The organism is Mucilaginibacter sp. P4_A11, from assembly GCF_056402535.1.
Window position 1 is genome coordinate 57,672 of the sequence record NZ_JBFUHE010000017.1, and the last position, 57,671, is coordinate 115,342.

The window sequence follows — 57,671 nt, forward strand, 5'->3', positions numbered from 1 at the left end:
GGACCAAACATCACAATGTTTTCAGAGTTGGTCATGATAGGCTCCAGCAAATCTTTCGGCAGCTTCATATAGTCAACTATCTTATACGCCGGACCACGTTGCGATGGGTAGCGGCTGTCCCATTCCTGCTCGGCCATGTACTGGCAAAAAGTGTTTAGGCCTTCGTCCATCCAGGTCCACTGGCGCTCATCCGAGTTAACGATCATCGGGAAAAAGTTGTGACCAACCTCGTGAATAATTACACCTATCATCCCGTTTTTGGTGGCTTCAGTGTAAGTGCCGTCCTTTTCGGCCCTGCCGTAGTTAAAGCAGATCATCGGGTATTCCATCCCATTTGATGCCTCAACCGAAATAGCTACCGGGTAAGGATAAGGGAAGGTATGTTTTGAATATGTTTTAAGCGTATGCGCCACTACCTTGGTAGAATACTTGCGATAAAGCGGGTAAGCCTCCGGGCCGTAGTATGACATAGCCAGCACTTTTTTGCCGCCATCAATCTGCGTGCCCATAGCATCCCAAACAATACGGCGCGATGACACCCAGGCAAAATCACGCACGTTTTCGGCATGGAAAGTCCAGGTTTTGCGGGCCGTGGCATGTTTCTTCATGGCACCCTTAACTTCATCGAGCGTTACTATCTCGGTAGGTTGTGAAGCTGATTGTGCAGCTGTCCAGCGTTTAAACTGGGCAGGGCTCAGGGTTTGGGCATAGTTTGAACACTGCCCGGTACCGCCCACCACATGATCGGCAGGCACATTGATGTTTACCCTATAATCGCCAAAGGTTAAAGCAAACTCCCCTCTGCCGGTAAACTGCTTATTTTGCCATCCCTGGAAATCGCTGTAAACAGCCATCCTGGGGTACCATTGCGCCATGGTGTACAGGTAGTTGCCATCCTCAGGAAAATATTCGTAACCGCCGCGCCCGCCAATAGTTAAACGGTCAGATATATTATACCACCATGCTATTTTGAATTTAAACTTTTGGCCTGGCTGCAGGGTTACAGGCAGCTCAATGCGCATCATGGTTTGATTAATGGTATAACTAAGTGTACCACCGTTGGCGTCCTTCACGCTTTCGATATGGTTCCCCAAATCCAGGTCATTCCCTATAATGCCCTGTAGCTGCCGAATGCTCATCTTAGCTTGCATTTTGCTTTCATCAAACTTGGCGCTTTCGGCATCTTTTTTATGCTCGTTTTCGTCCAGCTGTAACCATAGGTAAGTGAGCGGATCGGGCGAGTTATTGGTATAAGTGATAGTTTCAACACCATCCAGACGCTGCTTGTCGTCATTAAGAGTGGCATTTATTTCATAGTCGGCTTTTTGCTGCCAGTACTTAGGCCCCGGCGCTCCCGAAGCGGTGCGGTATTCATTAGGGGTGGATACCATGGTGCCCAACTGCTCAAATTTGTTACCATGGTTTGAACCCGGGTTGTTGTTATACTGCGCCCAGGCCGATGAAGCGAGGATACAGCAGGAAAATAAAGCTGGGTAAAACTTATTCATCTGAATTTAATTAGTAAAAATCGTTCGATACACATAATAAAAGCAATTCCAAATATTGCCGACGACAGGAACATTGTCCAATCCCGCTGCGCTGTCCTGGCAAACCTGATCAGGATAAAAGAGATAAGTAACGCAGATATTACAATTAATACCTGCCCAAATTCAAGCCCAAGGTTAAAAGCGAATAACTCGGCTGTGATATTGGTGCTGGTTCCGAGCAAACTTTTCAGGTAGTTTGAAAAGCCCATGCCATGTATCAAACCAAAAAACAAGGCCAGGCTATAGTTAAGCCGCATGGTGGTATTTGTTCGTTTTTTGTTGAGGATATTGATCAGGCTGGTAAATACAATGGTAACCGGAATCAGGAATTCGATAAGAGATGTATTAATATGAATAACATTTAACACACTCAATGCCAGCGTAATAGAATGGCCAATAGTAAAGGCAGTAACCAGTACCAGCACCTTGCGCCAGTCGGCAAGCAGGTAGGTGCCGCACAATACAGTTACAAAAAGGATATGGTCATACCCCTCCCAATTGCAGATGTGCTGCCAGCCGAGCTGGAAGTACAATGAAAAGTCAGTCATTACTTAAAATTAGCGATTGCGAATAAAAATAACGTTTTTTGTAGATAATACAACTATTTAACGCAATCATGTTGCAATTACTTCTTGTTAGCTGGCTAAGCTTTTTCCACCCCTTTTACGTAAGTGTTACCGAAATTAACCACAACGTTAAAAACCAAAGCCTTGAAATAAGCTGTCGTATTTTTTATGACGATCTGGAGCATACCATCGAAAAACAATACCACACCAAAATTGATATTGTACACCCCACTGATAAAGCAAAAGTAGGGCAGCTGATAAACGATTATATCAAAAAACACCTCATTATTAAGGCCGACGGCAAAACCATTGCTTTAAACTTTATTGGCTATGAAGTGCAGGAAGATGCTGCATGGAGTTATTTTGAAGTGAAAGGCATCAGCAAGCCCAAAAAGTTTGAGGTACATGATGACCTGCTCTACACCGAACATCCCGAACAGATCAACATGATGCATATCACCGTAGCCGGCGAACGTAAAAGCACCAAGCTGGATAACCCGGATAGTGACGCGGTGGTGGTATTTTAGATAGCGAAAAAATTAAGTTATGTCATTACTGTAACCATCAGGGAAATCCTGAAAAAAAACCGTGATGACGTATAAAATATATTTCAGCGATGGTGTGCGGGGGGCGCGTTAGTGATAGGAGCGGATACCGGCCTTGTGGCTAATGCCTTGTGCGGTATGAGCGGATAGCACGGGCCGCAGGCAACGCCCTTATTTTACAAATCGACCAAAAGATGCAACTAATAATCAACAACTTACAATCACGTCATTATAAGGAGAAACGACGAAGCAATCTCGTAGCTCTACGGATCGGACATGCATTGGCTACGAGATTGCCACGCTGCGCTCGCAATGACATGGAGAAAAAAGCTCAGCGATAAATCTTCTTCAATGTCACTTTAATTTATAATTTAGTGTCGTAAATACAATTAATCCCTAAAGCCAGATGTTATCAAAAAAATTCATCCCGGCCAAAGCATGCGCATTGTTAGTCGTCATGCTTATCGCCGTAAATTCATTCGCGCAGCAAACCCGTCAAAAACTTGATTTTGATAAAAGCTGGCGCTTTAACCTTGGCGCTGTTGATAACGGCGAAAACGCAAAGCTAAACGACAGTAAATGGCGTACACTTAATTTGCCGCATGACTGGAGTATCGAGGGCACGTTTTCAAAAGATAATCCTGCTACCCCCGAAGGCGGCGCTTTGCCTGGCGGTATCGGCTGGTACCGTAAAACATTTACTGTTTCGGCTGCATCAAAAGGCAAACTGGTTTATATTGATTTTGATGGCGTATATCAAAAAAGCGATGTATGGATCAACGGGCATCACCTTGGGTTCAGGCCAAACGGGTATATCTCGTTCAGGTATGAGCTTACGCCTTACTTGAATTTTGGCGGCAGCAACGTTATCGCTGTTAAGGTTGATAACTCGGTACAGCCTAACTCCCGCTGGTACTCAGGTTCGGGTATTTACCGCCATGTTTGGCTGGAAACTACCAATAAAACCGCTATCGATCAATGGGGTACTTATGTAACCACAAGCGATATTACCGGTGCTTCGGCCAAGGTAAATGTGCAGGTACAGTTGCATAATAATAAAACAACACCCGGACTGGTTATAAATACTAAGCTATATGACGCTGCCGGTAAATTGGTATCAGTTGCAGGTGAGTCTACATCCGCAGAACAAAGTAAAATCGCTTCTTTAACGGTAACCAATACACTAACGGTAAAAAATCCGGTGCTTTGGTCGGTAGAGAAGCCATATTTGTACAAGGCCGTTACCCAGCTCATTGAAGGCAAAAAGGTAGTTGATGAATACACCACAACAGTAGGTATCCGCTATTTTAACTTTGATGCCGATAAAGGTTTCAGCCTGAATGGTAAGGCGATGAAAATCTTAGGCGTGTGCGATCACCACGATCTCGGCAGCCTTGGCGCCGCGGTGAACAACCGTGCGTTGGAACGTCAGTTGCAGATGCTAAAAGCTATGGGCTGTAACGGCATCCGTACTTCGCACAACCCTCCGGCCCCTGAACTGCTTGACCTTTGCGATAAAATGGGGTTCATAGTAATGGATGAGGCTTTTGATTGCTGGGAATGGAAAAAGGCAACTTACGATTACCACCTGTATTTTAAAGAATGGCATAAACGCGACCTGGAAGATCAGATCAAACGCGACCGCAACCATCCCAGCATCATGATCTGGAGCATCGGTAACGAAATCCCGCAACAGGCAGACACCAGTGCTTTACGCATTGCCCCTGAGCTGGCAGCTATTGTTCATAGTTTGGATAAAACCCGCCCCCTCACTACGGCTAATGACCGTCCTGACAGCACCAATAAAATTATAAAATCGGGTGCTATTGATCTGGTAGGTTATAACTATCACCAGTTTGATTACGCTAAATTTCATGACCGTTACCCGGGCAAAAAGTTTATTGCTACCGAAACTACTTCGGGACTGGAAACACGTGGTTATTATGAAATGCCATCAGACAGCATCAGGGTTTGGCCTACCAGCTATGATAAACCTTTTGTAAGGGATGGCAACAATGTATCGGCCTATGACAACACCCGACCACCATGGGGCTCAACACATGAAATGACCTGGAAAGTAATGAAAAAGTACGACTTCCTTTCGGGCATGTTCATCTGGACAGGTTTCGATTATCTTGGCGAGCCTACTCCATACTCATGGCCATCGCGTAGTTCATACTTCGGGATAATTGACCTGGCCGGTTTCCCTAAGGATGTATATTATATGTACCAAAGCGAGTGGACCAGTAAAAATGTGCTCCACATTTTCCCGCACTGGAACTGGCAGCCTGGTAAAATGATCGATATCTGGGCATACTACAATAATGCCGATGAAGTTGAGCTTTACCTGAATGGTAAATCATTAGGCATCCAAAAGAAAACCGGCGACGACCTGCATGTAATGTGGCGCGTGAAATATGAGCCGGGCACTTTGAAAGCTGTATCCCGTAAAAACGGCAAAACAGTTTTAAGCCGCGAGATCCATACCGCCGGTGCCCCTGCTAAAATTGAACTGGTTGCCGACCGTTCGCAGATCAAGGCTGATGGTAAGGACCTGTCGTTTATCACCGTAAAAATATTGGATAAAGACGGTAATGTTGTACCTGATGCCGATAATAAGGTAAGCTTTAAAATTGCTGGAGAAGGCTTTATTGCCAGCGTTGATAACGGCGATCCGGTTAGTCATGATCCGTTCAAAGCAGATTATCGTAAGGCATTTCATGGCCTTGCACTGGCTATTGTACAGGCAAAAGAAAAAGCAGGTACAATAACTTTCACTGCTTCAGCCGATGGTTTGCAGAGCAGCACATTAGTACTGAAAACCAAATAACCTCAGCCCAACCCTCTCCTTTGGAGAGGGAGTTTGAAGCATTGAAAAAATAAAACCCGCCTCCTTGAGGCGGGTTTTATTTTTTATACATAATGAGTTTCTGTCGATATTTTAGTCCTAATGACACTCTGATTACCAATTACAACCGCCTGCGTAAAAATGTATCAGTGTTCCCCACTTCTGTATAAACCGTAGGGTATTAATCACTCTAATTTTGTCTCAACATTTAAAAACTATAACAATGGCAAAGACAATTTTTATTACCGGAGCATCACGTGGTTTCGGTAAACTATGGGCCGAAGCATTATTGCAGAGAGGCGATAAAGTAGTAGCAACAGCCCGCGATTTGAGCACACTGGATGACCTGGTAAGCCAATACGGCGACAATATTTTACCGCTGCAATTGGATGTTAACGACCGTGCAGCTGATTTTTCAGCTATCAATAAAGCAAAACAACATTTCGGCAGCATTGATGTGCTGATCAATAATGCCGGTTACGGTTTATTTGGCAGCATTGAGGAAACTACAGAACAGGAAGCGCGCGAACAAATGGAAACCAACTTTTTTGGCTTGCTGTGGTTATCACAAGCGGTGCTCCCGGTAATGCGCGAGCAAGGACATGGCCACATTATCCAGCTTTCGAGCGTACTGGGCCTGGTTACCCTGCCTGTATTGGGTATATATAATGCCTCTAAATTTGCTGTAGAAGGCTTAAGCGAAACACTGGCTGCCGAAGTAAAAGGCTTTGGGATAAATATTTCCCTTATTGAACCTAACGGCTTTGCAACTGATTGGGCAGGTGCTTCTGCCGCACAAACCACAGCGATGCCTGAATATGACGGAGTGCGCGCCGCGTTCCAGGCCGGTTTAACTGACGAAATTTTCGGTGTACCCGAAGCAACTACCGATGCTGTGCTTAAATTGATTGACAGTGAAAACCCTCCATTGCGTTTGTTCCTGGGTAAATATGCACATCCATGGGTTAAACAAACCTATGAAGGCCGTGCTGCCGAGTGGGAAAGCTGGAACGAAGTATCGTCTGCAGCACACGGTAAATAATTAATATTATATACAGGCTGTTAATTATTGGCTTTAGGCTTTGTGCTTTCAGCTTTTATATAAATGGTATTCTTTTGACATAATCTACGCCGTAATCCGGCGTAGATTTGTTTAACTTTATAAATCATGCAGCATTTCAAAACTTTGGCCGATATGCACCGCTTCAACGATTTTCCGATGCCGGAAAATCCGCTCTTCAGTATGTTCAGGTGTACACATACCTGCGGACTTGGAGAAAGGGAATTTACATCCGATTTTTATATGATCGGGTTTAAAAAACTTAAAGCGGGCCAAATTATGTACGGTCGTACAAAATACGATCATGATAATGGCAGCATGATGTTCATTAAACCCCGGCAGGTTATTCAGTTTAATAGTGTTGAATATGACGAGGACGCATTTATTATATTCATTCACGAAGATTACTTTAATGGTCACTTCCTGAATACCGAAATAAGTAAATATGCTTTTTTCGACTATGAAGCCAATGAAGCGTTACACCTCTCCCCATCGGAAGAGCAGATCATGTGGGACCTTTATCACAAGATAGAGACGGAATACCGAAATAACACGGATGAATACAGCCGCGACATCATGCTTACGCATATTGATTCGATCCTGAAATATTCGCAGCGATTTTATAAACGCCAGTTTATTAACCGCACAGAACTTTCGGGCAAAACGGTATCAAAATTCAATAACGCTTTAACTTCATATTTTAAAACCGGGTTACTGCTTACACAGGGGCTGCCAACTGTTAATGCATTGGCTTCGCAGCTTAACTTATCGCCGCGCTATCTGAGCGATATGCTTAAACAGGAAACCGGGAAAACTGCTATTGAGCTGATCCATATTTACCTGGTGAACGAAGCCAAAAACCGCCTCAAAAGCGATTATCAAAGCGTGTCTGAAATAGCATATGAGCTTGGCTTTGAAAACTTACCATACTTTTCAAGGCTTTTCAAAAAAGAAACAGGCATCAGTCCCAACCAGTTTAAAAAGCAGTTGGTTAATTGATGTGCTAAGGCAATCACATGGAAAAGTCCAATTTATCTACATTAAGTTTCTGTTAACAACCCTTTCAGGATAAAACGATTTTGTAATTTTGACTACAATCGTTTTCTTATGAAACTAAAACTCATTGCTGGCATTGCGTTTTTATGCGCGGCGCTACAATCATTCGCTCAAACTCCGGGTAAAATTGAACAAACAGGACAGGTGCTATTACCCAACGGCTGGAAGCTTAGTCCGGCCGGGCGTTCCCTGCCGCTTGGCGATTTGCCGCTTAATATGCAGTTGTCATCATCAGGCAAACTGCTGGCTGTTACCAATAACGGCCAAAGCACACAGTCAGTACAGCTGATTGATCCTAAAAATGAAAAACTGCTTGATGAGGTTGTGGTTAAGAAATCATGGTATGGTCTTGCTTTCAGCCGCGATGAAAAAAAGCTATATGCATCGGGCGGTAATGATAACTGGATCCTGGTATTCAACATCGCCGATAACAAACTGGGGACGCCTGATACCATCAAATTAGCGCCGCATGCCTGGCCCAAAAACAAGGTTTGTCCAACAGGTATGGTAACCAACAAAAATAACAGCCGCCTGTATTCGGTTACCAAAGAAGACAGCACCCTTTACATCATCGATCCTGATAAAAAAGAAATCCTTAAACAGGTAAAACTCCCTGCCGAAGCTTACAGCTGCATTTTATCGCCCGATGAAAAAACGCTCTATATTTCGTTATGGGGCGGCGATATGCTTGGCTTTTACAACATAGCTACACAAACGCTCAGCACCATTAAAACCAGCAGCCATCCAAATGAGCTGCTTTTAGATAAGAAAGGAAAATTCCTGTATGTGGCCGATGCTAATGACAATGCCGTATCTGTAGTAAATACAACTACACACAAAATAGTCGAAACCATTTCTACGGCCCTTTACCCTACCCGCCTCACAGGCTCAACCAGCAATGGATTGGCCTTATCGCAAAATGGGAAAACCCTTTATATAGCTAACGCCGATAATAACTGCCTTGCAGTATTTGACGTAACAGTACAGGGCAGCAGCAAGAGCAAAGGTTTTATCCCGGTGGGCTGGTATCCAACCAATGTAAAAATGCTGGGTAATAAGATCCTGGTATCAAATGGCAAGGGATTTTCATCCATGGCTAACCCTAAAGGGCCGCAACCAGTCAAAAAAACAGATAACAGCGGCTATAAACAAGGCGCTATCAACAGCCGCGAGCAATATATCGGTGGCTTGTTTAAAGGTACGCTATCTTTCATCAACAGCCCCTCCGATGGCGAACTGAAAGCTTATACCAAACAGGTTTATGCAAACACGCCATTTACCGCCAAAGTTGAAAAAACAGCCAAAGGCGAAGAAGGCAACCCGATCCCCCGCCGGGTGGGTGAAAAATCGCCTATTAAATATGTGTTTTATATCATTAAGGAAAACCGCACTTACGACCAGGTTTTAGGCGACATGCCGCAAGGTAACGGGGATACCTCACTATGTATCTTCGGCAATAAAGTAACGCCTAACCATCACGCCATAGCCAACGAATTTGTGTTGCTTGATAACTTTTATGTTGATGCCGAGGTAAGCGCCGACGGGCATAACTGGAGCATGGCAGCTTATGCTACCGACTTTGTGGAAAAAACCTGGCCAACCAGCTACGGTGGCCGCGGTGGTAATTACGATTTTGAAGGCTCGCGTAAAGCTGCCTATCCGCGCGATGGCTTTATATGGGATTATTGCAAACGCGCCGGTGTAAGCTATCGCACTTACGGCGAGTTTGTAAGCGATGGCAACCCCGGCAAGGCAAACTTAAAATCGCTTGAAGGGCATTTTTGCCTTAAGTCGCCGGGATTCGATTTAAATGTGAAAGATGTTAAACGTACCGAGATCTGGGCCCATGATTTTGATTCGCTGTTGACTATAAATGCCGTACCGCATTTCAACACTGTACGTATTTCAAACGACCATACCAGCGGTCAGCGTAAAGGCGCTATATCACCTATTGCTGCTGTGGGCGATAATGACCTTGCTATTGGTCAATTCATCGAACACTTATCGCATAGTTCTATCTGGAAAGAATCGGTAGTTTTTATTTTGGAAGATGATGCCCAAAATGGTCCCGACCATATTGATGCCCATCGCTCGCCGGTATTTGTTGCCGGTCCGTATGTAAAACGTAATGCGGTGATCCATGGCATGTATTCCACATCGGGTGTTTTGCGCACTATGGAACTGATATTAGGCCTGCCGCCAATGAGCCAGTATGATGCAGCAGCTATGCCGTTGTACGATTGCTTTACCAGCAAGCCCGACTTTACCCCTTACACAACCAAACCCGCACAGGTTAATTTGGAACAGCGAAACATAGCCGTAAACGAAAGCAGCAAACGATCTGAACTGTTTAATTTTGCTAAGGAAGATGCGGCACCTGATATCGACCTGAATGAGGTAGTTTGGAAATACGTAAAAGGTGAGGCATCTGTCATGCCTGCGCCAAAAAGGAGCGCCTTTGTAATTTTAGAACCTAAAAAAGAACAGGATGATGATTGATTTGTTAACTTGTGTCTGAACTCGAATTATTGGAATTAAAGAATTTATCGAATTAATTTAATAGACAATTGAAAATTCGTGAAATTCGAATAATTTCTTAAAATTCCGGTTCAGACAATTAATTATACTCCTATGATCACTCATTTAGAAAACGAGCACATTAAAGTAGCTATCGACACCAAAGGCGCTCAGCTGAGTTCATTTATTAACAAAGCCACAGGCATTGAACACATGTGGCAGGCAGATGAAAAGATCTGGCCGTGGCATGCACCCAACCTGTTCCCGGTGGTTGGCGGCCTGATCAATAATGAGCTTTTGGTAAGTGGTGAAAAATATGCCATGTCGCGCCATGGTTTTGCACGTCAATCGGAGTTTTTTTTATTGGAGTCGGATGAGACGTCGGCAAGTTATTCGTTGCCCAACTGCGAGAACACGCTAAAAGTTTATCCTTTTAAATTTGATTTCCAGATCCTGTATCATCTTATTGATAATGCGCTTCGCATAACCTATAAAGTGATCAATCTTGATAAAAAATCAATATATTTTTCAGTCGGCGGGCACCCTGCTTTTAACGTCCCTTTCAATAAAGGCGAAAATTACGAGGACTATTACCTTGAGTTTGAAACCGAAGAACATATTAACACCAACCTTTTATCAAAAGACGGCTTTTTTAATGGCGTAACGCACCCCGTACCTACCCCCAATAAAAAGCTCTATTTAACCCGTGACCTGTTTAATGATGACGCCCTGGTTTTCAAAGACCTGAAATCGCGCATGGTAACTATCAAAAGTGATAAACATGACCAAACCCTGGCGCTCGAGTTTCCGCATTTTAACTATCTTGGTTTATGGGCCAAACCGGGAGCCGATTTTGTTTGCATTGAACCATGGCTGGGCTGTGCCGATACAGAAAATAAACATGTCGATATTAAAGAGAAAGAGGCTATCCAAAAATTAAGTGTAGGCCATGTTTTTGAGTCAGCTTATTTTGTTTGCTTATAAGCAATTAGTTTACAATATTTTTATACTTGCTTAAAACATTTTTCACAGTTTTTCTCTTTCATAACAAGAATCACTTAAATATTAAAACTATGAAAACTAAAATTTATTTATTAGCCTTAACCATGATGCTGTCATTCACAGCGTTGAATACTTTTGCTGCCGATAGCCATGCGCTTACCCCGCTAAGCAAGGAAGAAATAGCAACCATGACAACCGAGCAGAAACAAGCTCGTGTTGAAGAGATCAAGGCCCGTGTAAATGAGATCAAAGCGATGGATAAATCGGAGCTTACCAAACAGGAACGTAAAGAACTTCGTACAGAACTTAAAGGGATGAAAAAAGAAGCCAATGCCCTTGGCGGCGGCGGTATTTACCTTTCTGTAGGTGCTATCATTATCATTATTTTAGTATTGATCCTGATATTATAATTTGAATTACCTTGTATAATAAAAACGCCTCCGACGAAAATCGGGGGCGTTTTTTGTTAGGATTGATTTATAAATAACGTTTCCACAACGTTATTGCGAGGCACGAAGCAATCGCGAACTATACAAGACGGCTCTGTAAGTCGGGGATTGCTTCGTGCCTCGCAATGACGCTTTTATGTATCAGTCTTTTACCCTGCTGATACAATTATCATAACATGAACCACTCTCGTTTCTTAAACCCAACAAAAAAGCCCCTGAATATATCCAGAGGCCTTTAATATCTTAATTAAAATACTTTATTATTTTTTGCTGCTGTCAGCCTTAGGAGCTGGCGTAGTAGTTGATGGTGTTAATGCCGGAGCTGCTGCAGGAAGCGCGTTGCTTGGTTTTGAAGCCTTTTCAATTTGCTCCCGCAGTGCAGGGTTATCACTGCTTACTGATGAACCACCTTTTACAGCTACGTTGATAGCAAGCGACAATACCATAAGGGTAATTGCTAATGCCCAGGTACCTTTTTCTAAAAAGTCGCCGGTTTTTTGTACACCCATTAATTGTGATGAGCTTGAAAAATTTGATGCCAAACCACCGCCTTTAGGGTTTTGGATAAGTACGATAAGCCCTAACAGAGCGCATACAATTACGGTAACAATGATTAAAACGATATACATTTCTTTATATTAATTAGTTTTCTTTTCTAACTGCTCAATTTGGCTTGCAAAGTAACGGCTTTTTTCCGGGAATTTCAACATCATTTTTTTGTAAGTTGCAATCGCTTTGTGATACAACATCTGATCGATGTAAATCTGAGCTAAAGTTTCACTTACCAGGTCATTTCTGTCTTCCGAACTTTTCTTTGCTTTATTCTCGTTATCAAGCTTATCAATTGATGGCGGCCTGATCTGGGGCTCCTCCTTAATAAATTTCTCAATGATGATGTCTTCCTTTCTTTTTATCTCAGGTACATCGGGCTGAGGAGTTTTCTCCAGCTCTTCAAGAGATTGCGAATGGAAGATATTTTCATAATACTGATGCTGTAATGCATCGGCAGTTTGATTATTAGAAATCATAGGTACATTCACCGGGGCAACGGTTTCAACATTATAGGGCTGATAAGTTGATGCATATTCCTTACGGGTTTTATCTAACCACCACATAAAGGTATAAGGCATTTTCTCGTCGTTGTACTTCGACAAAACCTCATGCTGTTCGGCGGGTTCAGTTTTTTCGGGCTGCGGGACAGCCTTATCCACGCCTCTAGTATCAGCAACAGAATTATCAAACAAAAAATAATCGGCCGAAGCGATATTACTAATGATCCATTTCTCCGTTACATCATCCCTTACTTCCCTGGTTTCGCTAACAACAACCGGCGGCTCGTCCGATTCCCAATCGGCAGGCTCAGTTTTAATATCTGCAACAGGCTCATTAACATCAGCCTGCTGACCGATACTTATATTTTCGATCCCAACAATTTCATCGTAAACCTCGTCTTCGATATCATGGGTAGCGGCAGCACTTTCCCTGTTTGGCGCAAAGGCTACCGGATCAGCATCCTCAACTTCCGTTACCGGTGCAGCATCCGGCATTTCAGGTTTATGATTATCAGTAACCGTAAAATCAAAGCTATTTATTTCCTGATCTGCGTCAACTACAGTCCCTTCTGGTATAGGCGGTAAAGCATCCTGATTGTCATCAACAGCAGGACCAATATTGAAATAGTTTTCGGCAGCAGGTGTATTAGCTGCGGGAGTAACACCAACATGGTCAATTATCTGTGCTGAATTTACCGGAGTAAGCCCATCAGGCTCGTTGATCAGTTTATGTAGTAAAGCCGGGCTATAATAAACTGCCGCACGCTGCACATCCTTATTTGTACCGGCATGGGCAAGCAGGGCACGCAAAATACCGCTTTGCGGGTAGGCGTCAACCAGCTGTTGCAGGTTATAACCATAAAAAGAACCTGTTTCGGCCGGGTTGGCTAACAGTTCATCTAATATTTCGTATTGCCTGCTGTTCAAATATTGATCCACGTGGTTGAAAATACAAATTGCTTACCAATTAGAAAAGGCTGCGTTAAAAATATCATCAATTAGTTGCTTATTAATTTGCTGTATAAGTGCCTGCTCCTGCGAAGAAATATCCCCCCGGTAATCAGCAAACTTAGTAAAACTTTGCTCAAAACTGATTTTTTTTTCGGCCGGAGTTTTTGCCGCATCAAATGAAAATTTAACACGAACGGTAATAGTAAGCCTGTTAGCATCAGCAATTGGGGCCACATTATTTGCAGTAGCCTGAATAGATGCCGGAGCAATAGAATAAGCAGTAATAGCACCAGACATGGTTGCATCGGCCTCGCCGCGGACTAAGCTTAGGCTGGTTTGTGTACGGATTCTGTCCTTTAACGCTTCAGTAAAAGTTTGGCTCAGGTTATTAACCACCAGCGCAGCATTGTTTTCAAAAAACTGTACATTAATGGTTTTAAGACCGGGCGGGATTGATTGATTTTTGAGAGTGTAACATGATGGACATATAAGCACCAGCACAAACACCGAAACAAGCCCCAAAAGTTTTTTCATCAATATTATAAGTTTAGTTCTTTTATTTTCCTGTATAAAGTACGCTCAGAGATCCCTAATTCGTTAGCCGCAAGCTTGCGTTTGCCCTTGTGTTTTTTCAAAGCTTTACGGATCAGGTCCGATTCTTTTTCAATCAGCGACAGTGATTCTTCTACTTCTTCGGCATCATGTGTTATATTAAAACCGTCGATAGTATTGTTGTTACCGCTATTACTTGTAACCGTATTAACGGGTTGTTGTAAAGTAAATTGTGGGTCGTTATTACCATGCAATTCAATATCGCGGTAAAGCTGGTTCAAGGTTTGCGGATTATTGGCATAATGCTGCGAAACACCGCCATGCTCAATAATATCGGCCACCAGTTTTTTCAACTCTACCATATCCCGCTTCATATCAAACAATACTTTATACAGGATATCCCGTTCGGAGAAATCTTCCTTGGGCTGATTATCTAAACGCATTGGCAGGTTGCGTCCGCTGGTTTCATGTGGGATATAGGTAAGCAGGGTTTGCGCGGTGATGATCCTGTCGCGCTCCAATACCGCCAACTGCTCGGCCATGTTTTTCAGCTGCCTTACGTTACCAGGCCACGAATAGTTTGTTAATACCTGCTGGGCCTCATCATCCAGCTGGATTGGCGGCGTACGGTATTTGTCGGTAAAATCGGCCGTAAACTTGCGGAATAATAAAAACACGTCCTCTTTCCTATCGCGCAATGGCGGGATCTTCAACGGAACAGTGTTTAACCGGTAGTAAAGGTCTTCACGAAACTTTCCGTTCTTTACCGCGTCATATACATCAACATTGGTAGCTGCTATAACACGTACGTTTGTTTTTTCTACTTTAGATGAACCTACTTTAATATATTGCCCCGATTCAAGCACCCGCAGCAAACGGGCCTGGGTACCCAGCGGCATTTCGGCAATCTCATCCAAAAATATGGTACCACCGTTTACGGTTTCAAAATAACCCTTACGTTCGCCAACGGCACCTGTATAGGCTCCCTTTTCGTGACCGAAAAGTTCTGAATCTATAGTACCTTCAGGTATGGCACCGCAGTTAACAGCAATGAAAGGCCCATGCTTACGCGGGCTCATCTGGTGTATGATGTGCGAAAAAACCTCCTTACCGCTACCGCTCTCGCCGGTAATTAATACCGAAATATCAGTAGGTGAAACCTGGTTTGCTATAGTTATAGCCCGGTTAAGCAATGGCGAATTGCCAATGATCCCAAAGCGTTGTTTAATTTCCTGTACTTCCATTGTTTTGTTAGTGAGTGGTTGATTGGGTTTATTAAGTGAATGGTTAATCACCTAACAACTACTCACTCAATCAACCTAATAAACTCAATCAACTACCTTCCCTATCAACGTAGCCGATGTACTTCGTTCGATAAGTACGTTAACGTATTCTCCTGGTTTGTAGCCTTCGCCAACGGGGAAAATCACCATCGCGTTTTGATCGCTGCGGCCGCAATAGTCTTTGTCTGATTTTTTGGAGAAACCTTCTATCAGTACTTTTTCTACCTTGCCAATGCGTGCCTGCATCCTGTAAAAAGAATACTCCTGCTGCTTGGCTACTATTTCGGATAAGCGCTTCTGTTTTACTTCTTCAGGGATATCATCGGCATAACGTTTTGCCGCTAAAGTGCCCGGCCTTTCGCTGTATTTAAACATGTAAGCGAAATCATACTTTACATAATCCATCATGCTTACAGTTTCCTTATGTTCTTCGTCTGTTTCACTGCAAAAACCGGTGATCACATCGGTTGATACCGCGCAATCAGGGATGATACGACGGATTGCATCTATCCTGTTGATATACCATTCACGGTCATAAGTACGGTTCATCAGGTCAAGGATGCGGCTGTTGCCCGATTGTACAGGCAGGTGAATATAGTTACAGATATTATCGTATTTATTGATGGCATAAAGCACATCATCGGTAATGTCCTTTGGGTGTGAAGTTGAAAACCTAACCCGCAGATCAGGGCTAATCAAAGCTACCATCTCCAGCAGGTTGGCGAAATTGGTTTCTGCTTCTGATACTGAACTTATAGCTTCCAGCTCAGAACCTTCAACTTTCGATTTCCATTTATATGAATCCACATTTTGCCCCAACAAGGTAACCTCACGGTAACCTTTATAAAACAAATCCTGGCATTCGGCTATTATTGATTGCGGATCGCGGCTGCGCTCGCGGCCACGGGTAAACGGTACCACGCAAAATGAGCACATGTTATCGCATCCGCGCATAATGGATACAAATGCATTGATGCCGTTGCTGTTTAAACGCACCGGACTGATATCGGCATAAGTTTCCTCGCGCGATAACAGTACATTAACCGCTTTTTGCCCGCTGTCAACCTGATCTATCAGGTTCGGCAGATCGCGGTAAGCATCCGGACCAACTACAACATCAACTAATTTTTCTTCTTCCAAAAATTTTGATTTCAGGCGTTCGGCCATACAGCCCAATACACCTACAACCAAACCCGGATTTTTTACTTTGGCAACGGTAAACTCCTTTAAACGGTTGCGTACGCGTTGCTCGGCATTTTCGCGGATAGAACAGGTATTGATGAAAATAACATCGGCTATGCTATAGTCGGGCGTGGTCTCAAAACCACTTTCGGCCAATATGGATGCAACAATCTCACTATCAGAAAAATTCATGGCGCAGCCATAGCTTTCAATATAAAGCTTGCGGCCGTTATTTTTAGCTGTTTCGGCTTTTAACATTAACGCCTCACCCTGCCTGCTCTCATCGTGCGTTTTATCCGGAATAAGCAAATCCATCATTTATATAAAAAATTAGTTTGCAAAAATAAACAAAATTTAAATACCTAAATGACATATTGTCAGTATTAAATAAAATCTCATTTATTTAATAAAAAACGGGTAACACTTTCGCATTACCCGTTTAACGTATTTAATTTACTTGTTACTTATTGAAGTAACGCTACTGTATTGGTATTGTTAATTTGCCATATAGCTGCGCCCGGCGTAGGGAAGCTAACACCTTTAGTGCTGCCCTTAACACCATTATCCTGACCAAAGTAATACAGCGGATGCCCTTTATATACCAACTGCGTTTGCCCAAATACAGTTATCACATCAAAATCGGCCTTGTTTAAAATGGACGGTACATTTTGAACTGCTGTTACCGCATCAATTGGCCAGTTGGCATCATGCGCCGCCACACCAGTGCTGAATTTGTTTGTCTTAAAGGTATCCTTGGTAAACATATACAACGTATGTCCATTAACATCTGTAATATATTGCGAGTTTTCGGTACCGGCAATACCCTTACTGGTGTATTGGTTACCATCGTTCCCGATCAGCTGCGCATAGGAAACCATCACGGTATAATCAGGCTTTGCTACAAACCATGATTTACCAACGCCATCGCCATTAAGGTCATTTGCGGCAACATCTTTTGAATAATAATACAAAGGCCAGCCTTTATAGGTAGTTTGCTTGTTGCCGTCGGTGTTTGTAATTACACCAAAATCGGTAGCGGCTAATCCGGTACCTATTGAAGGGTTTTCTTTGTAAAAGGCAGGCCAAACAACAGAGCAGCCGCCTGTACAATTGGAAACGTTAGCAGCATCGTCAGAGAACAGGTAAAGCGAACGGCCGTTATTATCTGTTATCACGCTGCCAAACGTACTGTTTGTGCCAAGCTGCACGCCGGTAACAACCGTAGACTTGGTTGGGTTGTTGTCGTGATTTTTTTTACATGATGCCGCTAATAAAGTTAAAGCGATTGAGCCCGTCAGGGCTAAGTACATTTTTGTTTTCATCGGGAGTTCTAATTAGATGTTAATAATGGTTATTGTTTAGATATAACGCCGTGAATTTCCCGGAGGTTGCTTTGCAGTTAAGCAAAAAACTCGATATCAGTTAAACACTGATAAACACCCCATAATAGCACGCCTCCCGAAAGAATGATGAATTAAGCATGAGTTTTAATAAAAAAACAGCCTATCCTACCGCTATACTGTAACAAAAGTTGCTAACTTGCTGTTAAAGCATTAACACACAAGTAAAAAATAAAACCGGTAAATGGCGCTAAATTTTTTAAAGCACAAGTGGCAAAAAAGAACATTTAAATTTGTGTTGATACCGGTAATAGTAATATTACTACTCGCAGTAGTTGTAAACCGTTATTGGTCGCCTATTTTGGCCGGAAAGGTAAAAGATGTGGTATTAAGTAGCAGCGACAGCCTTTATAAAGCCGATTTCTCTGATGCTGAACTGCATATTCTGCGGGGGAAGATCATCATTTACAATATCACCCTTAAGCCAGATACAGCGGTTTACAATCAAAAAAAACGTTTACACCTGGCGCCAAATACGCTTGTTGAACTTAAGGTAAAACGATTGGTGCTTAACCACGTACACCCGTTTACCCTGTACTTCCAAAAAAAGCTAAACATTGGCCAGATCATTTTGAATGAGCCCCAGCTAAACGTGAGCTACCAGTTAAACCATACTAAAGACACTGTAGTTAAAGACCACCGCACAGCCTGGCAGCGCATTTCAAAAAGCCTCAAGTCAATCCATATCGGCGCTATTTTACTGAATGATGTCAACTTAAAATATGAGGATTACTCGGGCAATAAGGTCGCTATCTCCCGATTGAAAGAACTGAACTTCAGTGCCAACGACCTGCTGATAGATTCGGCTACACAATATGATAAATCGCGCCTGCTTTATTGCAAAGACGTTATCACCGAATTGAATAATTACACCGGAGAAACACCGAGCGGCCTTTATACTTATAAGATCAGGCACCTCAAGCTTTCCACACTTACCTCACGGCTAAATATAGAAGGGCTTGCTATGCAACCCGCAAAATCAGAAATATTCTTTGGCAAAAGCCAAAAAGACCGGATTGGCTTACTTGCCGATTCTGTGCAGCTCAATAATTTTGATTATTTAAATTATCATAAATACCGTACTGTTTCTGCTTCGAATCTGACTATTGCGGGTGGCAAGGTAACGGCTTTCACCAACCCGGGTAAAAAACCAGACTCCCTAACCGACAAGGTTAAAACGTTCCCGAATATGATGATCAGGAAATTGAATCTTGATTTAAGGATCGATACTATAAAACTCAGGCATTTTGATGTGATCTACAACGAGTTTAATAAGCAATCTCAAAAAACAGGCACTGTTGCATTTAATAACACCAACGGACGCATTTATAATATCACCAATAACCCATCAGCAATAGCCAAAAACAACATTACTACTGTTGAGCTGACAACTTATTTTATGAACCGTGGCCGGCTCGATGTGCAACTGAAGTTTAATTTAAGTGATGAGGATGCCGCCTTCAGCTACAAAGGAACATTAGGCCCTATGGATCTTGGGCGGCTTAATCCCGCTACTATGCCTTTGGCTATGGTAAAAATGGCATCAGGCAACGTAAAAAAATTTAGTTTTGATATCCAGGCCAATAGCAAGGTATTTAAAGGCAAGGTTGATTTTTTATATAACGATTTAAAGGTAGTACTGCTAAAGCCTGATACCGCTAATGACCGTTTCAAAAGGAAATCGATCATGTCGATATTTGCCAACCTGTTTGTGATCAGGCGCAGTAACCCGGATGATAAGGGAAAACTCACTTCATCACTGGTGATCTATAAACGCCCTAAAGATTCGCCGTTTTTTAAGACTATATGGAAAACCCTGCTTACGGGCATAAAACCCTGCATTGGCCTTGATGAAAAAAGTCAGAAAGCAACTAAAGACCGTATCGATGAACATCTCGAGAATAAGAAGGAGCGCTTAAAAAACAAGGCAGATCGCCAGAAGCGGAAAGCAGAACGTAAGAAGCTGATGGATCAGGGGAAGTTTTGATTTGAAAATTTTCCGATTTGAAAATTTGAAAATTACGTAATCGTTTCTTAAAAGCCGCTGTTGATAACAACGGCAGGATTTGTTATAAAAACAATTGATCCCGGCGATTATCCCAAAAATATAATAGATGAATAGACGTTTCGGTAACTCTATAAAATAGTGAGGTTTGCTTACTGATAGCAGCTATTCTCACACTATTATCTATAGATGTGGCTTTATACATAAATGGATACTCTGCGATTAACGCTACAATGCTTTCAGCTTTTTCTAGAAATTTATTGGCGGATCTTTTTCCGAAACGGGCTTCAATAAAGTCATAAATCGCGATAAACGTTTCGTCTGAACTTTGCGTAGATAAAACCTTTAAGCTCATCTCCGGTTTAGTACATCTCTAAATCCGGTGTATGATGTTAATTTACCTTCATCAGCTTGTTTCAGTGATTCTTTAACGCCCTTAACCACATAATCCGGGTAAACTTCGCTTTTTTGTTCAAAAGAGATTTTCATGGCTTTCATCACTGCTTTTAAAGCTACCATCTGCTCTTTATTCTCGGGGTAAACAATCAATGCATCCATATAACAAATATACCCTATGCTTTTGTAAGCACCAAATATTGAGTTGCGGACATTATTCACTTTCCGGGTAAAAGTTGTTAGTGATAACAACGGCAAGTTATCTCATTTTCAAATCTTCAAATTAACACATTCTCAAATCGGCGTTACTGCAGTAACAGCTTCAAATTAATCCCAAAATTGGTAAACGAAGTATTAAACGTTTGCGAAGTATATGGCTTGGTGAGGTTTGAATCGTAAAACAAATTCAGGTTAAAGCGCTGGTTGATCACGTAATCAATAGATGGCCTAACAGTGATATTCTGCGCACCGGATGAGATTTCGGCCGATTCAACATCTGCACGGTAAATAAGTGTTTTATTATCGCGCAACGAGAAATCAAGCTTAAAGTTCACGTCCTTATGCTGGATCCCTTCAAACCAGCCAAACGGAAAATGAAAATCTTTGGTGTGATAGCCGAAGCCCAGAACAATGATCTTTTCATTTTGCTGTGCCAGCTGACTGTTAAGCATACTTAAACTTAGCGAGCGGCTCTGACGATACTCAGCATTGGCCGTCATGCTGTTTTTGAAACGCATACTTGCACCCAGCAATGGCACAAACTGCTCAAAAATGGTAACCTGCGAAAACTGGTAAAGCGGCAGGAAATCGTTATTCAAATCACGGGCAGACGATGCTCCATTTGCTTCCTGGTATTGCAGCAGCGATGTAAAACCGCTTACATTATATGATGAGCGGTAACCGTGACTCAGATCGAAGGAGTCAAAAATATCCTGGAACCACGAGATCTTACTTAAGCCATTGTACGTTACCTGCCAGTTAGGGATCGGGATTTTTGGAAACTGCGACAGGTTACTGCCCGAAGCACCTTTACCTGCATATGCTGCTAAAAACGCTGGCACCAGTACGTTTTGCGAATTTGGTCCGTAACCGTCGGCATAACCATCGGTAACACCGGCCGAATTTGGATTTGTATGTCCTAAGCGCTGCGATATTACGGTACGAGCATCCAGAAACTTCTGGAAAGTGCTGGATATATTGTTAATTCCTTTTGCCGATTCAAAGGCTGTACCAATGGTCAGGAACGATACACTATAGTTACCAGTTGTAACCGGGCTTAATGTTTCAATGCTATTGCTTGATGCCAGGTATTTAAAGTTGGCCTGGTAATTATGGTCCTGGGTTTTAAAGGCGGTAAGTTCAATACGCAGATCTTTAAACGGCTCAATAATCCCCCTGAAGTGCATGTCCTCGTTCAGCGAAGTGGTATAGAGCTGATTTTGCAGGGTATCTTTGGTGATCCAGCCGTTGGATACAGCTTTAGCCCGGATATCGGTTTGGCTACCCAATAAAAAGCCCAGTCCGGGCGCACTGCCATCAGCTCCAAAAAAGCCCGATTGCGGCAAATATCCCGGTAAAAACGTACCCTGTGTACGGGTATAGGTCGCGCTCAGGTTTTTAACGCTGGTTAGTAACCCTATCAGGAAATTGCTTTTTTTATTATTGGGATTGTTGGCCTTACGGATAAAAGGAAACTTATTATACAGCGAAACCATGTTCAAAGTTGGGTTAAGCTGGATAGCCCGTGAGTTTTGAATACTGTTGCCCACATCATAATCAGTACTGTTAATAGCAAATAGCGGTTGCGTTTGCCAGTTAAAGTGCGTACTGTAACGTGCTACTGCCGATACCCAATCCAATCCCGGGATTTTGTTGATAGGTACCGTATAATTAAAATTGATGGTATGGTTATAGTTAGTGGTACGGCCCAATTTTTTCAGGTTATCCCACAAGGTATCACGCTTTAAACCATTGATACGACCAGCAGGTTCATCCACAACCGATAGATTGGTAGCGTCGATATCCATTTGTAACGATTTCGTTAAGTTCCAGCCTATGCCGTATACACGGGTTATGTTGAAATACTTATTGAATGTGGTTGTTGGGATAGGGATATAATTGTTGGGATCATTATCGCGCAGGGTATTCTCCGAGTAAAAACGGTCGAAATTAATGCTGAAATTCAGTCGCGATGGTAGAATGCTAAAGTTCAGGTCCCTGAACAGTGCCAGCATATTGCTTTTTATGATCTTGGCAAAAGGGCTATAGTATTTTGGCTGATTAGTATAGTTATAAGCCAGTGTTAGGTTATATGATTTCTCTACATCATTCTGCGTCACAAAATCATGGTGGTTGTATTCGGTGTAGGCGTAGCTGGCGTTAAAATTCTCAATATCCCAAATGTGATTGATGGCACTCTGATTTGTACGAGCCTTATGCACGTTGGTAAAATTGATGCTTTTGCGGGTGGTGATATCAATAGCCGCATTCCTGATAGAGTCGCGCTCTTTGGTGCTGGTTGCCGCGGCAAGCGATGCCTTTAGTTCAATATCAGGTGCTCCGGGGTCATATTGCGGCATGCTCCTTTGCGATGATAAATTGATATACGCTGGAATATGAATACCGCTTTTATCCGGGAAAAACTTACCCAATTCAACATTGGCCGATACATCATAAGTTTGATCATCACTCTGGCTCCGGTCATTCAGCCTTGAATCAAGCGTACCGAAACCAATGGTTGTTTTACTGCCCGATACGGTGATATCGGCAAAGTCGGCAAGCTTGGCATCAATTCTTGCGGTAGCCGCCCATCCCCCACGCTGATCAAAATCGGTAAGGCGCAGCTCATCAAACCAAACGGTTCCTGATTTATCCAATCCATCATCCGGGAGCACATTTGTGCCTTTATAAGGGTTACGTACGCCAAGCATGATAGTGCGCAGTTTACTTAAATCGGGCTGGCCTTTTATATAAACAACCTTATCACCCTCAGTATATTTAAAAAGCTGGTTATATGCTACGTTGGAGTGGTTACGGGCAAGCTTTGCACGCACCAGCAGGTCAAGCTCCAGGTCCATCTGGTTAACATCGGGCCAGATAGCTGCTGCATCACTGGTACCCGGCTGGGTTATTTTTAAAGGCAACTCGTACTCATAGTAATTATCCTGGTAATCAACTCCAAGGCGGATAAATGCATTCAGATCATTATCTTTTAAATAATCACCTTCGGCATGAATAAACATCTGCATGCGCTTGTATTTACGCAGGTCATTATAAAAGGTGCGGAAGGCAGCCCTTGAATATCCATCGCGCAGACTTTTAACATTAAGCGATAACGATTGTTCGTTAAGCTTGGTATTGGTTTGCAGGTTATTGTAATTACGCTGGCGGTTAATACCGGGTGGCACCACGTAAGGAATCGGCGTGCGGTTACCATTCTCTTCAATATTTACCGCCTGTACGTCGATAGTCGAATTGTCTATTGGCGGGTTTTGGATGGCCGGATCAGCAATTACGTTCAGCGGATTTTTTTCGGTGTTAAAGGCACGCCATTCACCACGCACCAGTTCAAGTGTAGCAAAACGAAGTACTGCTGTATCGGCAAAGTTGGTCATGAACATCCTCATAAAACGGATAGCCTTAAAATCCTGGATATTGCCCACCTTTGACTGATAATCCGTAATGGGGATGCGGAACTGGTACCAGTTAACCGCCTGTGTTGTACCGTTAGGTAATTTTACCTGCGCGGTAACTTTATCACTTATATAATTCTGACCAACAACCAGATCAGCCGGGCGCATAGATACTTTATACTGGAAGTACGAATCTTCCTGGCTCATATTATTATCCCGGTTAATATCCTCACCATCGGGCAGGGAGGTTGAAGCCGAGTTTTGCAAACCAAGTTCGGCCTGCGATTGCTGTGCTGTTTTCGAGTTACCGTCGGTACCATTGTATTTGCTGTAACGGTCAAGGATGCCGGCGCGGGCCTGGTCAAGTGCAGGGCCCTGGTAATATTGATAATCGTCTGATGATGGGTCGGTGCTGTAAGCGGTTGCCGCCTGGGCGTTCAACTGCCCTTTGATCTGCTGAACAACGGGAGCAAATTTGGTTTGCTCGTCCTGATCATTCAATCCGTCCAAACCAACGTCCTGTAATTTACGGGCATCGGGATTGTTATCAAAAGCGTTGATAACCGGCTGTAGTTTGGATACCCTACCCCAGTTGGTTTCATCAACCTTGGTCAAATCGCCATCAACCGGCAAACCGTTCTCTAAACTTTTACGCCCGTCTTTCAGGATATCTTCCGATATCGAACCTAAGTTAAAATAGAGGTCCCCACCGGCCGAGTTTGGTTTGTATATGAACGGATCCAAAACCCAAAACTCAATGTATGATACGTTTAATGATTCAAAATCGTTTGTTTCCAGCTTCCTGAACATACCGCCCCAACGTGTTTTAGGGTTTTGCAAAGTACCGTCGGGATTAATACCGGTGGTAGCATAGTTGTACGGGCCGCGGATGGTTGGATAAAAAGCCATGTTAAGGGTAGCCAAACTAAGCGGCTGCCCGGTGGCCGACTGCTTGTACGGGAAAACTTCCTGCTCAATTACCTGCCTTACATAGTGATTGGAAAGCTCGCTTCTCGATATCGGGATAGAGCCAGTATTGGTATAAAATATCGGGTCGATATTATAAAACGCCAGCCGTGCACGGTTATAACCATAACTCAGGTTATCAAACAAAGCTGATTCGCCAAACAACTGCGGGGTTCCTGAAATTTGCCAGCTATTGGATCCTTTAATATCTATTACAGATTGACTGTTTTCAAAATCATCAAGGTAGGAAGTGCCATTTTTTGAACCGGCAAAATTGAGTGCGCCGGGACTGCCGGGCATCAGCTTGGCAAATTCACCGTAAAAATTAACGGACGATGGTACCTTAGTATGGATGCCGGGGATTTTATCAACAAGCCTTGTTAAAAACCTGGAGTTTGAGCTATAATTGGCATCAAAACCCCAAATGGTATTTGAAATGGATTCTTCGCCGGCAATTTCATTTTGGGTGATGGGCTGTTCGGTTAGGTGCATCAAAGTAGCACCTAATTGAAGCTTATCGCTGGCATGATAATCAAGCCTTGTGCCGTACAGCGATTTCTGCTGCACGCCAAATAATTCGTTATTCTCCAGCTTTACGGTAATAGGCTGTCCGGAAGATAACAGGGCCTGGTTCAGGATCCTGATCCTGCCTGCATTATAATCAACTGTATAATCGTTCCCCTCAGTTAACTTTACAGTACCTGCAGTTACATTTACTGAACCCTGCGGAATATTAACTGCATTCAGTTGGTACTCCGAACCACCGGTTGAGGTGTAAGTTCCCTTGATCACGTACCTGTTTAATGCCGGAAAATATTGCTGCGCGATGGTTTTGGTTGAATCATATAATGGCTGGTAAACGTAACGTTTTACAAGATCGGTCTCGCCTGGTGTAAATTTGGCGGCAAGGTCCGAGCCAAAAGGCTCTACTACCGGGAATGAAATGCGCCCGTTTTGCGAATCGATGGTGATCCCTTCTAAAAAGTCAAAATAGCCATCGGGCTTTTTATCACTTTGCTGGTTGAGGTTATCAAGTCCGGCAACCTGGAGCCACAATTTACCTTTTAGGTTTTGCCCCTCTTCCATTACCGTTTTTTCAATTCCTGTTTTATCATCAAGGCGGGTAACAGTTAATTTAAAATCGGTAGGAGCTATCTGGAAAGCGCCAAGCGAGTAGATGTTTTTCATCATCAAATCCCAGGTTGGTAAATTGGTTTTCAGCAACTCACCTTTCAGCAACTTCACAAACAGCACGTTCGGGGTATTTGGGTTAACCGCCACGTCGCTGCTAAATTCCCCCACCTGGTATTGAACACCATTAACAGTGTACTGGTAAGCAACCGCCAGCACCTCATCGTTATTTAGGGGATAATTTAAGGAGATATAACCTAATTGCGGGTGCAGGGTATATTCCTTATCGGTAAGCTTACGAGCATAAGTCAATTTAGAATAGTTATCTGTAGTACCTGATCCCTGGAAAAAGCTGGCAACATCATTGGAGTTGGTAAGCCTTGCGTTTTGCGGCAAAACAGTTAACAGGTTGTTTGATTGTTGTGCAAAACCAGGCCCCTTGAAACCGGCAGGCAAAGCGCTGCCACCGCCCACTATCCTTGTTTTATTATATGGGTTATTTTCACCAAGGTCAATAAAGCCCAATATATCGCGCGAATCGGTAGTTACGTTGGTACGGTTGGTTGTCCAAACCTCAATTTTAGTAATGTTGATATTGGAGCTAATGATCGGGATATTGGCCAATGCCCTGTTGTAATTATTCCTGAAATATTGCGACAGGAAGAAGTGCTTGTTAGCTTCATAATCAGCAGGTGTTAAGCGAAACTCGCCCTGCTGCGAACCATTGGTAATAGTTATAGTTTTTGACTGCGAGCGTTGCTGCGAAAAAATACTGGTCACATCCAATCGCCCGAATTTCAGTTTGGTTTTGACACCAAAAAGCGCCTGGCTGCCGGTGATCAGCGTGGTGTTAAGCGGCATGCTAACGGTACCTGCTTCAATTTTTTGGATGATCTCATCCGGCGAGCCGGTATAATCCAGCTTGATCTGGTTTTCAAACTGGAACTGCGCATCAGTATTGTAATTTGTAGTGATCTTTAATTTATCACCAATGTTACCGGTTACATTCAGTTGGATGCGCTGATCAAAATTAAAATTGAACTGGCTGCGCTGACGGGTATTAAAAAGCGGGTTTTGGTTTTTATTTACCTGCCCGGCCATGATCATTTCTGCCGATCCCTGCGGACGGATATCGATCACCGAACTTCCAAAGATCTGCTCAAACGTACGGCTCCGAACCTTTATTGGCGGTATAAAGCCCGGCTGCTGGGAGTCATAAGCATAATTATCTGCCAGCTGCTGAAAATAGCCCCGTTGGGTTGATCTTTCCTTAAGTTTTAAGTACTGCGCAAACGTGAGGTACTGCGGCGGGCGGTAAAGCAAATTACCCACCCTTTCATACAAAATATAACGGTTGGTTACGGGATCATATTCAATGGTACGCACCAAATTTGCCGGGTCGGCATTGAAAATACCTTCCCTCATCCGCTGGCTTCGTGGCGCGGTTAGGTTTATCGGTGCATTTGATTTGGTTGTATCATTTTTAGCCGCAGGCGAGGGCTTTTGTTGTGCATACACATTCCCCAGCCCCCCGAACACCACAATGAACAACACACTTATAAGTGTCTTATAAGTAAATACTTTGGTCAAAAGTTAGTAGATATTTATCCGTAATTATAGCGTTTTTAATGCAAACTTAATGAGCTCTTCAACCGTTAGTTCGCCACCGTTTTTCTTAATCTCCTGATCTAATACTTTCTCGGCTACGTTACGTGCGAAGCCCAGCATTACCAATGCTGACAAAGCCTCGTCCTTAACATTCTGGCTTACAGGCACAACAGTTAATGTATCCGGGCCCTCCTTACGCAGCTTATCCTGCAGCTCTAAAATGATCCGCTGTGCCGATTTTGGGCCAATACCTTTTATCCGTTGGATCAGCGAAACATTACCGCTCACAATAGCCGCCTGGATCTCGGCCGGGCTTATTGACGACAACATCATCCTTGCCGTATTTGGCCCGATGCCCGAAATAGAGATCAAATGTAAGAACAACCTGCGCTCGCCATCAGTAGCAAAGCCGTAAAGCGTGTGCGCATCCTCTTTTACGTGCAACCACACAAAGAGTTTGCATTTTTCGTCATCGCTGACGCCCGAATAGGTATTTACAGAAATGTTGATATGATACCCAATCCCTCCCGCGTCTATCACAACATATGACGGGCTTTTGAACATTAGCTTCCCACTAATATAATCATACATATATTATTACCTTATTAAGTTTATTAAACAATGATGTTAATGGCAAAACAGCCCTCAAAGTGATTATCCAAAGATAAAACTCCGGCGTCATTATGTTTACATAATGACAAACAAAAAGCTGCAATATACTCACCTTAAAAAAACAAAAGACGCTAAGCATTTAAATACCAGCGTCTTTATCAAAAAACATATTATTTATTACTTTATATATTAACTATTGGCAGCAGCTTTTGCCTGTGCGTCAACCACTGCAATGGTAACCATATTTACAATTTCGCGTACCGAACTGCCCAATTGCAGCACGTGTACAGGTTTCTTCAAACCAACTAATATTGGCCCAACAGCTTCCGCACCGCCTATTTCCTGCAAAAGTTTGTAGGCAATGTTACCCGACTCCAGGTTAGGGAAGATAAGCGTATTGGCAGGTTTACCATTAAGTGTTGAGAATGGAAAATTATCCGCAAGCAAATCGGAGTTCAGCGCAAAGTTGGCCTGCATATCACCGTCAACCACCATATCAGGATATTTCTCATGCAGTATGGCTACAGTCTCTCTTGTTTTTTCAGGCACCTCGCCTTCGTTGGATCCAAAGTTGGAGTATGAAAGCACGGCAATTCTCGGGCTGACATTAAACTGCTTTACCGAGCGCTCTATCAGTACAGTAATATCAACCAGGTCATTCACACTTGGGTTCACATTCACCGTAGTATCGCCAAAAAACACGGGGCCTTTAGCAGTGATCATCATATACATACCCGCAACACGGTTCACGCCTTCTTCGGTACCGATGATCTGTAGTGCAGGTTTTACTGTGGTCACATAGTTTTTGGTTAAGCCCGAGATCAGGGCATCGGCCCTGCCAAACTGTACCATGCAGGCACCATAGTAGTTTCTATCGATAAGCAGTTTCTTTGCCTCGAACAGGGTGATCCCCCTGCGCTGACGTTTGTTGTACAGGTATTCAGCATATTCATCTATATACTCACAACCCTCACGTGGGTCAATGATATGTACATCGCCCAAATCAAGGTCATTATCATGGATGATCTTTTTGATCCTGTCGATATTGCCCAGTAAAATAGGAGTAGCAATCCCTTCCTCTTTCACTATCTGTGCCGACCTTAAGATCTTATAATTATCTGCCTCGGCAAATACAACGCGTTTAGGGTTCTGTTTTGCTTTGGCTGTAAGGTTACGTAACAACTTGTCATTAGTACCCAGGCGCAACCTCAGCTCCTCGGCATAAGCATCCCAATCGGTAATCACTTTACGGGCAACACCTGAAGCTATAGCCGCTTTTGCCACCGCCATGGATACTTCGGTAATGAGCCTTTGATCCATTGGTTTTGGAATGATATAGTCCCTGCCAAATTTAAGATTCGTAAGGTTGTAGGCAAGGTTAACCGCTTCCGGCACAGGTTTTTTAGCCATTTCGGCGATAGCATGCGTAGCGGCGATCTTCATTTCCTCGTTAATGGCGGTAGCCCTAACGTCAAGCGCACCACGGAAAATGTAAGGGAAACCAAGTACGTTATTTACCTGGTTAGGGAAATCAGAACGACCGGTAGCCATAATGATATCATCGCGTGTACCGGCTGCAAGGTCATAATCAATTTCGGGTACCGGGTTGGCCATAGCGAAAACAATAGGCTTTTTAGCCATGGTTTTCAGCATATTCGGTGTTACTACATTGCCTGCCGAAAGACCAACAAACACATCGGCATCTTTCATCGCGTCGGCAAGTTCCTTAACGTCGGTACGGGTAGTAGCAAACTCCATCCTGATATCATCAAGATCGGTACGTTCCTGGTTTAATACACCGTTGATATCAAACATCACCAGGTTCTCTTTTTTAACCCCTAATGACAGGTACATTTTTGAGCAGGATACCGCGGCAGCACCGGCGCCATTAACTACCATTTTTATTTTATCCAGCTTTTTTCCCTGGATCTCGCAGGCATTCATCAATGCAGCGCCCGAAATAATGGCGGTACCGTGCTGATCGTCATGCATTACAGGGATATTCATTTCGGCCTTTAGCCTGCGTTCAATTTCAAAGCAGGTCGGGGCCGAGATATCCTCGAGGTTTACGCCGCCAAATGTTGGTTCAAGCGCCTTAACGATGTTCACAAAATCATCGACATTTTTGGCGTTCAGCTCAAGGTCAAACACATCAATATCCGCATAGATCTTGAACAGCAGGCCCTTGCCTTCCATTACAGGCTTGCTGGCCTCGGGGCCAATGTTGCCTAAGCCAAGTACGGCAGTACCGTTGCTGATCACAGCTACCAGGTTGCCTTTGGCGGTATATTTATAAACGTCTTCAACATTATCGGCAATCTTTAAACATGGCTCGGCCACACCTGGGGAGTAAGCCATGGTTAAGTCGCGCTGCGAATTTGTTGGTTTGGTAGGTACAACTTGTATCTTTCCGGGACGGCCTTGCGAGTGGTAATTCAGCGCGTCCTGTTTTCGGTTAGTTTTATTCATTTTTTTCAAATTGAAGCGCCCAAAATTACAATTCTTTTTATGGAACAATCATAAAAAAGCCCCTTTTTATGATTATGTTAAAAAGAGGATAAAATATGGTTAATGTTTTGATAAGATCGATTTAAAAGAATGGATTTGGCAATGTTCTATTTTTTCTTCTTTACCTTTTCCATATTCTTCTGTACCCTGAACTTTACAATTTTGGTGATCAGATCAAGGGGTAACGGCTCATCCAGCGGAAACTGAACCGAGCCCTTTGCTCCTTTATAACCGGAAAGTTCTTCTTTAAATTCTTCCAGTCCCTGCGGAGCAGGATAAAAACCTATGTGATTTTTAAAGCCGCCAAAGTGCACCAGGTTGCCATTAAGAATAAATGTTGGGATAGCGTATTTGATAGCTTCTTCGGCATCCGGCGCGGCAGCCTTTATAGCAGCACGCACGGTTTGAAGTTTTTGCTGAACATCCTCCGGGAACCCGGCAATATATTCGTCTATATTTTCCTTTGGCTTTTCCATGTTGATGCGGTTTTTATCTACATAAAAATACAAAGGTTTTTTGAAATCCTGTAGTTACAAACTACAGGCATAGTGGTCCGAAGTTCGGAAACTTCGGACAGCGGTGTTTGCATGGCGTATACATCAGGGTCCTCTGCGAGAGACCCTGATGGGACGAAAATACCAACAAGTTGGTATTTTCTAAGCAGATAGCATGATATACTTTAGTACAAATCAAAAACAAAATAAATTTAGGTTAATGCCCTGCTCAGCGAGTGAGCCGGGCATTTTAATTTATCGACTATTATGATTCCAATCTGCGGTATCACAAATAATCGCTTTCATTCCAGAGTTAAAAATATGTTTCGGCATCCCACGTGACAGATAGACGATTTACTTAGCATGGTTGCTTAGCGAGTGGGGTGCTGAAACAAGTTCAGCATGACCATAATTAAAATATGGGGTCATGCTGAGCCTGTCGAAGCATGTGGGCGGGGCCTCTGCGCGCGACCCTTCGACAAGCTCAGGGTGACAGGCTCCATTGTCATTTAACCTTCAGAGTCCGTCGGATTTAACACTCAGAATGATCCTGATTTTAAATATTTCACGGGTAGGCACAACCTTGCAATGACGATTCTATAATTCTCCGTTATACTTTCAATTTTTCGAATATCCGCCGTCATCCTGCACATTAGCAGCTACCTCGCCTGCAGATACTTTTAACATAGCCCCTATCGGAGCTCTATTAGTTTTGAGATGATTCCAAACTTTAAGGTCTGATACTTCACAGCCAAATTTATCAGCTATAGAAGCCAGCGTTTCACCTCTTTTTACTTTATGATGGGTCGGAATTCTCCGTTCAGATTTTGCAGAAGGGTATTGCACAGCTGCATAAGCAGCAGGCTTAACAGCGGCAGGCACCGGAGCATCACCACCATTTAACACATTATATAAAGCGGCATAGTTATCTTTTGCTGTTTGCGGAATGATGAGCCTGCGCGGTGTTTTAGGACTGCCGTTAACTACGGCCATCCGGTACGATGGATTAAGAATGGTAATTTCCCTTACACTAACATCAAGCGCCTGGGCAACGCTGCTCAATGGCACTATTCTTTTAACCATCACCGTATCTGTACGGGTAGAGAAGTTACAGGCCTGCGCTACGATGTTATGTTTATTAAAATAGTTCATCACATAATTCATGGCGATGAAAGCCGGTACATATCCACGGGTTTCCACAGGAAGATATTGGCGGATGCTCCAAAAATCGGTTACACCGCCGGCTTTTTCAACAGCACGCTCCACATTGCTTTTACCGCAATTGTATGAAGCGATGGCCAGCAGCCAGTCGCCAAATTCCTGGTAGGCATCTTTTAAATAAGCGGCCGCTGCATAACTCGACTGGATTGGATCACGGCGGTCATCAACATAGTTGTCCATGTTTAAACCATATGTCTTTGCTGTTGTACCCATAAACTGCCACAGACCGGTTGCCCCCACCCTTGATACCGCGTTAGGGTCAAGCTTTGATTCAACAATTGACAGGAATTTTATTTCTTCGGGGATCCCCGCCTCGCGGAAAGCTTTTTCGTAAATGGGGAAGTAGTATTTGGTTAAACCAGCAACCTGGCCCATTTCCTCGCGGTTATGCATATACAGGTCGATATAAGCCTGTACGTATTCATTATAATCAAGCTGGATATCCTTGCGGATAGAATCTAACCGGCGTTTGTACAAACCACCGTACGTACTTAAAGGTAATGGCTGGTTAAGCACCGGCAAAATAGTAGTGTCGGCATTAACGACATCGGGGTTAAACTTAGTTACCCGATTTATTTGCTTAATTAACTTTGCCGAGATCACTGTGTTTGCTTCGGCTTGTAAAATTTGGAGTGATAAGAGGCAAATGGTCAGCGTAAATAATCTCTTCATTTATTACGGGATTTGATTAATTTATAATGCCCAAAGCGTCAGCATCTTTACTAAAATATCATTTTTATTACAGATCGAGAAAATATTTGGCAAAATCTAACAGTTGCTGCTCGCCAAAGTGCTTTGTTAATAACTGTAAACCTAACGGCAAACCATTGCTGTTATTGCCTGTAGGTATTGATATAGCCGGCACACCGGTTAGTGAAGCTTGTACGGTAAATATGTCAGAAAGATACATAACCACCGGATCTTTCTCTTCCTTACCTATATTAAAGGCCGGTTCAGGAGCCGAGGGCACCAGTATAAAATCATACTCTTCCAGTATTTCGTTAGTTTTTTCCTGGATCAATCTGCGTACTTTTTGTGCTTTTGCATAATAGGCATCATAGTAGCCGGCGCTCAACACAAAGGTGCCGGTCATGATGCGGCGCTTCACTTCTTTACCAAACCCTTCCGAACGGGAACGTTTATAGGTTGATTGCAGATCGGTAGCCAGCGGACTACGATAGCCATAATGCACACCATCAAAACGGGCAAGGTTTGATGATGCTTCGGCCATGGCAAGGATATAATAAGTTGGCACCAGATATTCCAGCAATTCAAAAGCTATTGGGGTAACCGTGTGGCCATCGGCACGCAGCTTATCAATATATTGTACAAGGTTATCTTTTACTTCGGTATCAACGCCGGGGCTTGATATAGCTTCCTGTAAGTAGGCAATTTTCTTTTTACCCGGCTTTTGAAGATTGGTATATGATGCAGGCGGCGGAGTTTGAGATAATGTGCTGTCAAACTCATCGGGCCCTGCAAGTACTTCGAGCAATAATGCAGCATCTTCAACTGATTTGGTGATAGGCCCTACCTGGTCAAACGATGAAGCATAAGCGATAATGCCATGCCTTGAAATTGTTCCGTAAGTTGGCTTTAGCCCTACAACACCGCAAAACGAAGCAGGTTGCCTTACCGAACCACCGGTATCGGTACCCAACGCGGCATGGCACATCCCGGCCTGCACTGCAACAGCCGAACCTCCTGAAGAACCACCCGCAACTTTAGTTTCATCTGCATGGTTTTTCACCGGACCAAAGTATGACGACTCATTAGTGGCCCCCATGGCAAATTCATCACAATTGCAACGGCCAATGATCACCGCGTCTTCGGCCAGCAGGCGTTCAACCACAGTTGACGAAAAAATAGAAGTGAAACCGGTTAAGATTTTTGATGAGGCACTAACCTTGTGCCCTTTGTAGCAGATATTATCTTTAATACCTATAACCATACCGGCCAACTTGCCGGCAGTGCCATTTTTTATTTTGTTATCAACGTTTTGTGCAGCAACTAATGCTTCATCAGCAAACACTTCGTTAAAAGCATTTAGATGAGCATTTTTTTCAATCTCAAGCAAATAGCCTTTTACAAGACCTTCGACATTAATTTCTGCACGTTGCAACCCGCTCTTTATTTCGGTTAAAGAGGAATAAATATTAGCCATGGGGCTAAAATAAAAAACTTATCCGTTGAAATAAGAAATAAATCAACAGATAAGTTCATATACCTGGTAAAAGCACCGTTAAAACCTAATCCCCGTTAGGGTATTAAGCTTTTTTTTCTTCAGATGATGAAGAAGTGTTTTCGTTGTTTTGTGCGTCTTTAAATTCTTTAACGCCTTTCCCTAAACCTCTCATTAGTTCGGGTATTTTTTTACCGCCGAATAATAAAAGTATCGCAATGATGATCAGAATAATTTCTGGTGCGCCTAATCCACCCATGATTTTAAGTTTTATGTATGATTAATATTATATTATGACTTGTATTCTTCTTCTTTTTCGGTATCCAAATGGCTGCCGGTAACAGTTTTATCTAAATTGATATGGCTATGGTGTTCCGGTTCGGTTGGAGTATTTACGTGATAATCACTTATAGCGATTGTATTTGGAACAATATTTTCAACAACCGGCTTTTCGTGCTCAGTTACAGCTTCGGGAGCTTCTGACGCTTTCTCATCTAACAGAGGGGTTTCCTCTACTTTGGGTGCAGGTTTCTTTTCTTCGTAATTATTGATCTGGTTGTTGATCTCGCGTTTAACATCTTCCGAAGCATCTTTAAAATCGCGGATACCTTTACCCAGGCTTCTTGCCAAACCGGGTAATTTTTCGCCGCCAAATAGCATTAATGCTGCAAAAAGTATCAGTACCATCTCGCCTGTACCAATATTTAAAAATAATAAAACTGAACTTAACATAGCATTCTATTTAAGGATACAAATATATACAATTAAAATTTCTTATAGTTCATAACTAATTAGTTAGGCGCCAGCCAGATCTTAGGGTTAACCGGTGAGGTTCCTTTGTAAATCTCAAAGTGTGCCTCGGTTTCTCCGGTAGATGGATCGGTAGCCACTGTACCTATAGCCTGTTTGGTATTTACTTTTTGCCCACGTGCAACAGTTACCGACCGCAAATTACTATAGGCCGTAAAATACTCCCCATGCAGTATAATTACCAGGTAAGTACCGCTCACATCTCCCACTTTTACCACCGTGCCATCAAATACGGCCCTTACAGTACTGCCCTGATTGGTACGGATATCAACACCTGTACTTTCACTCCTGATACCTTCAGGCGTAGTGTAGGTACCAAACCCCTGTGTAATAATACCATTAGCTACCGGCCATGGCAAACTGCCACGGTTGCCCAAAAAGTCATTTGACAGTTTAGCCGCTTCGGGCGTGGCATTCAACACGCTTGATGTACTGCGCGTTGCAGCCGGTTTAGCGGGAGCCGGTGCAGCAGGCGCCGGTTTATTCTCAGCTTTTGCTCGCGCCGCGGCCAGCCTTGCAGCTTCTTCCGCCCTGCGTCTTTCCTCCTCTTCCGCCCTTCGCCTGGCTTCCTCAATTTCCCTGCGGATAGCATCGTTAATAGCACGGGTTGTTTTAACAATCTTGACTTGAAGGTCCTTTTGTTGTTTTTTCAGGATCCCCTCATGCTGCGACAGATCGCTTACTACTTTTACCTGATTATTACGCTCGTTACCCAGTGTTGCCTTTTCCTTTTGCTGATCTTTTAAAAGGTTATTTTTTTCGTCTTTTGTGCGGTCAAGCTCATTGATCTTAACATGCAATTCTTTTTGTGTTCCCTGTATATAATTGGCCTGCCGCTCACGGTAGGTGCCAAACTGCTGTAAATATTTTAAACGCTTATAGGCCTGGTTAAAGTCTTTTGAGGCAAAAAGAAACATCATTTTATTATACGCGCTCTGATTACGGTATGCAAACAGGATCATGGCGGCGTATTCCTTTTTAAGCTGGTCTAACTGTGATTGTAAGCTACGTACGTTATTATTGCTCTCAGAGATTTGGTTATCCAAATTTCTTACTTCCGAGTTGATATTTTCAATTTTTTCCTGGCGCAGGTTTATTTGCGCTTTAAGTATACTCAATTGTTTTAATGAAGTCTTTTTGTTGTTCAGGGTTTCCTGGTAATCCTGATTAAGTTGCTCAAGCTCTTTATTTAGCTTATCGCGCCTGCGTTTCAGTTCATCACTGCTTTGAGCACGTACCGTGACGGCCGTTAATACCAATAGTAAAAAGAAAACTGCTTTTAAAAACTTCATTAAATAAACATATTAATTATTTGCCAGGCTCGTATCCGTCAGGAATACTGAACGGATAATTTTGCTGTACTTCAAAATCGGCCTTAGTATAATGCAAATTAACTTGTATTTTTTTATCTTTTACTACTGATGCTATATCTATTTGTGACGGCAGCACCCGGTTTGTTGCCTCAATAAAGGTATTATTAGTAACCTGTAATGACTGTACCTGGCTTTGATTATCTAAATTGGTTTGGGTAACCTTATTATCCGGACCAAGTATCAGCTTGTAAACCAAGTCATTTAAGGTACCGCTTAACGTCGTATTACCATCGGCATGATCAAAGGTCGACTGTTCGTTCAGCAGTTCGGGCACCGCGTTACCAATCAGCAATGATTCCAGCGTTTTATAATTAACCTGTTTGCTTGCATAAGTATATATGTAACTAAACGGTTTTTTAATATAAACACTTTGCAGGCGGTTAATGATCATGATGCTATCCGGTGTTATCACCGCGCGCGCAGCTTCAATGCCTAATACTGCCGTAATGGAAACCCAGATCCTTTTATCTTTCGCTATCCTGATATTCAGGGTAACATCATTGCTGTTATTATTGATGCTGAGTTTTGTTTTGGCTTTACCTGCAAATGTTGTAAAATTCACCTGACTTGCCCTGATGGCTGCCAGTTTACTGACAATATCATTGGGCTTTGCCGTTGAATCGGCCTTGCGGGCAACTAAAACCTGTTTACGCGCTTTACAACTTACCATTACCAGCAGGCAGCAAGCTATAAGTAAACTATTCGCTATATTTTTTTTCATTTATCTTACGATCTAAAACAGGTGATTGTTCACCAAAGCCTTTTGCCTTTTTCCAGTTAGTTACGGCAGCATCTGTGTTCCCAAGGAAAAACAATATATCGCCATAATGTTCGTACTTAACGCCACTATTTTCTTTATCATGCGACAGGGCCTTCTCCATCCACTCTTTTGCCTGGGCATATTTCTTTTGTTTAAACAGGATCCAGGCATAAGTATCTTCAAACGATGCCGTGCTAGGCTGCAACTCGTTGGAATGTGCCGACATTGCTGCCGCCTTTTCCAGTTGTTCATTCCTTAACGATAAATAATAAGCATAATTGTTTAAAGTGAATGCATTATCCGGATTGTAGGTAAGTGCTTTATCATAACTCTCGTCAGAACTTTTTATATTCTTCAGCTCATGATAGCAATCGCCCAATAATGAAAAACTTAACGAAAGTAATTCCTTATCCTGAAGTTCTAATGAAGTGGCGTTTTTAACATACTTAACAGCCTTGGTATTATCTTTTTTTTGCGCCCAGGCAACACCTACAAGGTAGTTCATCCAAGCCTGGTTTGGAAATAATGATAGCGCGTTTTCGCCATCTTTTATAGCCGCATCAAGATCATTGTCTCCTAATTCCAGGCGCACCAGTTGTTCCTGAACATTGTATATCTGGTTATTAAGCTGGGCCGATTTTTTAAGCACCGGCCTTGCCTCTTTGTATTTGGTATTCTGGATCAGCATATCACCATAAATGGCATAAGCCCTCGCATCATTAGGATGGGCAACAGTTAAAATATGGCTCAATTCAAGTGCGCTGGCTTTGGCATTGGCATCCGGAAACTTAGGAAAGTACCCTGATATAATATTGATCTTTTGATCGATACCGATGTCCGGAATGGCAAATCCCTGGGTAAGCTCGTTAAAGCTGGCTTCGTTGTTCTTTTTATCGCGATAGATATCGGCAAGCGCAAAGTGCACCATACCATTTCGCGGATCAAGCTTTTCAGCTTGCAGTAATATTTTAAGCGCTTTATCTGTAAGCCCGTTTGAGTTATAGATTTCGCCAAGGGCAAGGTAATAACGGGTTTCCCCGGGATTGGCGGCTATCTGTTTTTCCAACTCGGTAGCGGCCAGCTCAATCTTGCCCTGTTTTAGGTAGATCTTTTGACGATTGGCTAAAAGATCATCGCTCGGGCCATTAAGCTTTTCAAGCTCATCATATACTTTAAGTGCGTCATCATACCTTTTCAGGATAGTGAACGCATTCGCCTTGTCAAAATAATACGCTGATTTATCCGGGTTAAGCCTGATGAGCTGATTAAAAACATTTTCGAGCTTATCAATGGTATTGGTTTTTTCGTAACTATCGGCCAGTGCTCCCCAATACCATTCATTATCTTTATTTATGGCCACAGCTTGCTCCAAAAGTGGCTCAGCCCCTGCAAAATCGTTTTGCTGGCGTTTAAGGTTTGCCAGCTCATACATGGAAGCGTCATTTGAAGGATCGGCCTGTAAAATGCGTTCAAACATTTCGGTGGCCAGCTTATAGTTCTCAATTGTTTTTTCGCGCAGGGCCGAAAAGAAAAGCTGCTTAACCAGCGTACTGTCCTGGTAACTCATCACCTTACCTGCCGATGCAAGGGCTTTATTATCACTGCCTTTTTTACGTTGAGCATGGGTCGAAAGAGGCAAGATTGCAAGAAGCAACAATAAAGACACAAGAATCGAGACAGAAAACATATTAGCTTTCTGAATACCGTTCAATTCAATATTGTTTTTTTCAATCTTCATTCGTCTTGTCTCTTGACTCTAATAATCTTGATTCTGCCGCTTGTTGTTTTTTGACTCTAAAAGTCCTGACTCTATTGTATTCTTGTTTCTTGACTCTAATGGTCTGACTCTATCCCTTCCCTGTGTGTCCGTAGCCGCCTTCGCCCCTCTGGGTTTCGTTCAACACTTCTACTTGCTCCCAGCTAACATGCTCATGTTTGGCAACCACCATCTGGGCTATCCTGTCGCCGGTATTGATCTCAAAATCATCCGACGAAAAATTGATCAGCAATACTTTGATCTCACCGCGGTAATCGGCATCAATGGTACCCGGCGAATTAACAATGCCAATACCATGTTTAAATGCCAGGCCGCTCCTCGGGCGGATCTGCGCTTCAAAACCTTCGGGCAGCTCAATGTACAAACCCGTAGGGATCAGCTTGCGTTCCATTGGTTTTAATACCACCGTTGTTTCCACATCGGCACGCAGGTCCATCCCTGCCGCATGAGCGGTTTCATAGGCCGGCAAATTATTTTTTGATTTGTTGATTACCCTGATGATCATTTCCTGTTTAATATAGCTTTTAAATTGTCGCGTTCAAAATAAAATGCCCCTGCTGCAAATAACAGCAAAAGCCCGTTGCCAACAAAAATATTGCGTTTAAATATCGTAAACGACAGAAAAACAAACACTATGGAGACAATTATATACGCAAGGTTCTTTTTTAAGTTGTAAGGGATAGGATAATTTTTCTGCCCCCACAGGTACGAAAGCACCATCATGGTGGCGTAAGCCGCGAGCGAGATCCAGGCCGATGCGATGTAACCGTAATAAGGAATAAATATTAAGTTAAGTACTATAGTAACGATAGCACCAATCCCCGAGATATACAGGCCATATTTGGTTTGATCGGTAAGCTTATACCAAACCGATAAATTCATGTAAATACCCAGGCTTACATAACCAAACAAAAGCACGGGTATAACACCAATGCCCGACCAATATTCGGCTGTCTTCGCGGCATCTTTACCTTTGATAAAGTATTTAAGGATCTCGATATTAGCCACCAACGCTACAAATATCAGGCACACCGCAATCACAAAGTAGTTCATGATATTGGCATAAGTTTGTGTTGCATTTTTATTTTTAGCATGACTAAAGAAAAACGGCTCGGCCCCAAGCCTGAAAGCATTGACAAATATGCTCAGGAAAATAGAGATCTTAGCGCAGGCTGTATAAATGCCTACCTGGATTGCACTAACGCCAACCGGCAATAGCTTACCCAACAAGATCTTATCCAAATTTTCATTGATCAGGTAAGAGAAATTGGCAACAAGAACCGGCCAGCTGTAAACCAGCATCTCCATAAACAAAGCCTTGTTAAATTTAGGCCTGAATTGTAAAAACTCAGGAAGCAACATGATCATGGTAGCCAAACTTGCCAACAGGTTTGACATAAACACGTACCCCAGCCATCCCCTGATATACCAGGAGTTTATCCATGCAGTACCGGGCAAACTATGTTTGACATAAAATGGCAGCCCATATATGAAAATAAGGTTAAGGCCCACAAATATTACAATATTTAAAAACTTGATCAGTCCGTACCTGCCCGGACGTCCGTCGGCGCGAATCTTTGCAAAAGGTATTACGCAAAGCGCGTCAACTATCAGGATACCGATAAAATATTTAATGTATAAAACATAATCGGCAAAGGGTGTACTGGGATCGATCCGGATCCACCCGGTAATAAAATTGGCAAACGGAAATGTAAGTAGTAAAAACAATACAGCTATGGTGAGTATAGCCCCAAACGCATTATTATAAACCAGTTGCTTATCACCGGGCCTTTTATTCAGGTACCTGAAAAACGTGGTTTCCATACCAAATGCAAGCAATGCATTAAGCATAGAAGCATAGCTGTATAAATTACCGAAGATCCCGTATACCTTAGCTGAATAAGCCCTTGTATAAACCGGCGTAAGAAAGAAACTTAATACCCTGCCGGCAATAGTACTTAAACCGTAAACAGCGGTTTGGCCAGCAAATTTTTTAGCGGTAGACAATGATGATATTTATTTATGAGCGCCTTTTAACAACCTCAAAATTACGATAGTTTTTCAATTCGCCTTCATGGCTTTCAACAGCATTTACTTCGGCATCCTGGGGACCTTCGCTACACCATTCGAGAAACATATCCAAAAAGGTATTATCTGCTTCAGCTTCAATATAGACATCGCCGTTGGGTTCATTCAATACAATGCCGCGTACGCCAAGCTGATCGGCAACCGCTTTGGTTGCTTTACGGTAAAAAACGCCCTGTACTTTGCCTTTAACTGTAATATTAAGGTGTTTTATCATCAGTGTTTATTATGTATTAAATACCGCAAAGTTAACTTTTTTCCCGCTAAGCAACCTGTTTAACTTAACAAGCGTACTTACAATAAAAGTATCATAATTTTAACAGGATCGATATAACATCAAAAATCTATTTTTATGAAAAAAATTATTTTTTCGGCACTGATCGTTGCTTTTACCGCCTTTTCGGCATTCACGATTTTTAGCAACTGGAAAGTTAAAGGTGATGAAGCCCAGGTAACTTTTGAAGGTCACAGGGTAAGCGGTTCATTCAGTGGTTTAAAGGCCGATATAACATTTGACAAGGACCATCCCGAACAAGCCAAAATTTCAGCAACTATTGATGTTACAACCGCGGCGACCGGTTTTTTTATTAAAACCAGCCATGTAAAATCAGCTCTCGGCGCTGATGATTACCCAACCATTAAATTTGAATCAACCTCGGTATCAAAAAATGGCAGCGGTTATGTTGCCAATGGTAAGCTAACCATGAAAGGCAATACTAACCCCGAAAGCATCCATTTTACTTTTGATGACAAAGGCAACGAAGGTTTGTTTAAAGGCGATTTTAAAGTGCTGCCGCCTAAGTATGGCATCGACAGGAGCGGAACGCCTCCCGAAGTTACGATTCATTTAACTGTGCCGGTGAGTAAGAGCTGATTAGTTTTGAGCCGGAGGCCTTGTCAGTCTGGTCTGAGCGTGTTGAAGACTCATGCGCATAGGCCTGCCCACCATGCTTCAACAGGCTCAGCAAGACAACCTTTTATTTAGCATAAAGAATACGAAGCAACACACTTATTCAGCAAAAAAGAAAAACCGGCTGTTAGTCGGTTTTTTGCTTTTATATCAATTTCTTCACTTTCGTTTCGGGTGTGATCTTAAATCCGTCGAGGCCGCTGATGAGGTTCAGGCCAGGTGTTTTGCCTGCTTCAAGTGTACCTTTTTCATCGTCTATACCCAAATATTCGGCACCATTGCGGGTTCCCCATTCAACCAGGCGGGGTAAGCTTATGGATGGGAACTTTTGCTGAATAGCACGCATCTCGCTCAGGATACACAATTTACTGTTTGATGCAAGGCTATCAGTACCCAGGGTAATGTTAAAACCCTGGTCAACAAAAAGGTCTATTTTGGGTAAACGGCCCTCAATATAAAGGTTGGCATTAGGGCAAAAACACCAGTTTATCTTTCTATCGAACCTTTTGATAAAATAAATATCCTTCAGATTAGTACAAGTGTTATGTACCAGCAAAACTTTTTGCTTATTGGAAAGTAACGGAATAATTGATTGTACCGAGTTACGGGCCTGTGGCTTAAAGTAGGATATATCCATCCCAAAATGCTCGTACAATTCTAAAAACGCACCAAGTTTATAGCGATAAAATTTATTCTCATCTTCACATTCCTGGTTATGGATACTTAACAGGTTCTCATCGTTGTTATCACTGTGTTTTTTGATGAGCTTAAATAGCTCCTTCGACACTGAATACGGAGCATGCGGGGTTACAGAACATGAGCCTGGCTTAAATTCATTAAGCAAGGCCAGCGCCTTTTCAAAAACTTCGGTAGCCTTTTCGGGTAAAAAGCCAAAGGTTTCAACAAAGGTATGATAGTATAACTTGCTTTGTTTTTTCATCTCAACACTGTTATTGGTGTTGGATATATCACCTACGGCTACTATGCCGTTGTCATACATTTCCTGATCGGCTTTGACAATAGCATCAATCATTTGCTGCTGATCAGTATTTCGTAACGACTGGATATCTTTTATAAAATTTACCAGGCCGCCCCTGGGTTTTACCTTATCTTTTAAATGTGAAAGTTCGGTATGGCAATGAGTATTAATAAATCCGGGACAAATAACGCCGCTTACCTGTTGCACGTGCCCGCTGGGAGGCTTATTGCTATCGGTAACAGCGATGATCTTACCCTGATCATCAACAGTGACTATACCATTTTTAATCGGATCGGCATAAATAGGAAAAACGTAATCGGCTCTAAAACTTTTCATTAAAATTTAAACTTGGTATCGTAACACATAACGTTTTTCAAAACAAACTATCCTGCAAAAATAAGTACAATTAACTTTTAGTTATTGTTTTTTATTGTGCCAAAAAGAATGACTTTAAAAAAAGATAGATTTTTTTAAATTTAAGTACTTTTGCACTGTGAACAATACAAAAGATAAAATTGACATCCGCAGCCTGAGCCTGAATGCTTTACAGGAGCATTTTATCCGCATGGATGAAAAAGGCTTCAGGGCAAAACAGGTATATGAATGGCTTTGGAAAAAATCTTGCTTTTCTTTCAACGAGATGAGCAATATTTCAAAAGAACTCCGTGCTAAACTGGATGCAAATTTTGTAATTAATAACGTAAAAATTAATTCTTCACAGGTTAGTGCTGATAAAACTATAAAAAATTCTTTTATTTTACACGATAACCATTTAATTGAGGGTGTTTTAATCCCAACTCCCGGCCGTATGACAGCCTGTGTATCATCGCAGGTGGGTTGCAGCCTTACCTGTAAATTTTGCGCTACCGGTTATATGGAACGCAAAAGGAACCTCAACCCTGATGAAATTTACGACCAGGTAGTTTTGATAGATAAGCAAGCCCGCGAAAATTACGATCAGCCTTTATCAAACATTGTTTACATGGGTATGGGCGAGCCACTGCTTAACTATGCCAACATGATGAAGTCTATCGAGCGCATTACTTCTGAAGATGGGCTTAATATGGCGGCTAAGCGCATTACCGTATCTACCGCTGGTATTGCCAAAATGATCAAAAAACTGGGCGACGACCAGGTAAAATTCAACCTTGCCCTCTCGCTACATGCGGCTAACGACGAAAAGCGTAATACCATTATGCCTATTAACGAGCAAAATTCGTTAAAGGCTTTGGCCGAGGCTTTGAAATATTACTATGCCAAAACCAAAAACCCGGTAACTTACGAATACATTATTTTTGATGGTGTAAACGATGGTATCCAGGATGCGATAGAACTGGCCAAATTTTGCAAACACCTGCCCTGCAAAGTCAATATCATTGAATATAATCCTATTGCCTTTGCCAGTTACATCAATGCAGGTGTAGATAAAGTTGAGGCATTTGCCGATTATCTTACCAAACAAGGCATCAATACGCACCTGCGCAGAAGCCGCGGTAAGGACATTGATGCTGCCTGCGGACAACTTGCTATCAAAGAAAAAGACAAACTGGCCGAAGTTTAAAAAATCCGCCTTAAATTGAGGGCGTGAAATTACTGCGTGCCTATCTTACCGATTTTGCTGCCCTGCTGTTCCCGGAGCTTTGCCCGGCCTGCCAGGCAAGTTTAGTGGCCGGTGAGCATATCCTTTGCAGTGATTGCCGCTTCAATTTACCTTTTACCAATTTTCATCAGCAGCCAGCCAACATTGTAGCCCAGCAGTTTTGGGGTAAAATTAATATTGAAGCCGCCTATGCACTTTATTATTTCCATAAAGGCGGTAAGATCCAGAACCTGATGCACCACTTTAAATACAAAGGCGTGCAACAGATAGGCAACCTGCTTGGCACCATAGCCGGCACGCAGCTGGCTTCAAATATCATTTTCAATACGGCTGATGTAATTATCCCCGTACCGTTGCATAAACGCCGGCTACACGACCGCGGCTACAACCAAAGCGCCTGCTTTGCTCATGGCCTTGCCGAAAAGCTAAACGCGGTTGTTGATGAGCATAGCCTGGTGCGCACGGTAGCCACTAAAACGCAAACCCAACGGTCGCGCTTTGCCCGGTTTCAGAACATGCAAAATGTATTCGCGATTAAAGACCCGGCCGCACTTAAAGGCAAGCATATTTTGCTGGTTGATGATATTGTAACCACCGGTTCAACCCTTGAGGCCTGCGGGGTCGAATTGTTGAAAGTGCCGGGATTAAAATTGAGTATAGCTACAATAGCTTATGCGGTGTAGCATCTCCGTTTATTACACCTACCTGTTGTAGAATCAAGACTTACGAAGTTTTGGAAACTTCGTAAGTCTAAAAAAATGTCACAAAAAAAGCGATGAGTATCAACCCATCGCTTTTCCTTTTTAAAGCAGCATTACTTATGCTTTTTTAGCTGCCGGTTTTGTAGCCGGGGTTTTCTTTTTGTTTTCGGTGTAAGCTGCACCGCCTAAAGCCAATACCAGCAGTATTGAACCTGCTAATGAAATATGCTCGCCGGTGTAGTATGACGCCGGGTGGAAAATAAATTCGATTTTGTGGTTACCTACCGGGATCTGGGCTGCGCGCAGCAAGTAATCGGCACGGAAATATGGTTTTTCAACACCATCGATATACATTTTCCAGCCTTTGTTGTAATATACTTCAGAGAACACCGCGATCTGTGACGCAGTTGAACCGGTTTGGTAAACCATATGATCAGGAGAGTAGCTGGTAAGCTCAATTTTGCCTTCACCGGCACCAGCGCCTAAAGTTTTTTCATCAATTACGCTTTTGTATTGTTTGTCAACAATAGCTTCATCTTTTGGTGTAAAACTGCTGATAGCTACCATTTCCTGATCGGCATTATCGGCATATTTAATACTTTTTACAAACCATGCATGGCCGCAGGCTGTCTGGTTTTTCTGCATGCCAACATTTTGTGTTTTAGGATCGGAATTGATTATGTATTTAACGTTCATCATATCCAAAACATCCTGATTAACACTTTTACTTAACTGGTTGTCAACAAGTTCCTCCCAGCGCTTTAACCTTGCTGCAGAGTACCCGCCTAATGATTTATAGAAAAATGGTGTTAAACCATCGCCTTTGATAGATTGAGTCATATCAAAAACCCTGAAATCAGGATCTCTATCTTTCATGATAAACTGATCAACCTCGCGCGGTTGTGGTGTTTCATTATCCTGTTTAGGTGCAAAATTATCATGGTTTAAATAACGTTTGTCGATACCCCAGAGATCAACAAGTATCAGCGCTAAGAAAGCAAGTGATGCAACGGTTGGGTTGATCTTCTTTTTAAGGAATGCCCAGGCCAAACCAAAAGCTATAGCAATGAAAATAAGTGATCGGACAGCATCGGCCTGTGCTATTGATTCCCTGTCGGCAATTAGGGCACGGGTAATGGCCGAACTATCAGTTTTAAGCGCCTGCCCTATTTGAGCAATAACGCCTGCCTGTTGTTCACTTACACTAAAAGATAAAAGGAGTGAAGGCACCACAGCTACAATCAATACAATACCACCTGTAATATAAAATGCGATTTTTAGCTTTTTAAACAGGTTTGCCTTGTCTTCATTTACTATGGCCTCGTTAACTGCCAACACAGCAAGGATTGGGAAGCAGAAACCTGCAACCGCCAATATTGATTCAACCGCGCGAAACTTATTGTAAAGCGGGAAATAGCTAAAGAACAGATCGGAAACATAAGGCCAGTTTCTGCCGAAAGAGAGCAGCATGGTTAAAGCCACCGCGCCAAGCAACCACCATTTAATGCGGTTTTTAACAATCATTAAGCCCCATACAAACAGCAGGCAAATTACCGCGCCAAAATAAAACGGACCGGCAGTAAATGGCTTGTTGCCCCAGTAAAGCGGCAGATAATTGGCCGAAATACCGGTAACCTGGTTTGGATCGGCTCCACTTGCATTTAGCGCTTTTATTACATGAGATTCAGGATCAGTAGAACCTTGTTCGCCGCCGCCATATGCGTTCGGGATCAGGAAAGTGATACACTCGCCAACGCCCTGGCTCCACTCATAGGCATAATCCTTAGGTAAGCCGTTACTAGGTTCGGTTGTATGTTGCGTAAGATTTGACTTGCCACGAATGGTTTCGCTGCCATAATCGGCAGTACTCCAAAGTATTGAGGCATTTACAGCAACGCCCAATAAAACTGCGGCTGCTATATAACCCACCGATTTTAAAAAGGCATTTAATGTTTTGTTTTTGATGGCATGGTAAAGCTCAATGCCAACCATGATCAATAAGGCCAACATCAGGTAATAGGTCATCTGCACGTGGTTTGCCCTAATCTCTAACGCCAGGAATAAGGCGGTTACAGCAAAGCCTAACAAGTGCTTGCCACGCAGGGTAAGGATAATGCCGGCAAGTATCGGCCCAAAAAAAGCTATTGCAAACGCCTGGTTGGCATGCCCGGCTGTTAGTAGGATAATATTATATGAGGAAAAGGTGAACGCCACCGCGCCTGCCGCAGCGAGCCACGGATTTACCTTTAATACAATAAATAAAAAATAAGTACCTAATAAGAATAACAAAACCGTACCAACCGGGGTTGGGAAAGTATAATTTATGGCAGTAACCACCCATGTAGTTAAATTGGCTTTATAAGGAGCCCATACCTGGTAGGTAGGCATACCACCGTATATTTGGTTGGTCCATAATATGGTTGTGTCTTTGGCCTTATATTCATTAATTTCTTTTTGGGTGGATTGTGCCCTTGTAACGTCATTGCCGCCTAATGTTTTTCCCTGGAAGGCCGGGGTCAAAAATATAAAGCAGATCACTAAGAAAATTGCAGCTATGGCAAAGTGAATGCCGTTACGCTTGAACCAGTTATTCATTTAAGTTTTTTGAAATGGATAATATATTTCCTCAAAAATAGAAAATACAATGAGAATAGGAATTATAAGTTTTGTTAAGGAATTGCTTAACAATTTTGCGCACGGCTGCGCAGCAGGAAAAACATGGCTATCAGCACAATGATAGATATCACATAAGCAATAACCTGCACCTTGCCATAATCTTCGCGGTATTTACGAATGTTAAAAAAATTATAAACGCCCAATGCCCCCATAACAACCCAGTAAAAGGAGCTGATCTTAGTGCAATTGGCAAAAATTTGAGTAGCAACTATAAATACAATTACGTTTGTGATAATGAGCGTAATAGATTCGGGAGTGTTATTGTGGTTTTGTCGCCGTCTAAATACCGGGTTGGTGTCCATATTATTGATTAGGTTATTTTACTTCTTCGTAATCAACAAATTCACCTTCACTGTCAGGCACGCTGCCTTTTTTAGGCTGCGGAACATGGTCAATCCTGATCTTTCCGTCAGGTTTTGGGCCTTCATTATAGTTATGTTTTTGTTGCTGATATTGCTGTTGAGCTTTATTTACAACACTTTCAAACAGGAATGGCAGCAGGTAACGTGCCAGGCTGCGGATAATGTATAATATACAAATAGATATGATCAGGAAACGAATAAGAATCATACTGTTAATTTTGAGCTTACAAATATAAGTTATATAACGTTAAAAATGTTTTATTATGATTTAGTGCAGATTTCAGATGTGCAAATTTTAGATGAGAGGATTCCTTTTCGCTTAATTATCGGCAAAAACAGTATCGAGGTTTAATTCAAACCCAGGTAATATTTCTGTAGTGATGATATCACCGGTTGTCATCAGTCTTGAGGGTTGATATGCACCGGATATCAATGTATATTTCAAAAATGTTTTATCCTGCGGCGATACTATCCAATATTCCTTAACACCAGCCTCTTCATAAACCTCGTACTTGTTACGCAGTTCTTTTTGATTGTTACCAGGCGAAAGTATTTCCACCACAATATCAGGTGCTCCGGTGCAACCTCGCGCATCAATTTTTGAGGGATCACATACCAAACAAATGTCCGGCTGAACTACGGTAAAAACCTTTTTGTCGTCATCATTTCTTTTCCGGGGTAATCGTACATCAAAAGGAGCCGGGTAGGCATTGCACTTTTTCCCTTTCAAATACCCATATAATTCACTCGCTATGATCCAGGAAATATATTGATGTTTCGATGCCGGAGCTGGCGTCATCTTGAAGATCTTTCCCTTTATTAATTCAAGACGGTCCTCAAACGTCCATTGAAGATAATCGGCGTATGAATAAGTTTTTGAAAGATCAAGATCGGATAATTGCATAAGCTTCACTTTAAATCAAAGATAATGATAGATGTGCAAATTATTTATATGTGCAAATTCCAGATGTGCAGATATGCAAATGAAAAAATGCAAATCTTCTATCATCTGCACATTTTTAATCTGCACATCTGAAATCCATCTTCAAATCAAAACTTCTCCTCCATCATTTTTTCTAAAGCAAACATTTCATCGCGCAGCTTGGCGGCTAATAGGAAATCCATGTTTTTGGCGGCGGCAAGCATATCTTTTTTGGTATTGTCGATTGATTTTTTCAGATCGGCCTTGGTCATGTACTGAACTATCGGGTCGGCGGCAAGGGTAATGGTATCGGTTTCCACATAGGCCTGCTGCACACCGCCTTTAAAGTCAACCACCGAAGTTTGCTCCATAATTTCTTCGCGCGATTTGCCTACTGTCAGTGGCGTAATACCATGTAGTGTATTGTACGCTATCTGAATATCACGGCGGCGGTTGGTTTCATCCATCGTGATCTGCATCGAATCGGTTATTTTATCGGCATACATGATCACCCGCCCTCTGTCATTACGAGCGGCGCGACCAATGGTTTGGATCAGCGAACGTTCCGACCGCAAAAAACCTTCTTTGTCAGCATCTAAAATGGCCACCAAGGATACTTCGGGCAAATCCAATCCCTCGCGTAATAAGTTGATGCCAATCAATACATCAAATTCGCCGAGGCGTAAGCCCCGTAAAATTTCTACACGCTGCAAGGTTTTAACTTCCGAGTGAATGTAACGGCATTTAATGCCCAGCCTGTCCATGTATTTTGCCAATTCCTCGGCCATGCGTTTGGTGAGAGTGGTTACCAGTACCCTATCGCCCATTTTAATAGTTTTATCAACCTCATCAAGCAGGTCATCTACCTGGTTTATTACCGGGCGCACATCAATAACGGGGTCAAGCAAACCGGTAGGGCGAATAACCTGCTGAACAACTACACCTTCAGATTTTTCCAGTTCAAAATCGCCGGGGGTTGCACTTACATAAACGGTTTGTGGTGCCAGGTTTTCAAATTCCTGGAAATTAAGCGGACGGTTATCCAATGCTGCCGGCAGGCGAAAACCATAATCAACCAGCGAGATTTTACGAGATCTGTCACCGCCATACATTGCCCTGATCTGCGGAACGGTTACGTGGCTTTCGTCAATCACCATCAGGTAATCATCCGGGAAATAATCAAGCAAACAGAACGGTCTTGCACCAGGCTTACGACCGTCAAAAAAGCGGGAGTAATTTTCAATACCTGAGCAGTAACCCAACTCTCGGATCATCTCCAGGTCGTAGTTCACCCTTTCTTCCAAGCGTTTAGCTTCCAGGAAACGGCCATCACCAATAAACTGCTTTTTGCGCATTTCCAGCTCTTCCTGTATAGCCCAGATGGATTGCACGAAACGCTCGCGAGGGGCTACATATAAGTTGGCGGGATAAACCACCATGTGCGTCATTTTTTCGATGGTTTTACCGGTGCCGATATCAAAGGCGCTTAGCTCTTCAATATCATCGCCAAAAAAGGAGATACGATAAGCATAATCCAGATAAGCAGGGAAAATATCAACGGTATCGCCTTTCACCCTGAATGTACCGCGTTTAAAATCGGCGGTGGTACGGGCATATAAAATTTCGACCAAACGATGTAAAAAAGCATTCCTGCTGATGCGGGTACCTACAGCAAATTTGAAAACCGAGTCGGCAAAGTCGTCCGGGTTACCCATACCGTAAATGCAGGATATGGACGACACCACGATCACATCGCGCCTGCCCGACATCAATGATGAAGTAGTGCGCAAACGAAGTTTTTCTATCTCCTCGTTTATCTGTAAATCTTTTTCAATGTAGGTATTTGTGGTAGGGATAAATGCTTCCGGCTGGTAATAATCATAGTAAGACACGAAGTAGTTCACCGCGTTTTCGGGAAAGAACTGCTTAAACTCACCATAAAGCTGCGCTGCAAGTGTTTTATTATGGCTCAGGATCAGCGTAGGCTTTTGCGTTTGCTGAATCATGTTGGCAACCGTAAATGTTTTGCCCGACCCGGTAACCCCTAAAAGGGTTTGATATGGGTCGCCATTGTTAATACCTTCAACCAGCTGCCTTATAGCTTCAGGCTGATCGCCGGTGGGTTTATATTGAGATGTTAATTGAAAATCCATGTTGTTATGTAAAAATACAAATAATCCAGGAACAGGGTTTGCAAATCAAAATAAGTACATGGTAATGACAACCGTATGTCAACATTGTTGTGATGAGGGGGAATAAATTACAACCATTCATAGCAAGATATGTCATTATAAGCGATAGCGTGGCAATCGCATGCCATACAGAGCCCCCGCCGCCACTCGGCTCCTGTCGAGTGGCAGCTATTTCACGGCCTCTGGCCGCCGAATGCTTGCTAAAGCTCATATGTTATGCTTAAGCTACGGCCATTAAGCAGCAATATCTGTTTGGTCGGGTGCTGGAATCTGGCGTATACGGCCAGAGGCCCGGGGATAGTTGCCACTCGGCTGGAGCCGAGCGGCGGCGGCTTTTTTTGTTTCTTCTAAATTATCGGTAGATGTAAATCACCTACATTTCAGCCTTCAAACGCAAGGCCCGTTCAAGAAAACTTTGCTGCTTTAATTTTTCTTCGGCTTCGGTAATGGCTTTCATCAGGTTGTTTTGGGTATCGGCAATTTCTGCGGCGGCGGCTTTCATAATTTCCCAGGTAGGTTTCATGCGCACAATAAGTTCCTGACCTTTTGTTGTTAACATGATAAGCCGCTTCCTTTCATCGGCCTTGTCTTTTTTTGAACGAATGAGTTTTTCTTTTTCCAACTCTTTTAACAGGCTTATGGTTGAAGGGTGGGTGTAGCCAATTTCGCAGGCAATTTCTACCACACTTAACACGGGCTTAAAATGCAAAGTGTAAATAACCGGGAACCACTTGGGCTCAAACTCAATATTATTGGCTTTGTATATGAGCACACCATCCTTGCGCAGTTGCTCGGCGAGGCGCTGCAGCCTCGTTGAAATTGCTAAAATTCCCGATTCGTCAATAACATTCATTATCCGGCTGTTAGTTTTTCAAATGTAACTCATAAAAAATAGTATCTGCGGCCATAAGCGGGAATGATTTTGGCAAATCGTGTTTGGCAAGGCGCGTAAATCCATTTTTTTCATAAAAGCGATGAGCAGCTTTCAGCATCTCAACGGTGCCTAAATAAATGTCGGTAATGTTGTTTTGCCTGCAATAGGCAATAAGGTTATCCAGCAGTAGCTGCGCAATGCCCAGCTCTTTGCCGCGGTATTCTTTAAGCACAAACATTTTGCGTATTGCGGCAGCGTTATCATTAAAAGCAATAAGCGCTATGGTGCCTACAAGCTGCTCGTTGTATATGGATCCCCAAAAGTTACCGCCGGTTTGATGGTAGTTTGTTTCAATATCAAGCAGATCGGGCTGGGCTTCAAGCGTAATAGGCACGTTAAACTCTATTTGCTGAATCGGCAAAATGATATCAATGATCTGCTGGCAGTAAGTGTTGTTGAGTGAGCTGATAACAGGTGTAGTATTCATGACTATAGTATTTACGTACAAATCTACGTAGTTAACTACATATATTCAAAATTTATTCTACCGGCAATAAAACAGTATGACATTTAATAATCAAATAGTGCTGCTATTGCCCAAAAAACGCTTATTTTTAAGCATGATTTTCGTCCTCAATAAAACCGACACTATTGCCAACAAGTTCCTGGCCGAATTGCGGGACGCCGTTATTCAGCAGGATAAGGCACGTTTCAGGCGGAACCAGGAAAAGCTGGGTGCCATACTGGCTTATGAGCTCAGCAAATCATTACATTACGAAACCAGAGAAATTCAAACTCCGCTGGGTACCGCCAGCGTTAATATGCCTGCAGATGAACCTATACTGGGGACCATACTCCGTGCCGGCCTGCCTTTTCACCAGGGCTTTATGAATTTTTTCGACCAATCTCCATCTGCATTTATCACCGCTTACCGCAAGGTAAAACGCAACGGCAGTTTTTTGATCCAGGTTGATCATATCTCCACTCCTAACCTTGACGATAAGATCTTTATTTTGTGCGATACCATGCTGGCCACCGGGCAAAGCATTGTGGTGGTTTGTAAAGAGCTGATGGCTCAATACAAAATAAAAGAACTGCACATCGCTGCAGTAATTGCAAGTACCGAAGGTGTGGCACATGTAAAGGCAAACCTGCCTAAAGCCAAACTCTGGCTCTGTGCTGTTGATGATGAAATGACCAGCAAATCTTATATCGTTCCAGGGTTGGGCGATGCGGGAGATTTGGCATTTGGAGAAAAAGTGTAGGGGGATTTAAAGACCTTTCCTCTCTTCAATACGTTTTAAGCCTAAATATATTTCACAAACTACTTCAATCAGGAGGCTATATAGCAAACAGCCTGATACTATCCCGATATTATATTGCCAGATCCCCTGACTTGCAGAAAAACGAGAGATAATTTCGCAAGGAAAGGCAATTGAAATAAATAAATACTTAAATACGGGAACCATTTTTTCAGCAAAGAAGCCACTCCCAAAACCCGTCTCTTCATCTGCAAATGTTATGAAAAAAGATAAAAACGTAATAAATAAGAGTGTCAGAAATGTTGAAAGCAAGCGTTTGTACTTTATATTTTTCAATGTTATAAATTTGCGCAAAGACTAAAGGTAATTAATTCGCGCCTAAAATAAAATGAACTACAAACACATCTTCTTTGATCTCGATCATACCATTTGGGATTTTGATAAAAATGCCGAGGAGGCCCTGCATGAATTATATGTTATCCACCAGCTTGCTGAAATAGGCCTGCAATCCGCCGAGTTATTCATCGAAACTTATACCCGTAACAATCACCGCCTTTGGGCGCAGTATCATATCGGCGAGATCACTAAAGATGAATTACGCGAGGCCCGGTTCAAATCAACTTTTACTGATCTCGGCCTGCATCCTGATTTGATGCCGGTTGATTTTGAAGATGCTTATGTAAAGCTTTGCCCTACCAAAACCAACCTGTTCCCTCATGCGCATGAAACGTTGCAGTACCTGCAATCGAAATATACGCTGCACCTGATCTCCAACGGGTTTAAAGATTCAACCCGTATAAAAATTGCAGGGACAGACCTTGCAAAGTATTTCCAAAATATTATTATTTCCGAAGATGTAGGCGTTAATAAACCCGACAAAGCGATATTTCAACACGCGCTTGACCTGGCCGGGGCCTCGAAACAAGAAAGCGTGATGATTGGGGATAGCATCGAAGCCGACATCCGCGGGGCGCTTGGCTTCGGTATCGACGCCATTTATTTTAACCCTTTCAACGCCCAAAAGCCTGATGATGTGCCCGTGCAGATTGCTCATCTAAAAGAGTTAACTTTACTTTTATGAGTATCACCAAAGAACGTAGAGCCATTGATGCAGCCCTTGATGAATACCGCAGACAACTGGATGTTATTCCGGATGAGTTGTTTGATGTTACTCCCCAAAATGGCGGCTGGTCATTTGCCGAGGTGTACAGCCATATTATGCAGGCCACCTTGGGCTCATCCATAGCGCTCGAACGTTGTACCCATGGCAATTGCGAACCAACAAAAAAAGGCATTAACTGGGAGGGCCGGATCCTGCTGCTGTTAGGTAAGTTTCCGCCGGTTAAAACAACCGTACCCAATACGGTAAGTGATAAAATGGCTGCCAGTAAGATCAGTAAGGAGGATGCCAAAAACCTGATCATCAAATGCCGCAAACGGGTTGAAACCACTATGCCCCTCATTGCCGCATCATCGCCGGCAAATAAATACAAACACCCGCGTATGGGGATGCTTAACGCCAAACAATGGTTTAAGTTTATCCGCATCCATTTACAGCACCATTTAAAACAACTTGACAGGATAAAAAGAAATTTGGCATAGCAAAGTAACCTTTTACATTTAATGTAGTCTTAACAGTAGGATAATGTCAAATTTCAGACATTTGTAAAAATCTTTGTAATGAATTTTGAGTATGCTTATCTGGTAGTTATAGGGTTGCTGATATTAGTCGGCTGCTTCTATGCAAGCCCATATGAATTGACAGTTAACGAAGATGAGGACGACGAGTAATCGTTGCTTTATTAATAAAAATGTTGTTTTCCGGCAAATCATGCCGGCCTGTAAAATAACCCCCTTAATTTAATGGCAAAACGCGAAGTTGATATTGTAGTAATATCTGATGTGCACCTTGGTACTTACGGTTGTCACGCAAAAGAATTGCTTAAATATTTAAAAAGCATCAAGCCCAAAATCCTTATCCTTAACGGCGATATTATTGATATTTGGCAGTTTAGTAAATCGTACTGGCCCGAAGCCCATATGAAGGTAGTCCGCCGGATCCTCAAGTTTGTTACCGATGGCATCCCGGTATATTATTTAACGGGCAACCATGACGAAATGCTGCGCAAGTTTACCGATTTTAACATGGGGACTTTTCAATTACTTGATAAGCTGGTGTTAAATATCGACGGTAAAAAAGCCTGGATTTTTCACGGGGATGTATTTGACGTCACCATGCAGCATTCAAAATGGCTGGCCAAACTGGGCGCCGTTGGCTATGATACACTTATTTTGATCAACAGTTTTGTAAACTGGTTCCTTACCGCCATCGGCAGGCAAAAAATGAGTTTTTCGCAAAAGGTGAAAGCCAGTTTTAAGGAGGCGGTAAAATTCATTAACCAGTTTGAACAAACCGCGGCCGACCTGGCTGTGGATAATCAATACAGCTATGTGATCTGCGGTCATATACATCATGCTGAGATCAGGGAAATCACTTCAACTCAAAACACGGGCTCGGTACTTTACCTTAACTCGGGCGACTGGGTGGAAAGTTTGAGCTCATTGGAATATCATAACGGCCAATGGGAAGTATTTAAATACAAGCCCGATGATTTCAACACAGATGCGGATGAAGACGACAAAACAGATTCGGAAGACCTGAACGCGATGCTTGACGTTAAAAACTTATTGGAGCGTTTTAAACACGAACACGATTAATTACTCACCGAAAACATTTTTCTTTACTAAATTAAGCCCCTGAATATTGGTGCGGGTAAATCAGCATGTTAATTACATCTTTTTGCCGCACAAACATCATCCTTTTGAAAAGAAATTATTTTAATGAAGATACTGTTTGGTATACAGGGAACAGGTAACGGGCATATAAGCCGGGCAAGGGAAATTGTACCCCTGCTGCAGCAATACGGCGAGGTTGATCTGCTGGTGAGCGGCACCGAAGCTGAAGTGTCATTATCGCAACCCCTGAAATATCGCTTTCATGGCGTTAGTTTTGTATTTGGCACCAATGGCGGGGTAGATAACTGGGCCACCTGGAAAATCATGAACCTGCGCCAGTTTCAGCGTGATCTGCGTAGTCTTCCATTAAAACAGTATGACCTCATCATCAATGATTTTGAGCCTGTAAGCGCCTGGGCCTGTAAGCTGCGCGGCGTACCATCCGTATCCTTAAGTCACCAGTGTTCATTTGTATCGCCCAACACACCGCGGCCCGAGAAAAAGGATCCTTTTGCACAGTGGCTTTTAAAAAACTATTCGCCAACTACCTACCATGTAGGTTTTCATTTTGAGCGTTATGATACCTTTATCAACACGCCGGTGATCCGTAGCGAGATAAGGCGGATGGAAACCTCCGACCTGGGACATTATACCGTTTACCTACCAGCATATGATGATAAAACCCTGCTGAAATATTTGAGTGCCGAAAAAGGGGTTAAATGGCAGGTATTTTCAAAAAGGCAAAAACAGGCCTATCAATCAGGTAACGTGGAGATTTTCCCGGTAAATAATGAAGCTTTTAATAAAAGCCTGGCCAGCTGCACCGGCTTGCTTACCGGCGGCGGCTTTGAAGGCCCGGCCGAAGCCCTGTTTTTACAGAAAAAGGT

Annotated in this window: 49 protein-coding genes (2 of these 49 cut by a window edge); 16 read left to right on the plus strand and 33 right to left on the minus strand. The window is 42.8% G+C overall.

What is annotated here, in order from left to right:
* Both AC1DUD_RS25855 and AC1DUD_RS25860 read right to left on the minus strand, forming a co-directional pair.
* On the minus strand, nucleotides 1-1,508 hold the 5' portion of the coding sequence (locus AC1DUD_RS25855) for a M1 family metallopeptidase (protein WP_477379866.1). Its footprint begins 832 nt before the window's first position; only the first 1,508 of its 2,340 coding nucleotides appear in the window; its start codon is at nucleotides 1,506-1,508; its stop codon lies off the left edge, out of view.
* Nucleotides 1,505-2,095, minus strand: coding sequence for a HupE/UreJ family protein (locus AC1DUD_RS25860; protein ID WP_477379868.1), 591 nt, complete (start codon nucleotides 2,093-2,095; stop codon nucleotides 1,505-1,507). The genes AC1DUD_RS25855 and AC1DUD_RS25860 overlap by 4 nt, the downstream gene beginning before the upstream one ends.
* Before the next feature lie 68 nt (nucleotides 2,096-2,163).
* Here AC1DUD_RS25860 and AC1DUD_RS25865 point away from each other — a divergent pair, with 68 nt between their 5' ends.
* From AC1DUD_RS25865 to AC1DUD_RS25895, 7 genes are all read left to right on the plus strand, one after another.
* A complete protein-coding gene (locus AC1DUD_RS25865) occupies nucleotides 2,164-2,640 on the plus strand; it encodes a DUF6702 family protein (RefSeq protein ID WP_477379870.1) in 477 nt (158 codons plus the stop codon).
* A gap of 424 nt (nucleotides 2,641-3,064) precedes the next feature.
* The gene (galB, locus tag AC1DUD_RS25870) at nucleotides 3,065-5,488 is read left to right on the plus strand and encodes a beta-galactosidase GalB (protein WP_477379872.1); all 2,424 of its coding nucleotides are present in this window, start codon (nucleotides 3,065-3,067) and stop codon (nucleotides 5,486-5,488) included.
* A 241-nt stretch (nucleotides 5,489-5,729) separates the two neighbouring features.
* On the plus strand, nucleotides 5,730-6,548 hold the full coding sequence (locus tag AC1DUD_RS25875; RefSeq protein WP_477379874.1) for an SDR family NAD(P)-dependent oxidoreductase: 819 nt from the start codon (nucleotides 5,730-5,732) through the stop codon (nucleotides 6,546-6,548).
* A gap of 126 nt (nucleotides 6,549-6,674) precedes the next feature.
* A complete protein-coding gene (locus tag AC1DUD_RS25880) occupies nucleotides 6,675-7,565 on the plus strand; it encodes a helix-turn-helix domain-containing protein (RefSeq protein WP_477379876.1) in 891 nt (296 codons plus the stop codon).
* A gap of 108 nt (nucleotides 7,566-7,673) precedes the next feature.
* Nucleotides 7,674-10,121 carry a bifunctional YncE family protein/alkaline phosphatase family protein gene (locus tag AC1DUD_RS25885; protein WP_477379879.1) on the plus strand — a complete coding sequence of 816 codons (2,448 nt, stop codon included), beginning with the start codon at nucleotides 7,674-7,676 and terminating at the stop codon, nucleotides 10,119-10,121.
* 132 nt (nucleotides 10,122-10,253) lie between these two features.
* Nucleotides 10,254-11,123: an aldose 1-epimerase family protein gene (locus tag AC1DUD_RS25890; protein ID WP_477379881.1), complete on the plus strand. Its 870-nt coding sequence runs from the start codon at nucleotides 10,254-10,256 to the stop codon at nucleotides 11,121-11,123.
* 89 nt (nucleotides 11,124-11,212) lie between these two features.
* Nucleotides 11,213-11,551: a hypothetical protein gene (locus AC1DUD_RS25895; protein WP_477379883.1), complete on the plus strand. Its 339-nt coding sequence runs from the start codon at nucleotides 11,213-11,215 to the stop codon at nucleotides 11,549-11,551.
* A gap of 299 nt (nucleotides 11,552-11,850) precedes the next feature.
* Here AC1DUD_RS25895 and secG read toward each other — a convergent pair whose 3' ends face one another.
* The 6 genes from secG to AC1DUD_RS25925 all read right to left on the minus strand — a co-directional run bounded on the left by secG (nucleotide 11,851) and on the right by AC1DUD_RS25925 (nucleotide 17,932).
* A complete protein-coding gene (gene secG, locus AC1DUD_RS25900) occupies nucleotides 11,851-12,219 on the minus strand; it encodes a preprotein translocase subunit SecG (protein WP_477379885.1) in 369 nt (122 codons plus the stop codon).
* Nucleotides 12,220-12,228: 9 nt separating this feature from the next.
* Nucleotides 12,229-13,581, minus strand: a complete 1,353-nt coding sequence (locus AC1DUD_RS25905) for a hypothetical protein (protein ID WP_477379887.1) — start codon at nucleotides 13,579-13,581, stop codon at nucleotides 12,229-12,231.
* Between the two features lie 21 nt (nucleotides 13,582-13,602).
* Nucleotides 13,603-14,127, minus strand: coding sequence for an LptE family protein (locus tag AC1DUD_RS25910; RefSeq protein ID WP_477379889.1), 525 nt, complete (start codon nucleotides 14,125-14,127; stop codon nucleotides 13,603-13,605).
* 5 nt (nucleotides 14,128-14,132) lie between these two features.
* Nucleotides 14,133-15,389, minus strand: a complete 1,257-nt coding sequence (locus tag AC1DUD_RS25915; protein WP_477379891.1) for a sigma-54 interaction domain-containing protein — start codon at nucleotides 15,387-15,389, stop codon at nucleotides 14,133-14,135.
* A gap of 84 nt (nucleotides 15,390-15,473) precedes the next feature.
* The gene (gene miaB / locus AC1DUD_RS25920; protein ID WP_477379893.1) at nucleotides 15,474-16,928 is read right to left on the minus strand and encodes a tRNA (N6-isopentenyl adenosine(37)-C2)-methylthiotransferase MiaB; all 1,455 of its coding nucleotides are present in this window, start codon (nucleotides 16,926-16,928) and stop codon (nucleotides 15,474-15,476) included.
* Between the two features lie 146 nt (nucleotides 16,929-17,074).
* The gene (locus tag AC1DUD_RS25925) at nucleotides 17,075-17,932 is read right to left on the minus strand and encodes a hypothetical protein (protein WP_477379895.1); all 858 of its coding nucleotides are present in this window, start codon (nucleotides 17,930-17,932) and stop codon (nucleotides 17,075-17,077) included.
* A 262-nt stretch (nucleotides 17,933-18,194) separates the two neighbouring features.
* Between AC1DUD_RS25925 and AC1DUD_RS25930 the strand changes: the two genes are divergently transcribed.
* Nucleotides 18,195-19,997: a hypothetical protein gene (locus tag AC1DUD_RS25930; protein ID WP_477379897.1), complete on the plus strand. Its 1,803-nt coding sequence runs from the start codon at nucleotides 18,195-18,197 to the stop codon at nucleotides 19,995-19,997.
* 82 nt (nucleotides 19,998-20,079) lie between these two features.
* On the opposite strand, the gene AC1DUD_RS25935 is transcribed toward AC1DUD_RS25930, so the two are convergent.
* The 16 genes from AC1DUD_RS25935 to AC1DUD_RS26010 all read right to left on the minus strand — a co-directional run bounded on the left by AC1DUD_RS25935 (nucleotide 20,080) and on the right by AC1DUD_RS26010 (nucleotide 41,784).
* Complete coding sequence (locus AC1DUD_RS25935) at nucleotides 20,080-20,370, minus strand: type II toxin-antitoxin system RelE/ParE family toxin (RefSeq protein ID WP_477379899.1); 291 nt, start codon at nucleotides 20,368-20,370, stop codon at nucleotides 20,080-20,082.
* Nucleotides 20,367-20,573, minus strand: a complete 207-nt coding sequence (locus tag AC1DUD_RS25940) for a DUF2683 family protein (protein ID WP_243482648.1) — start codon at nucleotides 20,571-20,573, stop codon at nucleotides 20,367-20,369. The genes AC1DUD_RS25935 and AC1DUD_RS25940 overlap by 4 nt, the downstream gene beginning before the upstream one ends.
* Before the next feature lie 143 nt (nucleotides 20,574-20,716).
* Nucleotides 20,717-27,730: a T9SS outer membrane translocon Sov/SprA gene (gene sov / locus AC1DUD_RS25945; protein ID WP_477379902.1), complete on the minus strand. Its 7,014-nt coding sequence runs from the start codon at nucleotides 27,728-27,730 to the stop codon at nucleotides 20,717-20,719.
* Between the two features lie 24 nt (nucleotides 27,731-27,754).
* The gene (ruvA, locus tag AC1DUD_RS25950; RefSeq protein WP_477379904.1) at nucleotides 27,755-28,339 is read right to left on the minus strand and encodes a Holliday junction branch migration protein RuvA; all 585 of its coding nucleotides are present in this window, start codon (nucleotides 28,337-28,339) and stop codon (nucleotides 27,755-27,757) included.
* A gap of 210 nt (nucleotides 28,340-28,549) precedes the next feature.
* Nucleotides 28,550-30,829: an NADP-dependent malic enzyme gene (locus AC1DUD_RS25955; protein ID WP_477379906.1), complete on the minus strand. Its 2,280-nt coding sequence runs from the start codon at nucleotides 30,827-30,829 to the stop codon at nucleotides 28,550-28,552.
* 146 nt (nucleotides 30,830-30,975) lie between these two features.
* Nucleotides 30,976-31,344 (minus strand): iron chaperone, encoded by a 369-nt coding sequence (locus AC1DUD_RS25960; protein ID WP_477379908.1) that lies wholly within the window; start codon nucleotides 31,342-31,344, stop codon nucleotides 30,976-30,978.
* 636 nt (nucleotides 31,345-31,980) lie between these two features.
* Complete coding sequence (locus AC1DUD_RS25965; RefSeq protein WP_477379910.1) at nucleotides 31,981-33,255, minus strand: lytic transglycosylase domain-containing protein; 1,275 nt, start codon at nucleotides 33,253-33,255, stop codon at nucleotides 31,981-31,983.
* 67 nt (nucleotides 33,256-33,322) lie between these two features.
* Entirely contained in the window at nucleotides 33,323-34,747 is a 1,425-nt protein-coding gene (gene gatA, locus AC1DUD_RS25970) for an Asp-tRNA(Asn)/Glu-tRNA(Gln) amidotransferase subunit GatA (RefSeq protein WP_477379912.1), read from the minus strand.
* Nucleotides 34,748-34,850: 103 nt separating this feature from the next.
* Entirely contained in the window at nucleotides 34,851-35,024 is a 174-nt protein-coding gene (locus AC1DUD_RS25975; RefSeq protein ID WP_477379914.1) for a Sec-independent protein translocase subunit TatA/TatB, read from the minus strand.
* Between the two features lie 32 nt (nucleotides 35,025-35,056).
* Nucleotides 35,057-35,497, minus strand: a complete 441-nt coding sequence (locus AC1DUD_RS25980) for a twin-arginine translocase TatA/TatE family subunit (RefSeq protein ID WP_477379916.1) — start codon at nucleotides 35,495-35,497, stop codon at nucleotides 35,057-35,059.
* Between the two features lie 59 nt (nucleotides 35,498-35,556).
* On the minus strand, nucleotides 35,557-36,867 hold the full coding sequence (locus AC1DUD_RS25985) for a murein hydrolase activator EnvC family protein (protein WP_477379918.1): 1,311 nt from the start codon (nucleotides 36,865-36,867) through the stop codon (nucleotides 35,557-35,559).
* Nucleotides 36,868-36,883: 16 nt separating this feature from the next.
* Nucleotides 36,884-37,669, minus strand: a complete 786-nt coding sequence (lolB1, locus tag AC1DUD_RS25990; RefSeq protein ID WP_477379920.1) for a lipoprotein insertase outer membrane protein LolB1 — start codon at nucleotides 37,667-37,669, stop codon at nucleotides 36,884-36,886.
* A complete protein-coding gene (locus tag AC1DUD_RS25995; RefSeq protein ID WP_477379922.1) occupies nucleotides 37,647-39,446 on the minus strand; it encodes a tetratricopeptide repeat protein in 1,800 nt (599 codons plus the stop codon). Before AC1DUD_RS25995 ends, lolB1 begins: the two co-directional genes overlap by 23 nt.
* 109 nt (nucleotides 39,447-39,555) lie before the next feature.
* Nucleotides 39,556-39,990, minus strand: coding sequence for a dUTP diphosphatase (gene dut / locus AC1DUD_RS26000; RefSeq protein ID WP_477379924.1), 435 nt, complete (start codon nucleotides 39,988-39,990; stop codon nucleotides 39,556-39,558).
* A complete protein-coding gene (locus tag AC1DUD_RS26005) occupies nucleotides 39,987-41,492 on the minus strand; it encodes a lipopolysaccharide biosynthesis protein (protein ID WP_477379926.1) in 1,506 nt (501 codons plus the stop codon). The genes dut and AC1DUD_RS26005 overlap by 4 nt, the downstream gene beginning before the upstream one ends.
* Nucleotides 41,493-41,505: 13 nt before the next feature.
* Complete coding sequence (locus AC1DUD_RS26010; RefSeq protein WP_477379999.1) at nucleotides 41,506-41,784, minus strand: acylphosphatase; 279 nt, start codon at nucleotides 41,782-41,784, stop codon at nucleotides 41,506-41,508.
* 138 nt (nucleotides 41,785-41,922) lie between these two features.
* Between AC1DUD_RS26010 and AC1DUD_RS26015 the strand changes: the two genes are divergently transcribed.
* Nucleotides 41,923-42,444, plus strand: a complete 522-nt coding sequence (locus AC1DUD_RS26015) for a YceI family protein (protein ID WP_477379928.1) — start codon at nucleotides 41,923-41,925, stop codon at nucleotides 42,442-42,444.
* Nucleotides 42,445-42,625: 181 nt separating this feature from the next.
* Here the strand turns inward: AC1DUD_RS26015 and AC1DUD_RS26020 are convergent, their stop codons facing one another.
* Complete coding sequence (locus AC1DUD_RS26020) at nucleotides 42,626-43,795, minus strand: amidohydrolase family protein (RefSeq protein WP_477379930.1); 1,170 nt, start codon at nucleotides 43,793-43,795, stop codon at nucleotides 42,626-42,628.
* Nucleotides 43,796-43,952: 157 nt separating this feature from the next.
* On the opposite strand from AC1DUD_RS26020, the gene rlmN reads away from it, so the two are divergent.
* Nucleotides 43,953-45,020 carry a dual-specificity RNA methyltransferase RlmN gene (gene rlmN, locus AC1DUD_RS26025; protein WP_477379932.1) on the plus strand — a complete coding sequence of 356 codons (1,068 nt, stop codon included), beginning with the start codon at nucleotides 43,953-43,955 and terminating at the stop codon, nucleotides 45,018-45,020.
* Nucleotides 45,021-45,043: 23 nt separating this feature from the next.
* Entirely contained in the window at nucleotides 45,044-45,742 is a 699-nt protein-coding gene (locus AC1DUD_RS26030) for a ComF family protein (protein ID WP_477379934.1), read from the plus strand.
* A 135-nt stretch (nucleotides 45,743-45,877) separates the two neighbouring features.
* Here the strand turns inward: AC1DUD_RS26030 and AC1DUD_RS26035 are convergent, their stop codons facing one another.
* The 7 genes from AC1DUD_RS26035 to AC1DUD_RS26065 all read right to left on the minus strand — a co-directional run bounded on the left by AC1DUD_RS26035 (nucleotide 45,878) and on the right by AC1DUD_RS26065 (nucleotide 53,273).
* Nucleotides 45,878-48,355 (minus strand): YfhO family protein, encoded by a 2,478-nt coding sequence (locus AC1DUD_RS26035; RefSeq protein WP_477379936.1) that lies wholly within the window; start codon nucleotides 48,353-48,355, stop codon nucleotides 45,878-45,880.
* Between the two features lie 86 nt (nucleotides 48,356-48,441).
* Nucleotides 48,442-48,738: a hypothetical protein gene (locus tag AC1DUD_RS26040; RefSeq protein WP_477379938.1), complete on the minus strand. Its 297-nt coding sequence runs from the start codon at nucleotides 48,736-48,738 to the stop codon at nucleotides 48,442-48,444.
* A 13-nt stretch (nucleotides 48,739-48,751) separates the two neighbouring features.
* Nucleotides 48,752-49,006 carry a DUF4834 family protein gene (locus AC1DUD_RS26045; protein ID WP_330862635.1) on the minus strand — a complete coding sequence of 85 codons (255 nt, stop codon included), beginning with the start codon at nucleotides 49,004-49,006 and terminating at the stop codon, nucleotides 48,752-48,754.
* Nucleotides 49,007-49,117: 111 nt separating this feature from the next.
* A complete protein-coding gene (locus tag AC1DUD_RS26050; protein ID WP_477379941.1) occupies nucleotides 49,118-49,702 on the minus strand; it encodes a Uma2 family endonuclease in 585 nt (194 codons plus the stop codon).
* Between the two features lie 146 nt (nucleotides 49,703-49,848).
* Complete coding sequence (gene uvrB / locus AC1DUD_RS26055) at nucleotides 49,849-51,873, minus strand: excinuclease ABC subunit UvrB (RefSeq protein ID WP_477379943.1); 2,025 nt, start codon at nucleotides 51,871-51,873, stop codon at nucleotides 49,849-49,851.
* A 412-nt stretch (nucleotides 51,874-52,285) separates the two neighbouring features.
* Nucleotides 52,286-52,765 (minus strand): MarR family transcriptional regulator, encoded by a 480-nt coding sequence (locus tag AC1DUD_RS26060; protein ID WP_477379945.1) that lies wholly within the window; start codon nucleotides 52,763-52,765, stop codon nucleotides 52,286-52,288.
* Nucleotides 52,766-52,775: 10 nt separating this feature from the next.
* Nucleotides 52,776-53,273: a GNAT family N-acetyltransferase gene (locus AC1DUD_RS26065; protein ID WP_477379947.1), complete on the minus strand. Its 498-nt coding sequence runs from the start codon at nucleotides 53,271-53,273 to the stop codon at nucleotides 52,776-52,778.
* A 133-nt stretch (nucleotides 53,274-53,406) separates the two neighbouring features.
* Here AC1DUD_RS26065 and upp point away from each other — a divergent pair, with 133 nt between their 5' ends.
* A complete protein-coding gene (upp, locus tag AC1DUD_RS26070) occupies nucleotides 53,407-54,051 on the plus strand; it encodes a uracil phosphoribosyltransferase (RefSeq protein ID WP_477380001.1) in 645 nt (214 codons plus the stop codon).
* A 6-nt stretch (nucleotides 54,052-54,057) separates the two neighbouring features.
* On the opposite strand, the gene AC1DUD_RS26075 is transcribed toward upp, so the two are convergent.
* Entirely contained in the window at nucleotides 54,058-54,384 is a 327-nt protein-coding gene (locus AC1DUD_RS26075; RefSeq protein WP_477379949.1) for a hypothetical protein, read from the minus strand.
* 52 nt (nucleotides 54,385-54,436) lie between these two features.
* Between AC1DUD_RS26075 and AC1DUD_RS26080 the strand changes: the two genes are divergently transcribed.
* The 4 genes from AC1DUD_RS26080 to AC1DUD_RS26095 all read left to right on the plus strand — a co-directional run.
* Nucleotides 54,437-55,129, plus strand: a complete 693-nt coding sequence (locus AC1DUD_RS26080; RefSeq protein ID WP_477379951.1) for a YjjG family noncanonical pyrimidine nucleotidase — start codon at nucleotides 54,437-54,439, stop codon at nucleotides 55,127-55,129.
* On the plus strand, nucleotides 55,126-55,650 hold the full coding sequence (locus AC1DUD_RS26085; protein WP_477379953.1) for a DinB family protein: 525 nt from the start codon (nucleotides 55,126-55,128) through the stop codon (nucleotides 55,648-55,650). The genes AC1DUD_RS26080 and AC1DUD_RS26085 overlap by 4 nt, the downstream gene beginning before the upstream one ends.
* Nucleotides 55,651-55,911: 261 nt before the next feature.
* Nucleotides 55,912-56,766: a UDP-2,3-diacylglucosamine diphosphatase gene (locus AC1DUD_RS26090; protein WP_477379955.1), complete on the plus strand. Its 855-nt coding sequence runs from the start codon at nucleotides 55,912-55,914 to the stop codon at nucleotides 56,764-56,766.
* Between the two features lie 123 nt (nucleotides 56,767-56,889).
* On the plus strand, nucleotides 56,890-57,671 hold the 5' portion of the coding sequence (locus AC1DUD_RS26095) for a glycosyltransferase family protein (RefSeq protein WP_477379957.1). 211 nt of this gene lie beyond the right edge of the window; only the first 782 of its 993 coding nucleotides appear in the window; the start codon lies at nucleotides 56,890-56,892; its stop codon lies off the right edge, out of view.

Coding starts and splice junctions, on each gene's coding strand:
- AC1DUD_RS25860 (WP_477379868.1), bottom strand. CDS start 2,095: ATGACTGACTTTTCATTGTACTTCCAGCTCGGCTGGCAGCACATCTGC.
- AC1DUD_RS25865 (WP_477379870.1), top strand. CDS start 2,164: ATGTTGCAATTACTTCTTGTTAGCTGGCTAAGCTTTTTCCACCCCTTT.
- galB (WP_477379872.1), top strand. CDS start 3,065: ATGTTATCAAAAAAATTCATCCCGGCCAAAGCATGCGCATTGTTAGTC.
- AC1DUD_RS25875 (WP_477379874.1), top strand. CDS start 5,730: ATGGCAAAGACAATTTTTATTACCGGAGCATCACGTGGTTTCGGTAAA.
- AC1DUD_RS25880 (WP_477379876.1), top strand. CDS start 6,675: ATGCAGCATTTCAAAACTTTGGCCGATATGCACCGCTTCAACGATTTT.
- AC1DUD_RS25885 (WP_477379879.1), top strand. CDS start 7,674: ATGAAACTAAAACTCATTGCTGGCATTGCGTTTTTATGCGCGGCGCTA.
- AC1DUD_RS25890 (WP_477379881.1), top strand. CDS start 10,254: ATGATCACTCATTTAGAAAACGAGCACATTAAAGTAGCTATCGACACC.
- AC1DUD_RS25895 (WP_477379883.1), top strand. CDS start 11,213: ATGAAAACTAAAATTTATTTATTAGCCTTAACCATGATGCTGTCATTC.
- secG (WP_477379885.1), bottom strand. CDS start 12,219: ATGTATATCGTTTTAATCATTGTTACCGTAATTGTATGCGCTCTGTTA.
- AC1DUD_RS25910 (WP_477379889.1), bottom strand. CDS start 14,127: ATGAAAAAACTTTTGGGGCTTGTTTCGGTGTTTGTGCTGGTGCTTATA.
- AC1DUD_RS25915 (WP_477379891.1), bottom strand. CDS start 15,389: ATGGAAGTACAGGAAATTAAACAACGCTTTGGGATCATTGGCAATTCG.
- miaB (WP_477379893.1), bottom strand. CDS start 16,928: ATGATGGATTTGCTTATTCCGGATAAAACGCACGATGAGAGCAGGCAG.
- AC1DUD_RS25925 (WP_477379895.1), bottom strand. CDS start 17,932: ATGAAAACAAAAATGTACTTAGCCCTGACGGGCTCAATCGCTTTAACT.
- AC1DUD_RS25930 (WP_477379897.1), top strand. CDS start 18,195: ATGGCGCTAAATTTTTTAAAGCACAAGTGGCAAAAAAGAACATTTAAA.
- AC1DUD_RS25935 (WP_477379899.1), bottom strand. CDS start 20,370: ATGAGCTTAAAGGTTTTATCTACGCAAAGTTCAGACGAAACGTTTATC.
- AC1DUD_RS25940 (WP_243482648.1), bottom strand. CDS start 20,573: ATGGATGCATTGATTGTTTACCCCGAGAATAAAGAGCAGATGGTAGCT.
- ruvA (WP_477379904.1), bottom strand. CDS start 28,339: ATGTATGATTATATTAGTGGGAAGCTAATGTTCAAAAGCCCGTCATAT.
- AC1DUD_RS25955 (WP_477379906.1), bottom strand. CDS start 30,829: ATGAATAAAACTAACCGAAAACAGGACGCGCTGAATTACCACTCGCAA.
- AC1DUD_RS25960 (WP_477379908.1), bottom strand. CDS start 31,344: ATGGAAAAGCCAAAGGAAAATATAGACGAATATATTGCCGGGTTCCCG.
- AC1DUD_RS25965 (WP_477379910.1), bottom strand. CDS start 33,255: ATGAAGAGATTATTTACGCTGACCATTTGCCTCTTATCACTCCAAATT.
- gatA (WP_477379912.1), bottom strand. CDS start 34,747: ATGGCTAATATTTATTCCTCTTTAACCGAAATAAAGAGCGGGTTGCAA.
- AC1DUD_RS25975 (WP_477379914.1), bottom strand. CDS start 35,024: ATGGGTGGATTAGGCGCACCAGAAATTATTCTGATCATCATTGCGATA.
- AC1DUD_RS25980 (WP_477379916.1), bottom strand. CDS start 35,497: ATGTTAAGTTCAGTTTTATTATTTTTAAATATTGGTACAGGCGAGATG.
- AC1DUD_RS25985 (WP_477379918.1), bottom strand. CDS start 36,867: ATGAAGTTTTTAAAAGCAGTTTTCTTTTTACTATTGGTATTAACGGCC.
- lolB1 (WP_477379920.1), bottom strand. CDS start 37,669: ATGAAAAAAAATATAGCGAATAGTTTACTTATAGCTTGCTGCCTGCTG.
- AC1DUD_RS25995 (WP_477379922.1), bottom strand. CDS start 39,446: ATGAAGATTGAAAAAAACAATATTGAATTGAACGGTATTCAGAAAGCT.
- dut (WP_477379924.1), bottom strand. CDS start 39,990: ATGATCATCAGGGTAATCAACAAATCAAAAAATAATTTGCCGGCCTAT.
- AC1DUD_RS26015 (WP_477379928.1), top strand. CDS start 41,923: ATGAAAAAAATTATTTTTTCGGCACTGATCGTTGCTTTTACCGCCTTT.
- AC1DUD_RS26020 (WP_477379930.1), bottom strand. CDS start 43,795: ATGAAAAGTTTTAGAGCCGATTACGTTTTTCCTATTTATGCCGATCCG.
- AC1DUD_RS26035 (WP_477379936.1), bottom strand. CDS start 48,355: ATGAATAACTGGTTCAAGCGTAACGGCATTCACTTTGCCATAGCTGCA.
- AC1DUD_RS26040 (WP_477379938.1), bottom strand. CDS start 48,738: ATGGACACCAACCCGGTATTTAGACGGCGACAAAACCACAATAACACT.
- AC1DUD_RS26045 (WP_330862635.1), bottom strand. CDS start 49,006: ATGATTCTTATTCGTTTCCTGATCATATCTATTTGTATATTATACATT.
- AC1DUD_RS26050 (WP_477379941.1), bottom strand. CDS start 49,702: ATGCAATTATCCGATCTTGATCTTTCAAAAACTTATTCATACGCCGAT.
- uvrB (WP_477379943.1), bottom strand. CDS start 51,873: ATGGATTTTCAATTAACATCTCAATATAAACCCACCGGCGATCAGCCT.
- AC1DUD_RS26060 (WP_477379945.1), bottom strand. CDS start 52,765: ATGAATGTTATTGACGAATCGGGAATTTTAGCAATTTCAACGAGGCTG.
- AC1DUD_RS26065 (WP_477379947.1), bottom strand. CDS start 53,273: ATGAATACTACACCTGTTATCAGCTCACTCAACAACACTTACTGCCAG.
- upp (WP_477380001.1), top strand. CDS start 53,407: ATGATTTTCGTCCTCAATAAAACCGACACTATTGCCAACAAGTTCCTG.
- AC1DUD_RS26080 (WP_477379951.1), top strand. CDS start 54,437: ATGAACTACAAACACATCTTCTTTGATCTCGATCATACCATTTGGGAT.
- AC1DUD_RS26085 (WP_477379953.1), top strand. CDS start 55,126: ATGAGTATCACCAAAGAACGTAGAGCCATTGATGCAGCCCTTGATGAA.
- AC1DUD_RS26090 (WP_477379955.1), top strand. CDS start 55,912: ATGGCAAAACGCGAAGTTGATATTGTAGTAATATCTGATGTGCACCTT.